This window comes from Nonomuraea sp. NPDC049419 (genome assembly GCF_040676995.1).
Lineage (GTDB): Bacteria > Actinomycetota > Actinomycetes > Streptosporangiales > Streptosporangiaceae > Nonomuraea > Nonomuraea salmonea.
Genome location: NZ_JBFAQB010000033.1, coordinates 1 through 56,247 on the forward strand (window position 1 = coordinate 1; position 56,247 = coordinate 56,247).

The following is a 56,247-nucleotide window of genomic DNA, read 5'->3' on the forward strand; positions in this document are numbered from 1 at the left end:
CCGACAGATCCCGTTGAGGACCACAAGGTCAGTCAGGCGGTGGGTCAGACCCTGACGGGAAGCGCTCACACCTCCATCATCACTGTCAGGCGGCGTAGTCCGGGGTCATGGTGGCGGCCAGGGTGAGGTGGGTGGTGGCTTCCTCGTGGCGGCCCTGGCGTTGCAGGGTGCGGCCCAGCAGGTGGCGGGCGTAGGAGTCGTCGGGGGATTCGGCGACCAGCGACTCCAGTGCCGTACGCGCCCGGTTGAGCTGTGCCGACCCGAAGTAGGCCCGCGCTGCCAGCAGGCGGACGCCACGGTCGTCGCCGTGCGCGTCCATGAGGGGGCGCAGCAGCGTCAACGCCCCCAGCGGGTCGCGCTGGTCGAGCAGCGACTCGGCGTGCCGCAGCCGCTCGACCTCGGCGGGCAGGCGGCGCGGCGCGTGCCCGGCGGCGTCGCGCAGGAACGCGGCGATCGTCTCAGGCGGCTGCGCGCCCTCCAGGGCGAGCCCGTTGGCGACGATGGTCGGCGACGTACGCACGCCCTTGGCCTTGCCGGTGAGCAGCAGCTCCCTGGTCAGCTCGGCGCCGGGCAGCGTCTGCCGGTCGGGGCCTGCGCCGGTGTAGCCGGCCGCCTCGGCGAGGCCCGCGTCCGCCGCGATCTCGGTCAGCACGGCGAGGTCGCTGATGTCGCGTACCTCCACGAAGTGGGCGTTCAGCACCCGCTCCACCACGCGGTCCTGCAGCGCGGCCCCGCCCTCCTCGTACGCGAGAGCGATCAGCCGGTGCGCCTCCAGCGTGCCGGCCCGGTAGGAGGAGCCCCACTGAGCCCCCAGTCCCTCGGACGCGGCCACCTCGGCGACCCGCGCCCGGTTCTCGGCGGGGGACAGGCCGGGAGAGCAGGCCCGCAGCGCCTCGTCGGCCACGGGGTCGAGCAGCGCCTGCGCCATCGGCACGGCTTGGGCGGGCGCGGACGGGTCGATCTGGTACGGCCGCCAGACCACCTCGACCGGCTCGCCGTCCCAGGAGGCCAGCGCCTTCTCCAGCCGCCGCTTGCCGATGTGGGCCCAGCCGCAGACCACGTCTGCCCAGATCTCAATACGCATGCCAGCAAAGTATGCGACAAATGTCGATTAGTCAACACATGTCGCTTAAGCGATGAATGTCGTATAGTGAGGAGGGTGAACCCGGACGACCCCCGCGCCGTGCGCACCCGGGCCCGCCTCAAGGAGGCCGTGCGCGACCTGGCAGCCCATCAGGAGCCCGCCACCATCACCATGTCCGCGCTGGCCAAGCGCGCCGAGGTGAACCGGGCCACGATCTACCTGCACTACCCCGACGTCGACGCGCTCGTCACCGACGCCATGGAGGACACCCTGGCCGCCGTCGCCAGGGCCGCCGCCCTGTGCCCGCTCGACGCCCCCCGCGACCGCGCCCCCGACCCGCTGGCCGAGCTGTTCGCGTACGTCGCCGACCACGCCACCCTGTACGCCCGCATGCTCGGCACCCACGGCAGCGCCCGCTTCTCCGCCCGCCTGCGCGAACGCCTCACCGACGAGCTGACCCGCCGCTTCGCCGCCGGTCACCGGCCGCCGGGATGGGAGGACGTGCCGGCCGGCGTGCACGCCGCCTACCTGGCCGGCGCCCTGGCCGGCGTCATCGCTCACTGGGTGATCGCCGCCTGCCCCGGCGGGCCGGAGGGGGTGGCTCTGGCGTTCTGGAAGTTGTTCCGGCAGACCCCTTAGCGTCCCGTTGGACACCTGCCGGAGGTGGAAATCAGGAAAGATCAGGTTCCTGACCCTCACCCACGCCATTCTTGGTAGGTGCACACCACTGACCTCCTTCACTCCCTTTACGCCAGGCGCCTGCGCCGCCAGGTGACGTCCGGCCCGCTGCCCCGCCACGTCGGCCTGATCATGGACGGCAACCGCCGCTGGGCCCGGCAGATGGGCATGGCCAACCCGAGCATGGGCCACAAGTACGGCGCCGACCACATCCAGGACGTGCTCTCGTGGTGCGAGACGATCGGCATCAAGCACCTGACCGTGTTCCTGTGCTCCACCGAGAACCTGCAGCGGCGTGGCGACGAGGAGGTGGCGTTCCTCCTGCGGGTGATCGAGCAGATGGTCACCGACCGCTTCGACCGTCCCGACGCCCGCTGGCGGGTGCACGTCGCCGGGATGCTCGACATGCTGCCCGACACCACCGCCCGCGCGCTCAAGAGCGCCGTCGAGGCCACCCGCACCTGTGACACCGGGTTCCACCTCACGCTCGCCATCGGCTACGGCGGCCGCCAGGAGGTCGTCGAGGCGCTGCGCGAGCTGCTGTACGAGCGGGCCGAGGCCGGGCAGTCGATGGTCGAGCTGGCCTCGACGCTGACCGTGGACGACATCGCGCCGCACCTCTACACCGCCGGGCAGCCCGACCCCGACCTGGTCATCCGCACCAGCGGCGAGCAGCGCATGTCGAACTTCCTGCTGTGGCAGTCGGCCTACTCCGAGCTGTACTTCTGCGAGGCGTTCTGGCCGGCCTTCCGCGAGATCGACTTCCTGCGCGCGCTGCGCAGCTTCGCCGCCAGGCAGCGGCGCTACGGCGGCTGAGCGGGCCCTGCTCTCCGCCGCGAGTACCCTTGACCTGCCGTCCCCGTACGTGAAGAGGAGACCCGCCCGGTGCCCGGAACCCACCCGCGCGAGCTCGGCCTGCTGTCCGACTGCGAGAGCTGCTTCGGGCTGTGCTGCGTGGCGCTGCCGTTCTCGGCGTCGGCCGACTTCGCCGTGGACAAGGACGCCGGCCGGCCCTGCACCAACCTGCGTGACGACTTCCGCTGCTCGATCCACTCGCGGCTGCGCGAGCGCGGGTTCTCCGGCTGCACGGTGTTCGAGTGCTTCGGGGCCGGGCAGAAGGTCTCGCAGGTCACGTACGCGGGGCGGAGCTGGCGGGAGGCGCCGGAGACGGCCCGGCAGATGTACGCCGTGTTCCCGGTGATGCGCGGTCTGCACGAGCTGCTGTGGTACCTCGCGGAGATCCTCGCCCTGCCCGCCGCCGCGCCCGTCCACGACAGCGCCCGCGCGCTGCTGGAGGAGACCGAGAAGCTCACTCGCGAGAGCGCCGACGTGCTCGAAGGATTCGACGTGGCCGCCCACCGCGAGCGGGTCAACGAGGTGCTGCTGCGGGCCAGCGAGCTGGTACGCCACGGGCTCGACGGCCGGCAGCACCGGGGCGCCGACCTCATCGGCGCCCGGCTGCGCGGCGCGCGGCTGCGGGGGGCCAACCTGCGCGGGGCGTACCTGATCGGCGCCGACCTGCGCGGGGCCGACCTGCGGCAGGCCGACCTCATCGGCGCCGACCTGCGCGGCGCGGACCTTACGGACGCCGACCTCACCGGCGCCATCTTCCTCACCCAGGCCCAGGTCAACGCCGCCAAAGGCACCCCCGCCACCCGCCTCCCCGCCACGCTGACCCGCCCGCCGCACTGGACGGCGAGCGCCCCGGAACCCCGCGCACCCCGCCGCCCCACCAAGCCCCGCCGTTCCCGCCCCCGCCGCTGACCCGTCTATAAAGGGCGGGATCCGCCACTGAGAAGGTGTCTTCGATCCCTTAAGTGATCCTGGGTCGCGCTCGGAGCGAAGCGAAAGATCACGGGACGTGACGATCCCTGGCAAGCAAAAGTGGATCAAGCTGGTGCTGGGCCGGCTTAACGTGGTCCAGACGGCACTGAACCCGGTCGACAAGGCGGGAGTGTGATCGACGTGCGTCCCCGCCGCCACCCCTCCGACACCACCGACGAAGAATGGACACTGATCGAACCACTTCTTCCGACACCCGCCTGCCAGACCCGAACGGGTGGTCGCCCGGAGAAGCATCACCGCCGCGACGTGTTCGATGCGATCAGGTACATCACCGACGACGAGGCGAAATGGAGGGCCTTGCCTTCTTAGCGGATTCGGTCGTAAACCATGGCGATCTCGCCCAGTGCGCCGCTTTGCTGGCGGGTGAGCATCCACTTGGAAGCCGGCAGGCCATCGTCGAACAGTCGCTGCCCACCTCCCACGATCTCAGGGAAGATCATGAGGTGCAGCCGGTCGAGCAGGTCTGCCGACAGGAGCGGCTTGATGATGCTCGCGCTGCTGTTGACGAGGATGTCGCCCTCACCAGTGGCCTTGAGGTCGGCAACGACATCGGCGGCGGGGGCGTTCACCACGCGGGTGCGTTCCCACGGCGCTTCGGACAAGGTGGTCGAGAAGACGACCTTCTCCGTGTCGACCAGCCACTTGGCGTATCCGCGATCACGCGGGTCGGCGTTCTCGTCTTCGGCGACCGCCGGCCAGTAGCCCATGAATCCTTCGGCGTTGAGCCGGCCGAGCAGCGCCGTCGTCGCACCCTCCCAGATGCCGCACATGTGGTTCCGCGCGACCTCGCTGGTCACATAGGGGGCGAACGCGGCGAAGTCGTTGGGCCCGCCTGGACCGTTGTAACGCCCGTCGAGGGTCAGGCTCAGGTTCGCGGTCACCCTGCGGCCGGTCGAGTTCGTCATTTGGTGCTCCTTGTATCGGTGTCGTGCGTGTCCGCAGCGAGGATCGCCGCGAGCTTGTCAAGGCTTTGGCCGTAGCCGATCTCGATGCCTGCGATGAAGTCGGCTGAGTCGACCGTGCTGTCGGTGACGCGGAAGTGGACGTCGAGTTCTGTTCCCGTGCCGGTGGGCCGGAGGCCGAGATCGAGGTGGGCGGTGAAGGCGAGGCTGCCGTCGGGAAGCTGGGGGGAGAGCCGGTAGGCGAGGCGCTCACCGGGGCGTACGTCCTCGACGACTCCCAGCGCGCGCCCGGCGACCAGGTCGGAGCCGCCGGTGTCCTCGGCGTCGCGGTATTCATGGACGATCCGCCCACCCGGTCGCGCCTCGAAGACGAGCTCGGAGACGCGCAGGTCGGCCGGCGTCCACCAGCGGGCGAGCAGGGAGGCCTCGGTCAGGTGGTGCCAGACCTCTTCCGGGCCCGCTGCCAGCGACCGGTGGAAAGTGAACGAGCGGCCGTCGGCCCACCCCGGCTCCTTGGCGGCGAGCCGCTCTGTCCGGAGGCTGAGCTCGTAGCGATCGTAGGTCTCGCGCGAGCCGCCGGTTCGGTCCGCGGTGTCGGCCAGCCGAGTGAGCGCAGCCGCCAGTTCCCGTAGGGGTGCGGGCTGGAGCGCGTAGACGCGGCGCTGGCCGGAGCGCTGGGAGGTGACGACGCCGGCACGCTCAAGGGCCTGCAGGTGCTTGGTCGTCTGCGGCTGGCGCGCCTCGGCGAGCTGCGCGAGAACACCGACCGGGCGAGGCCGCTCGGCCAGCAGGCCCACAAGCCGCCAGCGGGCCGGGTCGGCCAGTGCGGTGAGGAGTGCGTCCATGCCGAGAAGTATTCACCGCAACGAATATTCGTGTCAAGGAATATCTCGCAATGGTGGGGCGGCATCCGGATCGGGCAGGTCCGCTACTAAGGATCGAAGAACACCTCTGAAGGGCGGAAAGCCGCCAATGGCCTCGCTCCGCCCTTATGGGCGGGACTCACTCAGGCCCCCCGTCTATAAGGGTGGGACCCGCCGCCAACCCCGCCCCGCCTAGGAGCCCCTTGTCCTGGCCTAAAAAGGGACATGTAGTATCCCCTTTCATGCGGATGGGTGAAGGGGTCGAGTGGGGCCTGCACTGCTGCCTGGCCCTGGCCTGGCTGGAGGACGAGGCGCCGATCCCGACGGGGAGGCTGGCCGAGCTGTTCGAGCTGCCACCCGTCTACCTCAAGAAGCGGCTCCAGGACCTGGTACGCGCCGGCATCCTCACCTCGGTGCCCGGGGTGAAGGGCGGGTTCCGGCTGGCGAAGGGGCCGGAACAGATCACGATCCTGGAGGTCGTCGCCGCCATCGAAGGCAGGGACGAAGCGTTCAGGTGCACCGAGATCCGCCGGCAGGGGGCAGGCGCCGAGGAGCCGCCCACCGCGTTCGCGAAGCCGTGCGGCGTGCTGATCGCGATGCGGCGCGCCGAGCTGGCCTGGCGCAGGGAGCTGGCGGCGCAGACCGTCGCCGACCTCATGCGCGAGGCCGCCCCGTCCGCGCCCGGCCGCTTCCGCCGCCACTACGCCCGCCTCGCCACCTGACCGGGCCAGGCCCGAGTCATGACACACCCAGGAGGTTAAACGGGATGCTTTATATCCCGGTTAAGAGCACGGTCGCACCCGTGGCGGTGCTGGCCGCAGGGGCGTTCGCCGTGGGGACCGACGCGTTCGTGGTGGCGGGGTTCCTGCCGCAGCTCGCCGCGTCCTTAGAGGTGAGCGAGACGGCGGCGGGGCAGTCGGTGACCGCGTTCGCGGTGGCGTACGCGATCCTGTCGCCCGTCCTCGCCACCGTGACCGCCCGCCTGTCGCGGCGGGCGCTGCTGGTCGGCGCGCTGCTGCTGCTCGCGCTGGCGAACCTCGGGTCGGCGCTCGCTCCGACGTTCGCGGTGCTGCTGGTGACGCGGGTCGTGGCGGCGGCGGGAGCGGCGGCGTTCACGCCGAACGCCGGGGCGGTGGCGGCGGCGCTGTCGCGGCCCGAGGCGCGGGGCCGGGCGCTCGCCACGGTCGTCGGCGGGCTCACGGTGGCGACGGCGGCCGGGGTGCCGCTGGGCGGGCTGGCCGGGCAGTGGCTCGGCTGGCGGGCGGCGCTCGGCCTGGTGGCGGCGGCTTGCCTGGTGGTGACCGCCGCCGTGTACGTGATCTTGCCGGCGCTCCCCGGCGGGTCCCCGGTGCCGCTGCGGGTACGGCTCAGGGTGCTGCGGCGCCCCGCCGTCCCCGCCGTGCTGGCGCTGACCGTGCTCGGCATGGCCGCCACCTACACCGTCTACGCCTACAGCGCCCCCGCGATGCGCGCCGTCGGCGTGGAGTCCACGGCGTCGATGCTCTTCCTGTACGGGCTGGGCGCCGTCCTCGGCAACCTGGCCGCCGGGTACGCCACGGACCGGTGGGGCGCCGGCCGAGTGCTCATGACCGGATATGTCGTGATGGCCGCCAGTCTGGCCGGGCTGGGCCGGCTGGCGGGCGCGCAGGACGTGCCCGTCGTCCTCGTCGGGCTGCTGGCCGCCGGGTGGGGCGCGGGCACCTGGTGCCAGACGCCGCCCCAGCAGCACCGGCTCATCGGCGTCGCCCCGGGGGAGGCGTCCCTGGTCGTCTCGCTCAACGCGTCGGCCATCTACGTGGGCATCGGCGCCGGCACGCTCGCCGGCGGGCTGACGCTGGCGCACGGGGTGGCGGTGACGTACGCGGCGGGCGCGGCGCTGGCGGTGCTCGCCCTGCTGCTGGTCACGGCCACCCGCCGGATCTGACCCCGCCCCGTACTAGGCTGGCCTACCCCGGCGATCATGGAGGAGAAGCGGCATGACCATCACCGCGTACACCGTCACCGACCCCGTCGCCCAGCACGGCGAGGGGCCCGTGTGGTCCGGCCGGTGGGGCGGGCTGCGGTGGGTGGACATGCTGGCCGGCGACGTCCTCGCACTCACGCCCGGCGGCGAGGTGCGCCGCCGCCACGTCGCCGAGGTCGCCGCCGTCGTGCGCCCCCGCGTCTCTGGCGGATACGTCGTCGCCGCCGAGCGCGAGCTGCTGCTGGCCGACTCCGACGACCTCGACGCCCCGCTGCGCTCGCTCGGCGAGGCGTGGACCGACCCCGGCGTCCGCATGAACGAGGGCGGCTGCGACCCCGACGGCCGCTTCTACATCGGCAGCATGGCCTACGACTCCGCCCCCGGCCGTGGCTCGTTCTACGTGGCCGGGCCCGGCGGCGAGCTGCGCGTGGTGCTGCCGGAGGTGACGATCTCCAACGGCTTCGGCTTCAGCCCGGACGGCCGGCTCGCTTACTACGCCGACACCGAGACCGGCCGCGTGGACGTCCTCGACTACGACCCGGAGACCGGGCTGAGCGGCCGGCGCCCCTTCGCCGTCGTGGGCCCTTCCGAGGGAGCACCCGACGGCCTGACGGTGGACGCCGAGGGCGGCGTCTGGGTGGCCCTGTGGGACGGCGGCGCCGTCCACCGCTACGCCCCCGACGGCCGGCTCGACGCGGTGATCACCCTCCCGGTCCGCAAGGTCACCGCCGTCGCCTTCGGCGGCGAAGAGCTGAACCGCCTCTACATCACCACCTCGGCCCTGGACGTGAACCGCAAGGAACAACCCGAGGCAGGCGCCCTCTTCGCCGCCGACCCCGGCATCCATGGCCTCCCCGTCCTCCCCACCACGCTCTGACCGTGCCGCGAACGCGTTCGGCGCGAGGATGTGCCCGTGTGAGGTGATCAATCGGTAGCGTTAGCGCATGCGTTCGCGCGGTGTGTCGCTGGATGGGCTGTTCGCCGCTTCGGCCGTCGCCCTGGAACTGGTGATCAACGGTTACGCGAGTGAGGGCACCGCGTCGCCGACGCCGCCCGAGTTCGCCGCGGCGCTGCTGGCCGGCCTGCCCATGGGCGTCGTACGCCAGCGTCCCGGCCCCGTCACCGTCTACCTCGCCGCCCTCGTGGTGATCGCCGGCCGGTTGGCGCCGGGCACGGACAGCGCGCAGATCCTGCTGTGCGTGGCGCTGTGCCTGACCGGCTACCGTTCCGGGCTCAGGGCGGCGCGCGGCCCCATGGCCGCCGCCATGCTGGCCACGGCGCTCACCGTGGCGGCCCCCGGCGTCACCCCCGGCACGATGGCGCTCGCGCTCCTGCTGCCCGCCGCGCCCGCCGTCATCGGCGGCTACCTGTACCGCAGCACCCGCGACGTCACCCCCGACGTGCTGCTGGCGGCCGGCGGCGTGCTGCTGGCCGTGCTGAGCACGTGGGACGTCTGGCACTCGGGCGGCCATCCGGTCGCGATCGTCCAGGTAGCCGCCGTCGTCTCCGGGCTGGCGCTCGGCGTGGCCAGGAGGCTGCCCGGCCTGGTCGTGGCCGTCGAAGGGGTGCTGCTGCTCGCCGCGGACGCCCACCTGCACCGCGCCGCCGACACCGGCATGCTGCTCCTGATGGTGGCGATGGGGGTGTTCGCGATGCGGGTGGCGTCGTGGGCGCGGACCGCGCTGGCGTACGCGGCGGGCTGCGTGGTGGTCGCGGTGGCCGTGTTCGAGCCGCTGAGCAGGATCACCACCCTGCGCGTGCTCGTCCTCATGACGCTGGTGGCGATGCCGATCGCGGTCGGCCGTTACTTCGGCATGCGCCGCGCGGTCACCGCTGCCGAGCGGCTGCGGGCCGAGGAGGCCGTACGCCTGACGCTCGCCCGCGCCCGCGCCGACCTGCTGGCCGAGCGCGAGCACATCGCCCGCGACGTCCAGACCCTGGTGGCGGGCCACGTCGGCGCGATGGTGCTGCGGGCCGGCGCCGCCTGCGACGCCGCTCCGGACGGGCCGGTCGGCCACGCGCTCACCGACATCCGCGAGACGGGCAACCAGGTGCTGCGCGACCTCGGCAACCTGCTGCACGGCGCCGACCTGCACCTCGACGCGGCCGAGCTGATCCGCGCGGCGGCCCGCCGCATGTCCGCCGCCGGCCTCGTCGTGGACCTCGGCCTCGACCCCGGCATGGCGACGGTCTCGCCGGTGCTGCGCATGTGCGCCGCCAGCATCGTCCAGGAAGGGCTGACGAACGTGCTCAAACACGCCGGCCCCGGCACCCGCGTCCGCGTCACGGTCGCCGCCTCCGGCGGCGGGCTGTCGGTGAAGCTGCACAACGGCCCCCCACCGGCCACGTCGGAATCCCTGCCGTCCTCCGGTCACGGCCTGGCGGGGATGCGCAAACGCGTCCGCGCCGTGGGCGGCACCCTCGACTCCGGTCCCGACGGCGACGGCGGCTGGCTCCTCCAAGCCGGCCTGCCGCCCAGAGGCGGGGAGTGATCACGCGAGTACGCGGTCGGGAGCGCGATGCGAACGGCGGGCGAGCACCGCGCCGCACAACACGACCACGCCGCCCGCGATCTGCGACACGCCCAGCGTCTCCCCGACGAACCCCCACGCCATCACCGCCCCCGCGATGACCTCGACCGTGCCCATCGTGGCGGCCACGGCCGCCGACAGCCGCCGCACGGCGTGCACGCCCCACACGTACGGCAGCACCGTCCCCGCGACCACCATCAGCAGGTACGCCACGAGCACCGGCAGCTCGACCCCGCCCGGCGCCACCGATGCCCGGAACGCCTCCCAGGGCAGCTCCCACGGCGACGCCAACGGCGCCAGCACCACGGTCGCGCCCACCGTGCCCCAGGCGATGAGCGCGAGCGGGTCCACCTCGTCGCCGAGGCTCTCGTTCATCAGGAAGTAGCCGGCCGAGCAGGCCGCCGCCAGCAGGCCCGTCGCCAGGCCCAGCCCGTCGAGGCGGATCTCCCGCCACGCCTCCACGACGATCGCCAGGCCGGCGACCGCGACGACCGCGCCCGCGTACGCGGACCTGGGCAGGCGCCGGCGGCGTACCAGCCGGACCCAGGCCACCACGAGCACCGGCGCCATCGACACCAGCAGCAGCGCGATCCCGACCGGCAGCCGGGTCACCGCCACGAAGAACAGGGTCTGGACGGCCGCCACGGCCGTCAGCGCGTACAGGCCGACGAACGTCCACCGCGACCGGGCGATCCGCAACGCCCCAGGCCGGAACAGGCCGAGGACGAGCACCATGAGCACCCCCGACCCGGCCAGCCGTACCCACACCGCCTCGACCGGCGTCATCCCGCCCGCCACCAGGTACTTCGCCATCGGTCCCGAGAACGCGAACCCACACGCCGACCCGACCGCCAGCACCGCCCCCGCCCATCGCATCCCGCCACCACCAGCACCGTCATCACCGTAAGAAGCCTTCGATGCTGTCACCCGGGACGACCACCCGCAACGCGATTTCCACCAGAACGCACCCTTGGACGGGCTGAGGGGGCGCCCACCCGAGGCCGGCCCGCCCGGAGGCTCGCACGCTCGCTCAGGCGGGGGTGGGGTCTGGCCTGTCTGGAGGGCCGCACGCTCGCTCGGCGGGGGTGGGGCCTGGCTCGGCCGCAGGCTCGCTCAGGCAGGGGCGGGATCTGGGCTGGCCGGCGCCCTGCCGGGGCGGTCGAGGCCGGCGGCCAGCTCGGCGATGGCGGCGTCGAACCGGCGCCGCAGCACCGCGATGTCGGGCGCCAGGCCGGTCTCGCCCGCCTGGCGGGACCACCGATCCAGCACCACGCGCAGCGCGCTCAGCACGGCGCCGGCGCACACGATCGGATAGACGCTCTCGCCCTCGTCCAGGCCGGCGTCCCCGGAGGCCACCCCGGAAGGGGGTGGGGCGATGCGTTCGGTGATCGCCTCGGCCAGGGCCCGCTCCTGGGCGGCGAGCACGGCCAGCTCGTACGGCACCAGCGACGGCGTGGTCCTGACCAGCCGCAACGCCCGGATGTGGTCCCGGCCGCCGGCATCGCTCGCGTCCATGACCGTGAGCACCGCCTCCCTGAACGCCGCCAGCACCGTCTCCTGAGGCGGCCGGGCGCGGAACTCGGCGATGAGCTGCTCGGCGGCGGCCGAGAGGGTCGCCACCACCGCCTCCTCCTTGCTGGAGAAGTAGTTGAAGAAGGTGCGCAGCGCGATGTCGGCCTCACCGGCGATCTGCTCGACGGTGACGTTCTCGACGCCGTGACGCAGGGAGAGGCGGAGTGCGGCCGCGCTGAGGGCCGCCCTGGTGGCCTGCTTCTTGCGTTCGCGCCGCCCGACGACCGCCCCGGCCTCCTGCTCCACCACGGTCCCCATTATGAAGGGCATGCCACCGCAAGCGGGGCGGTGGAGCTGGCGGGGGGCGACGCCCGGCACGTGCCGGGCGGGAAGGGCCGCCTGGCGGCGTCGGCCGGCCTTCCGGCGGTGTCGAGCCCGCTCTGGACGCCGGCGTGAGCGTCGCCCTTACCTTGGACCGCGCACCCACCCACCTCGGTTCCACTGGAAGGCGAACCCCACCCCACCCGCAGGTCAGGGGCGGAGGGCGGCGGCGTGGCAGGCGCCGAAGCCTTCGGCTCTCAGCTGCACGTGGCCCTCGCGCACCCGCAGCGCCACCTCTGTGCGGTCGTCCGGGTCCGCTACGCCCGCGGCCGACGCCAGCGCGCCCGTGTCGTCGTACAGGACGCGCAGACCGGGCCAGGCGGCGCGGGGGAAGGCATGGCGCAGGCAGGTGACCACTTCGGCGATGACGAGGCGGGCCAGGGGGAGCAGCTCCTTGGGGGCGCCGGTGACGATGACGACGGTCAGCTCGGCGCCGGGGGGCGCGGCGCGGACGAGCTCCTCGGCGGCCGAGAGCCGGTGCAGGCCGAGCACCGCCACCACCCCGTCGCGCTCGGGGTGGGCGGGCTCGCCGGAGACCGCGTCCACGGTCCCGGACGGCGGTGCCCAGCGGGAAGCAGGGGACAGGACCGAGGGGGTCATGGGGGCCTGGAACCAGCGGTCGTCGAGGTCGAGGCCGGCGAGCTGCTCGCACGTCCTGATCACGTTGAACGGATCGACGAACCCGGGCGCCGCCGCCGACAGCTGCGCGGCCCCCTGCAGGACGGTGAGCGCGGATTCGGCGAGCCGCACGAGCCGCCCGTCCGGCTCACGGGGCGGCCGCAGACGTTCCATCGCCAGCCCGAGCAGGATCGCGTTGAGCCGCATGAGCTGCGCGTACGGCTTGCGCGTGGCCTCGTCGGCGAGGATCTCCGGCAGCAGGTGCATGCCCAGCCGGCTCGGCTCGTGCTCGCCGTCGGTGACCAGCGGCAGCCGGGTCACCCAGGCCCGCGCGACCGCGCCGAGCGCCTCGCGCACGGTCGGCGGGGGCTCGCCGGGAGGCTGTACGGGCGCGTGCTCGGCCAGGTCGGCCAGCACCGCGAAGTACAGGGCACGCTTGCCGGGGAAGTTGGAGTAGACCGCGCCTCGGGTCAGCTCGGCCCGGTCGGCGATGTCGTCGATCTTGGCGTCGCGGTAGCCGCGTTCGGCGAACTCCTCCTTGGCCGCCGCCAGCACCTTCGCCCGGTTGCGCTCCTGCGTCTGTGCCCTGGTGAGCCGGACCAACCGCCCTCCTCCGTTGCCGAGTGTCCGGAAAGCAAGATACCGTCAACATTCAGATGATGGCATCATTCGAAATGAGAGGCGGCGTCATGACCGACGTGCCGGAGATAGACCTGTCCGACCTCGCGGTGCTGCGCGACCTCGCCGCCGCGTACGCCCCGGCCAGGGAGAAGTCCCCCGTGGTACGGCTGCTGGTGCCGGGACTCGGCCACCTGTGGGCGGTCACCCGCTACGAGGAGGCCAGGGCGGCGCTCGCCGACCCCCGCCTCGAGATCAACTCAACCAGCTTCCTGCGCCCCGACGTCCCCGAGCACTGCGTCCGCTACATGCGCACGATGTCCGAGATGAACGGCCCCGAGCACACCCGCCTGCGCCGCCTCGTCGCGCCCGCGTTCACGCCGCGCAAGGCCGTGGAGTTCGCCCCGCGCATCGAGGCCGTCGTGGACCGCCTGCTCGCCGAGCTGCCGGGCCAGGAGGCCGATCTGCTCGCGCACTTCGCCAGGCCGCTGCCCATGGAGGTGATCTGCGAGCTGGTCGGCATCCCCGCCGCCGACCGCCCCGCCTGGCGCGAGTACGGCGTCGCCGTCGCGAGCGGCCACGGCGAGGCGTTCAAGGAGGCGCTGCCGGCGATCATCGAGGGCGCGAAGAAGGCGATCGCCGAGGCGCGCGCGACACCGTCCGCGAACGTGGTCTCCGACCTGGCCCGCATCGCCGGCGAGGACGGCGACAGGCTCTCCGACGACGAGCTGGTCACCATGGTGTGGCTGCTGGTCCTGGCCGGCCAGACCCCGGCCAACCTCATCGCCAACGCCCTGGTCACCTTGTTCGCCCACCCCGATCAGCTGGCCGCGCTGCGCGCCGACCCCGCGCTCATGCCGCGAGCCGTGGAGGAGCTGGCCCGCTGGTGCACCCCGCAGATCATGACCGTGCCGCGCTTCGCGGCGCAGGACGTCGAGATCGGCGGCGTGCGCATCCCCAAGGGCGAGCCGGTCACCGTCTCGGTGGCCGCGGCGAACCGGGACCCGCGCGTGTTCGACGAGCCGGACAGGTTCGACATCACCAGGGAGCCCGTGCCGCACCTCGGCTTCGGCCACGGGCCGCACTTCTGCGTGGGCGCGGGGCTGGCCCGCGTGGAGACCGGCGTCGCGCTCGGCGCCCTGCTGCGCCGCTTCCCCGGCATGGAGCTCAAGGGCGCGCCGGCGTACCTGCCCGATCCAGGGACGCTGCGGCTGGCGGCCCTGCCGGTCACCCTGGGCTGATCAGCGCGGCTCCAGCATCGGCACGAGGAACCGCCGCGCGATGCCGGCCAGCCGCTCGTCGTCGTCGAGGTCGACGACCATGCTCGGCACGGCGAGGCCGCCGTGGACCTCGTGCGCGGGGTCGCCGCCGAGGGCCGCGCCATCACCGACGACGACCTCGACGGCATCCGCACCATCTGCCGCTGCGGCACCTACCCCCGCATCCGGCAGGCGATCAGAGCCGGCGCCGAGCGCATGTGAGCGCCCGTCAGACCTCGCGTACGCCGCTCCGCCAGACCCCCGCCACCAGCGGGACCCCCGGCCGGTAGGCGAGGTGGACGTGGCTCGGCGCGTCCAGCAGCACCAGGTCCGCGCGGGCGCCGGGGGACAGGCGGCCCACGTCGTCGCGGCGCAGCGCCCGCGCGCCGCCCAGCGTCGCGGCGGCCACGGCCTCGTCCGGCGTCATGCCCATCTCGCGCACGGCCAGCGCCACGCAGAACGGCATCGAGCTGGTGAAGCTCGACCCCGGGTTGCAGTCCGTGGACAGCGCCACCGTCACGCCCGCGTCCAGCAGGCGGCGCGCGTCCGGGTACGGGGAGCGGGTGGAGAACTCCGCGCCGGGCAGCAGCGTCGCCACCGTCGAGCCGCTCGCCAGTGCGTCCACGTCCTTGTCGTCGAGGTGCGTGCAGTGGTCGGCCGACGCCGCGCCCAGCTCCACCGCCAGCCGCACGCCCGGCCCCGGGCCGAGCTGGTTGGCGTGCACCCGGGGCGTCAGTCCCGCCCGCTGTCCCGCCGTGAGCACCTTGCGGGACTGGTCGCCGTCGAACGCGCCCCGCTCGCAGAAGACGTCCACCCAGCGGGCGTGCGGGGCGCAGGCGTCCAGCATCGGCCCCGCCACCAGGTCCACGTACGCGTCCGGGTCGCCGGCGTACTCGGGCGGCACCACGTGGGCGCCCAGGTACGTCACCTCGCCGGTGTGACCTGCCGCGATGCGCAGCGCGCGGGCCTCGTCCTCGACCGTCAGGCCGTAGCCCGACTTGCACTCGATCGTCGTGGTGCCCTGGCGCAGCGCCTCGGCGACGTATCTGGCGACGTTCGCGTCCAGCTCCGCGTCGCTCGCCGCGCGGGTCGCCGCCACCGTCGTGCGGATGCCGCCCGCGGTGTACGGCTGGCCCGACATGCGGGCGTCGAACTCGGCCGTGCGGTCACCGGCGAACACCAGGTGCGCGTGCGAGTCCACGAACCCCGGGATCGCGGCCCGCCCGCCCGCGTCCACCCGCTCGTCGGCGTCGGGCACCCGCGCCTGCGGCCCGGCCCAGACGACCCGGCCCGCGTCGAACACGACGGCGGCGCCGGTGATCGTGCCCAGCTCGGGGTCGTTGGTGAGCAGGCTGCCGATCCCGGTGATGGCGACGGACACGGCACGGCTCCTTTCTGCGTTACAGCTGGGCGGTGAGGTGGGTGATCGTGCGGGACAGCTCGCCGGGCACGTCGGTGACCAGCAGGTGCGCGCCGTCGCGGACGATCGGGCGGCCGTTCACCACGACGTGCCGGACGTCGGCGGCGGAGGCGGCGAACACCGCGGTCTCCGCGCCGAGCGACGGCGGCGGCCCCGCCGTGCGGACGGAGTCGAGCGCGACCGTCACGAAGTCGGCCGGCGCGCCCGCCTCGATCCTGCCCGCCTCCGGCCAGCCCAGCGAGGCGTGCCCGTCCTCGGTGGCGGCGCGCAGCAGCGCGGCGGCGTTCCAGTGGCCGCGCCGCAGCGTGCGCAGCCGCTCGTCCAGCTCCACCGCCCGCGCCTCCTCGAACAGGTCGATCACGGCGTGGCTGTCGCTGCCCAGGCTGATCGGGGATCCGGCGGCGGCCAGGTCCGCGGCGGGGCCGATGCCGTCGGCGAGGTCCCGTTCCGTGGTGGGGCACATGCAGACGGTGGTGGCCGAGCCGCCGAGCAGCGCGATGTCGTCGCCGGTCAGGTGGGTGGCGTGCACGGCGGACGTCCGCGGGCCGAGCGCGCCCCGCTCGGCCAGCAGCGCGGCGGGCGTGCGGCCGTGCGCGGCCAGGCACGCCTCGTTCTCGGCGGGCTGCTCCGACAGGTGCACGTGCAGCGGCGCCGCCCGCCCGGCGGCCCACTCCGCGACGGTCGCGATCTGGTCGGCGGGCACCGCGCGCACGGAGTGCACCGCCGCCCCGATCCTGGCGTGCGGCCGCTCCTTCAGCTCGCCCGCGCGGACCGCCCAGGCGGCGGCGTCGCCGTCGCTGAAGCGGAGCTGGTGCCGTTCGGGCGGCGCGCCGAACCCGGCCGACAGGTAGCAGGTGTCGAGCAGTGTGATCCTGATCCCGGCTCGCGCCGCCGCCTCGATCAGCGCCTCGCCCATGGCGTTCTGGCCGGCGTACGGGGTGCCGCCCGGCGCGTGGTGCAGGTAGTGGAACTCGCCCACGCAGGTGATCCCGGCCAGCGCCATCTCGGCGTAGACGGCGGTGGCCAGGTCCAGGTACGTGCCGGGGTCGAGCCGGCCGGCCACGTCGTACATGGTGTCGCGCCAGGTCCAGAACGTGCCCGAGCCGCGCTGCGCGATGCCGCGAAGGGCCCGGTGGAAGGCGTGCGAGTGCGCGTTCGCCAGGCCGGGCAGGGTCAGGCCGCGCAGCACCGTGACGCCGGGCGGGGGAGTGGCGACGCCCGTACGGACGCCGGAGACGCGCCCGCCGGCCACCTCGATCACCACCCCCGCCACGACCGTGCCGCCGATCCAGGCGTGCTCGGCGTGGTAGGTCACCGGCATGCCAGCCCCTCCAGCACGTCGGCCAGCGCCTCCACCCCTGCCACGCAGTCGTCCTCGCGGGCGTGCTCGGCGGGGGAGTGGGACACCCCGGTGGGATTGCGGACGAACAGCATCGCCGTCGGCACCCTCGCGGCCAGGATGCCGGCGTCGTGCCCGGCGCCCGTCGGCAGCACCGGCACCTCGTACGGCCGGCGCGCCGCCAGCAGCCGCACCAGCTCGTCGCGCAGCGCGGGCGCGAAGTCCACGACCGGCGTGAACGACTCGCGTTCCAGGCCGACCTCCACCCCCTCGCCGGCGGCGTGCTCGCGCGCCGCGTCCTCAATCGCGCCGAGCAGCAGCGCCAGCGTCTCCTCGTCGGACGCCCGCGCGTCCAGCCAGGCCCGCACCAGGCTCGGCACCGCGTTGACGCCGTTCGGCTCGACGAGCAGTTTGCCGAACGTGGCCCGCGCGCCCGCCGCGGCGGCCCGCTCCCGCGCGGCCAGCACGGTCGCCGCGTAGGCGGGCATCGGGTCGTGCCGGTCCTGCATGAGGGTGGTGCCCGCGTGGTTGGCCTCGCCCCTGAAGTCGAAGCGCCATCGCCCGTGCGGCCAGATCGCCGACGCCACGCCCACCGGGGAATCGGTGTCGGCGAGGTGGCGGCCCTGCTCGACGTGCAGCTCCACGAACACGCCGATGCGGGCCAGCCGCTCCTCGTCGGGGCCGATCGCCTCAGGGTCGTGGCCGGCCCGCTCCATCGCCTGCGTCAGCGTGACCCCGCCGGCGTCGCGCAGCGCGGCGGCCCGTTCCGGCGTGAGCTGCCCTGCCGTGAGCCGCGAACCCGCACAGGCCAGCCCGAAGCGGGCGCCCTCCTCGTCGCCGAAGTTCACCACCGCGACCGGGCGGGACGGCCGCACCCCCCGCGCGGCCAGCTCGTCCAGCGCCGCGAACGCCGACACCACGCCGAGCGGCCCGTCGAACGCGCCGCCGTCCGGCACCGAGTCCAGGTGCGACCCGGTCACCACAGCGTCACCCGCAGAAGGGTCGCCCAGCCAGGCCCACTGGTTGCCGTTGCGGTCGGTCTCGACGTCCAGCCCGCGCGCCGCCGCCTGCTCGCGGAACCAGTCACGGCACTCGGCGTCCGCCGAGGTCCACGCGAAGCGCCGGTAACCGCCGGACCCGGCGTGCCGGCCGACGGGCAGCAGCTCCGCCCACATCTCCTGGAACGACGACGGCATCAGCACTCCTCCAACGGGAACGACGGCGCCGGGGCCTTCAGCGGGAACGACGACGGCATCAGGACTCCTTCATGGGCACCCGCACGCCGGTGCGGCCGGCGACCTCTTCCGCCTCCTCGTACCCGGCGTCCACGTGCCGGATCACTCCCATGCCCGGGTCGTTGGTGAGCACCCGCCTGATCTTCTCCCCGGCCAGCGCGGTGCCGTCGGCCACCGTCACCTGCCCGGCGTGGATCGACCGGCCGATGCCGACGCCGCCGCCGTGGTGGATCGACACCCAGGAGGCGCCGGAGGCCACGTTCACCATGGCGTTGAGCAGGGGCCAGTCCGCGATCGCGTCGGACCCGTCGCGCATGCCCTCGGTCTCCCGGTACGGCGAGGCCACCGAACCGCAGTCGAGGTGGTCGCGGCCGATCACGACCGGCGCCCGCAGCTCGCCCGAGGCCACCATGTCGTTGAACCGCTCGCCCGCCCGGTCACGTTCGCCGTACCCGAGCCAGCAGATGCGCGCCGGCAGCCCCTGGAAGTGCACCTTCTCCCCGGCCATCCGGATCCACCGGGCCAGTGGCTCGTTGTCGGGGAACAGGTCGAGTATCGCCCGGTCGGTCGCCGCGATGTCGGCCGGGTCACCCGACAGCGCCGCCCACCGGAACGGCCCCTTGCCCTCGCAGAACAGCGGCCTGATGTAGGCGGGCACGAAGCCGGGGAAGTCGAAGGCCCTGGCGTAGCCGGCCAGCTTCGCCTCGCCCCTGATCGAGTTGCCGTAGTCGAACACCTCGGCCCCGGCGTCCTGGAAGCCGACCATCGCCTCGACGTGCCGCGCCATCGACGCCCGCGCCCGCTCGGTGAAGCCGGCCGCGTCCTTGTCCCGCTCGGCCGCCATGTCCTCGAAGGCCACCCCGAGCGGCAGGTACGCCAGCGGGTCGTGCGCGCTGGTCTGGTCGGTCACCACGTCGATCGGCGCACCCTCGGCCAGCATGCGCGGCAGCACGTCGGCGGCGTTGCCGAGCAGCCCGATCGACAGCGGCCTGCGGGCGTCCCTGGCCTCGGCGGCCAGCCGCAGCGCGTGCGCCAGGTCGTCGGCCTTGACGTCGAGGTAGCCGTGGTCGAGCCGGCGCTGGATGCGCGACGGGTCGCACTCCACGCAGATCGCGACGCCGCCGTTCATGGTGACGGCCAGCGGCTGGGCGCCGCCCATGCCGCCGAGCCCGGCGGTCAGCGTGATCGTGCCGGCCAGCGAGCCGCCGAACCGCTTGGCCGCGACCGCGGCGAACGTCTCGTACGTGCCCTGGAGGATGCCCTGGGTGCCGATGTAGATCCACGAACCGGCCGTCATCTGCCCGTACATGGTCAGGCCCGCCGCCTCCAGGCGCCGGAACTCCTCCCACGTCGCCCAGTCGCCGACCAGGTTGGAGTTGGCGATCAGCACGCGCGGCGCCCACTCGTGGGTCGTCATCACGCCCACCGGGCGGCCCGACTGGACCAGCATCGTCTCGTCGGCCTTGAGCGTGCGCAGCGTGCGGACGATGGCGTCGAAGGAGCGCCAGTCACGGGCGGCGCGGCCCGTCCCGCCGTAGACGACGAGGTCGTCGGGGTGCTCGGCCACCTCGGGGTCGAGGTTGTTCTGCAGCATCCGCAGCGCGGCCTCCTGCTGCCAGCCGAGGGCCGTCAGCTCGGTGCCACGGGCGGCCCTGACCGGGCGTGCGCCTTCCATGACCGGGTCCTTTCTGTCAGCGAGCCGCGACCGGCTCGGTGGACGGATAGATCATCTCCGCGGGCGGGTTCGACGTCCGCCTGGCCCACGGGTAGTACAGCGCGGCGGTGGCCAGCAGGCCGACGATCCACGAGATGTCGGCGCCGCCGAGCAGCTCGGTGACCGGCCCCGTGTAGAGCTTCTGCGCGAGGAACGGGATCTGGACGACCACGCCGAAGGCGTAGCTGACCAGCGCGGTGACGTTCCAGCGGCCGTAGCGGCCCGCCGGGTCGTACAGGGCGGGGATGTCCACCCGCTCCTTCGAGATCAGGTAGTAGTCGGTGAGGTTGATCGCGCTCCACGGCGTGAACACCATGAGCAGCACCAGCACGAAGTTCTTGAAATTGTCCAGGAAGTCCGCGCTGGCCATGATCGCCACCAGGACCGACACGGCGGTGAAGCCGACGATGTAGAGCGCGCGCACCACCGGCGAGACCCGCGAGCGGCCGTTGAACGCGGTCACGGTCGTCAGCAGGCACATGAAGCCGCCATAGGCGTTGAGCGTGTTCACCGTCAGCTTGCCCACCACGATCACGATGTAGATCAGCAGCGCGACGGCCGCGGGACCGGCCAGCTCGCCGACGAAGCCGACCTGGTCGCCGACGAACACCGCGCCCGAGACGGCGGCGATCAGCGCGCCCAGCGACATCGCCCACTGCGAGCCGATGACGCTGCCGAGGAACGTACCCCAGAACGTGGAGCGCTCACTGGTGCTGCGCGGCAGGTAGCGCGAGTAGTCGGCGACGTACGGGCCGAAGGTCAGCTGCCAGGCCGCGCCGAGCCCCACGGCCAGCAGGAACGTCGGCGCCTCGAAGCCCTTGACGCCGACGAAGGCGCCCACGTCGTACGTGGTGAACACCTTGATCAGCAGGTAGCCGAGACCGCACACGCCGATCACGGTCGCGATCCTGCCGACGGTGTGGATGAGCCGGTAGCCGGTCACCGCGACGATCACCGTCAGCAGCCCGAACAGCAGGATCCCGGCGGTCGCCGGCACGTGCAGGATCCGGCCGAGTGCCTGCCCGGCCAGCACGCTGCCGGTGGCGGCGAAGCCGAGGTACATCAGCACGACCAGGATCAGCGGCAGCACGGCGCCGAGCACGCCGAACTGCGCCCGGCTGGAGATCATCTGGGGCAGTCCGAGCCGCGGCCCCTGCGCGGAGTGCAGCGCCATCACCACGCCGCCGAGCACGTTGCCGATGAGCAGGGCGATGATCGCCCAGAGGGCGTCGGCGCCGAACACGACGGCGAGCGCGCCGTCCACGATCGCGGTGATCTGCATGTTGGCGCCGAACCAGAGGGTGAACTGGCTGCGCGGCGTGCCGTGCCGCTCGGCGTCGGGGATCACGTCGATCGTCCGGCGCTCCACGGCAGGACCCGCGCCCAGGGATTGATGGTCGGTCATGGCGGTCCGCCTCTCGCGCGTCACGCGCCCTGGGGGAAACGGGGGTTCGAGGGGAAATGTACAGTCCTGTATATACAGGCCGCCACCCTTGGGAGGAAGATAAACTTCGGGCCATCGAGTCCGGAGATCGCTCCGCCCGCCGTCCCCCGACCGGAGGATCCGCCGAGCCATGGTGCCCATCACGGTGGTCGAGTCCGAGCTCGCCGCCCAGTTCCAGCAGCTCGGGCCCGCCTCGGCACCCGCGTACGAGCGGGTCAAGAAGGTCATCAGCGCCGGCGTGCGCTCCGGCCGGTGGGCACACGGCCAGCAGCTGCCGTCGGAGCACCAGCTCGTCAGCGCGCTCGGCCTGTCCCGCATGACCATCAACAGGGCGCTGCGCGAGCTCACCCACGAGGGGCTCATCGAGCGGCGGGCCGGCGTCGGCACGTTCGTCGCCGCGCCCAAGGCCGCCTCCGCGCTGCTCCAGGTCAGGAACATCGCCGACGACATCCGCCGGCACGGCCACCGCCACCACACCGAGGTCGTCCTCGTCCGCGAGGAGCCGTCCGACGCCGCCGACCCCGAGCTGCGCGCCGCCGCGGGGCCGGTCGTCTACCGCTCGCTCATCGTGCACTTCGAGGACGACACCCCGATCCAGCTCGAAGACCGCCTGGTCAACCCGGCCGCCGCGCCCCACTACCTCGACCGCGACTTCACCCGGCAGACCCCCCACGCCTACCTCAACGAGGTCGCCCCGCTCACCCGCGGCGAGCACATCGTGGAGGCGGTGCTCGGCGACGCCGCCCAGCGCAGGCTGCTGCGCATCGGCCGCCACGAGCCGTGCCTGCTCGTCCGCCGCCGCACCTGGTCGCGCGACGTGCTGGTCAGCGTGGCCCGGCTGCTCCACCCCGGCTCGCGCCACCGGCTCGAAGGCTCCTTCGGCGCCGACTGGGCGCTCGACGCCCGCTGAGCACGACCAGCCTGGGCTCGATCAACCGGGCACGATCAAGTGGGCACGATCAAGTGGGCACGATCAAGCGGGCACGGTCAGCGGGCCGCCTCGATCAAGGCCCGGTGCGACGGGATCAAGCCGTCGGGCAGGTCGTCGGGGGCGCACCAGCGGGCCTCCAGGATCTCCATCGCGTTCAGCCGCAGGGTGCCGCCCCCGGCGTACTCGGCCGCGTACGCGACCTCCACCCTGAGCCGGAACCCGCTCTTGAGCAGCACCAGCTCGCCCACTCGCACCTCCAGCCCGGTCTCCTCGCGCACCTCGCGCACGACCGTCTGCTCGAACGTCTCGCCGCGCTTCGCACCGCCCGTGGGCAGCCCCCACGGGCGCTCCTCGGACCAGAACCGGTGCCGCAGCAGCAGCACCCGCCCGTCGCGGTCGCGCACCACCCCGGTCACCCCGACCATGAACTTGTCCTGCGTCAGGTAGAGCAGCCGCCACTTCACCGACCCGCGCAGGCTCCGCCACAGCCGGGCGATCAGCCTCTTCACCACGCGGCCCCGGTCAGGTGGGCAGCGCGGCGGTGGTGGTGAAGAAGGGGGCGAGGTGCGCGGTGTCGTTGAACCTGCGCAGGATCCACCGCGCCTCGGTCAGCACCAGGTGCGACACCGAGGCGTTGTCGACCCCCAGGAACGCGAACGGCCGCGACCCGGTGGCTGCCGCCAGCGCCTCCGCGATCACGCCGGCGTGGGTCACCACCACGATCCGCTGGTCGGGATGGGCGGCCGCGAGCTTCTCCAGCACCTTCCTGACCCGCTCGGAGAACGCCGCGGCCGGCTCCGCGCCGGGGATGACGTCCCAGCGCTCCTCCTGCGCCATGCGGCGGGCGACCGGATGGCCCTCCGCCACCATGCGGCGGAACAGCCCGCCCTCCCACTCGCCGAGGTGCACCTCGCGCAGCTCGGCCTCCGCCACCGGCGTCACGTCCAGCCGGGCGGCCAGCGGCGCCGCCGTCTCGGAGGTGCGGCGCAACGTGCTGACGTAGATCGCGTCGATCCGCTCGGCGGCCAGCCGCAGCGCCACCCGCTCGGCCTGCTCGCGGCCCTCGGGCGCGAGCGCCGGGTCACCCTGCCCGCCGGCCAGCGGGAACGGCCGGTCGGGGCGGGCCGGCTCGGACTCGCCGTGCCGCACCAGCAGCACCTCGGTCGCGCCCGGCGGCGTACGGAACCGGCTCTGCCGGTATTCGACCGGCTCGTCGCGCTCATCCCTCACAGTCACCGGACCCTACTCCCTTCCGCCCGCCCGCGCCGGGCGTGATGGAATCGGCACCCGGGTACGGACGAAGGGGAAGCGCCATGGGAGTGGACCGGCGGCGGAGCGTGGTGTTCGGCGAGGCGGTCGAGCAGTACGAGGCCGCGCGGCCCGGCTACCCCGAGCAGCTCGTCACCGAGGTGCTCGCGTACGCGCCCGGCGGTCCGGTGCTGGAGGTCGGCGCCGGCACGGGCAAGGCCACCGCCGGCTTCGCCGTCCGCGTGAGCGACCTGACCTGCGTCGAGCCCGACCCCAGGATGGCGGCGGCGCTCACGGCCAAGTGCCCCGGCGTGCGGGTGGTGAGCGGGATCTTCGAGGACTACGTCCCCGACCGCCGCTTCGCGCTGCTCTACTCCGCGCAGGCCTGGCACTGGGTGGACCCCGACCGGCGCTGGGACCTGGCCCATGCCGCGCTCGCCCCCTCGGGGGCGCTGGCGCTGTTCTGGAGCCACTACATCCCCGCCGACGACGGGGTGCGCGCCGCACTCGGCCGGCTGGCCGAGCGGTACGGCCTGGCCAGCCAGAGCCTGCACCAGAACGAGGGCGACCGCGCCGAGGAGTCCGGCCACCTGCTGGAGGGCGACCCCCGCTTCACCGACCTCGACCGGCGCCGCTACGCCAGGACCGAGCGCTACGACGCCGATCGCTTCGTCACCCTCACCGGCACGCTGTCCGCGTACCGGATCCTCCCGCCCGACGTGCGGGAGCGGGTGCTGGGCGAGGTCGGCGAGCTGGTGGGCGACGGCCTCGACCTGACCCTCACCACCGATCTGGCCCTCGCCCGCCGCATCTGACCACCGCTTCCACCCTCTCACCCGCAGCGGGAGGCGCTCTGATACCGTGACGTCCGCAGAAGTGATCGTCCGTGCTCGTCCCAGGGAGGTGAGACCCATCGCCGCTGTGTCAGGCCGGGTGCTCCCTTCCCGTAACCGTGCGGCCCACCAGGACTAGGTGACCGCGGGAGCGCCCGACGGCATCCCGAAAGGTTCCCATGTCTGTCTCCTCCTCGTCGCTTCCTCTCGCTGAGATCGTCGCCAGGCTGCGTGCCGCCGGCTGCGTCTTCGCCGAGGACGAAGCCGAGTTGCTCGTCTCCACCGCCGCCACCGCCGACGCCACCGCCGACGCCCTCGCCGCCATGCTCGAACGCCGGGTCGCCGGCGAGCCCCTGGAGCACGTCCTCGGGTGGGCGTCGTTCTGCGGGCTGCGCGTCCACGTCGAGCCCGGCGTGTTCGTGCCCAGGCCGCGTACGGAGTTCCTCATCGACCGCGCCGTCGCCCTCGCCCGCGAGGTGCCGGGCCGTCCGGTGGTCCTCGACATGTGCTGCGGCACCGGCGCCATGGGCGCCGCCGTCGCGGCGGGGCTGGCCGGGCGGGTGGAGCTGCACGCGGCCGACCTCGACCCGGCCGCCGTGCGCTGCGCCCGCCGCAACCTGCCCGGCGCGCACGTCTACCAGGGCGACCTTTACGACCCCCTGCCGCCGTCGCTCCAAGGCCGGGTGGACATCCTCATCACCAGCCCGCCCTACGTCCCCTCGGAGTCGGTCGCCCTCCTGCCCCCGGAAGCCCGCCTCCACGAGCCCCGCTTCGCCCTGGACGGCGGCGAGGACGGCTTGGACGTCGTCCGCCGCGTGATCGCCGCCGCCCCCTTCTGGCTGGCCCCCGGCGGCCGCCTCCTGGTGGAGACCAGCCAGAACCAGGCGGCGACCACCGCCGAAGCGGTGAGCTCGGCCGGCCTCCTTCCCCGCATCACCACCTCACAGGAGTACGACGCGACAACCGTCATAGGCACCCTCCTCCTGGGCCGGCCCTAAGAAGGATTGCGGCTTTTGGAGGGCGGCATGCCGTTGGGTGGTTCGTGGACTTCGCTGGTGATTCGCGCTTTCATGGCCTCCGTCGATTTCCAGGACGGAGGCTCAAATGGGTCGTGCTCGGAGAATAACCGGAATGGCCATGGCATTCGCCACGGTGCTGGCCACCGCGCCGGCGGCGGAGGCGGCGCAGGCGGCGGAGCGGCGGGCGCCGGTACGCATCACGCGCTTCCTCGGCGAGCAGCGCATCCCGTACCAGATGACGTTCCAGGGCACCACCGTGGGCGGCCTGTCCGGCGTCGACCGCGACCCGCGCACCGGCACCTGGTACCTCATCTCCGACGACCGCGACCGCTACAACCCGGCCCGCTTCTACACCGGCCACCTCGACATCAACCCCAGGACCGGCGACTTCACCGGCGTCCGCCTGACCGGCGTCCGCACGCTGACCCGCCCGGACGGCACCCCCTACCCCGGGTACGGCAGGCCGGGTGCGGCGGACCCGGAGACGATCAGGTTCGACCGGTGGACGGGCCGGCTGGTGTGGGGCGACGAGGGTGACCGGCCCGACGCCAGAAATCCCGACATTCCCCTGTCGCAACCGGCCATTCGCAGAACAGACCTGAACGGCCGCCAAGTAGGCGAATTCGCACTCCCGCGTAATTTGCGGCTGACGACTACGGAACGCGGACCAAGGCGTAATTTCGGATTCGAGGGATTGGCGGTCACCGCCCGTTCCGTCACCGCCGTCACCGAGGGCCCGCGCTACGAGGACGGCCCCCTGCCCACGGCCGAGCGCGGCTCGGTGGCCAGGATCACCGTCTGGGACCGCCAGGGCAGGCCGCGCGGCCAGTACGCCTACCGCCTCGACCGCCTGCCCGAGCCGCCGAACCCGCCCACCGGCGACGCCGACACCGGCGTGTCGGAGATCCTGGCCATCGACGACCACCGTTACCTGGCGCTGGAACGTTCCTGGATCCAGGGCGTGAACTACCGCGTCAAGCTGTACGAGATCGACCTGCGCGGCGCCTCCGACGTGCTCGGCCGCGACTCGCTGGCCCGCGGCGGCTACCGCCCGGTCGGCAAGCGCCTGGTCTACGACCTCGGCACGTTCCGTCCTCCGGTGCAGAACCTGGAGAGCCTGTCGTGGGGTCCGCGCCTGGCCGGCGGCGAGTGCACGCTGGTGATCGGCTCGGACGACAACTTCGACGAACGCGAGACGACCCGCTTCATGGCCTTCGCCGCCACGGGCTGCCGATAGCCCCCGTCAGATGCCGTGGATGCGGCGGCCGGTGACGCGCTGCGGCGTGATCCGGATGTAGAGCGGCCGGTCGCCGCCCGCCCACGGCGTGACCCCGGAACGGGCGAGCTCGGGCGTGTCCTCGGGCGGCATGTGGTGCGCGGGCCCCTGCACCAGCACGCTCCACCCCTCCCTGGTGGTCTCGTCGAAGTGGTCGATCTGGAAGGCGATGACGATGTCCACGCCTTCCAGCCCGGTACGCAGGTCCTTGTCCATCGGCCCGCCCGCCGCCGTACGGAAGATGATGTTCCCGTCGTGCAGCTTGTAGTTGACCGGCAGCACGGTCGGCCCGTGCGAGCCGCTGAACGCGACCCGCCCGATGCCGCCCGGCGCGATCAGCCGCAGTGACTCGGCCTCGTCCAGCGTCTCCATACTCGGGTGCGCGGCGGCGGGGCCACGGCCGGGCGGCCGGTCGTGCCCGCCGCCGAGCAGCTCGTCCACCGTGGTCCCCAGCGCGTCGGCGAGCCGGTAGAGCGTGCCGCCGTCGGGAGTGTCGGCGTGCTCCTCCAGGTATTTGAGGTAGCCCGCCGACATGCCCGCGTGCCCGGCGACCTGCTCGCGGGTCAGGCCGCGGCGCTCGCGGTGGTGGATGATGCGTCGTCCGAGGTCCCCGGTGCCGGACATGATGGCCTCTCCTAGCTTGAAGGTGCGGCACGCGACCCCGTTGACGCGTGCCTCGTGGTCATCGGCGTCGATGAACAGCCGCCGCCCCCGGTAGCAGATCGGCATCGACGCCTCGCCGAGCCGGTCGGGCAGCAGCGGGTCGAGCCACAGGCCGTCGCGCCGCGGCTCCACCCCGAGGTAGCAGCGTTGCAGCAGGTCGAGCGTGCCGCCCATGGCGCCCAGGTGGATGCCTTCCGCGGTGGTCCCGCCCTGGACGTCCTTCAGGTCGCTCTGCAGCGCCTCGATGAAGAACTCCCACGACCGTTCCCGATCGAGCCTGGCCAGCGCCCAGGCGTGCACGACGGCGCTGAGCGTGGAGCCGTGGCTGGTGCGCCGCAGGTAGTACGCGATCGTGCGGGGGATGAGGCCGTCGTCCACCTCGTAGCCCAGGTGTTCGAGCAGTCCGGTCAGCTCGTCGCCGGTCAGCAGGTAGCAGAGCATCAGCGTGTCGGCCTGCTTGGACGCCTTGTAGCGGTTGACGTCGTCGCCGTCGGCCTCCAGCGCCCGGTCCAGCCGGCGCACGCCGCGGTAGCGGTCCCAGTCGAGCTCCTCCAGCTCGGCGTACCCGGTGAACTGGCTGATGACGCCGTCGTGGAAGTCGATCCGCAGGCGGCGGCCCACGTCGTCCCAGTGGTCGAGCTCGCCGGGGCGCGGCGTGACGTCGGGGCAGAGCGCGGCGGCCTCGCGGGCGCGGCGCATCAGCCAGGCGGTCATCACGTTGGTGTAGGCGTTGTTGTCCAGGCCGGGGGAGGCCGCGCCTGGGTAGGTCTCGTGGTACTCGTCGGGGCCCATGACGCCGCGGATCTCGTACCGGCCGTCGATCTCGACGGCGAGCGAGGCGAAGAAGCGGGCGATCTCCAGCAGCATCTCGGCGCACCACGCCGGCATCGAGCCGGTGGCGAGGAAGTGCCGCCACACGTCGTACGCGATCGCCAGGCCGACGTGCCGCTGCAGCCGGGAGTCGTCCGGCAGCCAGCGGCCCGACTTGGGGTTGAGGTGCAGGACCTGGGTCTCCTCGCGGCCGTCGCTGCCGCTCTGCCAGGGGAACATGGCGCCGTCGTGCCCGGCCCGCCGGGCCGCGTCCATGGCCTCGGGCAACCGCCGCCACCGATACCGCAGCAGCCCTTCGGAGGTCTCGGGGAAACGCAGCGCGAGCCACGGCAGGACGAACAGCTCGTCCCAGAACACGTGCCCCCGGTACGCCTCGCCGTGCAGCCCCCGCGCGGGCACCCCCGCGTCGAGGCCGGCGGTGTGCGGGGAGAGCGTCTGCAGCAGGTGGAAGATGTTCACGTGGACGAGCTGCGACAGCTCAGAGCCGTCCACGTCCATCCTGGCCCTGCCCCACAGCCGCTCCCATGCCGCCATGTGCCGGGCCAGCAGCTCGGGGAAGGGCGGCGCCCCGCGTACGTGCCGCAGCGCCGACGAGCGCGGGTCGTGACTGGCGGGGTCGCGCGACGACGTCAGCGCCACGGTCTTGACGAGCCGGGACGGGCGTCCCTCCGCCAGGTCGAGCACGTGGTCGGAGGTGATGTGGTCACCCGCCAGCACCGGACGTGCTCTCGTGCCGGTCTCCGCGTCGATCCTGGCGGCCAGCGCCACGACGACGTGGGAGGAGCGGGTGACGGCCATCAGCCACGCCAGATCGTCCTCGGAGCCGGTCTCGTGGCAGGTCAGGTGGTCGCCGCGCAGGTCGCGGTAGCGGGCCACGCCCTCGTTGGCGACCCGCCCCTCCAGGGCGGCCCGGACCCGCAGCGGGCCCGACCAGTTCTCGGCGGTGAACGTGCACTCCTGCGCCGCGAGGTACGGATCCGCCATCGACACCACGCGGCGCTGGCGTACCCGGGTGACGCGGCCCTCCTCGTCGCGCCAGCGCAGCAGCCGCACCAGCACGCCGTGCCGCAGGTCCAGCTCGTGCCGGTAGAGCAGCAGGTCGGCCGCCTGCGGACGGAACCAGTCCGTGCCGGGCGTGGCGAACCAGAGCGGCAGCCAGTCGGGCAGGGTGACGATGTCCTCGTTGGTGACGGTGTGCCCGGCCACGACCGAGTCGAGCCGGTCGTAACACCCCGCCAGATACGTGCCCGGCGTCCGCGGCTCCCCGTCCGGCGTCGCCCCCCGCGTCGCGAACCGGCCGTTGCCCAGCGTGCACAGCGCCTCGCGCAGCCCCTCACCCTCGGGATCGAACCCCTCGTACGTGAGCGTCCACGCGCTCATCGCCGCCCCACCGGCACCCGTCCCGTGACGTCGGCCTCCGCCAGGTCGGACACCACCGCGTCGGCGCCCGCGGCCAGCATCGCGGCGGCCCGCGTGCCGCTCCTGTCCACCGCGACGATCCGCCCGAAACCGCCCCTGCGGGCCGCCTCGACGCCGGGCACCGCGTCCTCCACCACGCCCACCTGCCCGGCGGGCAGATCGAGCCGCCGCGCGGCCTCCAGGAACAGCGCCGGGTCCGGCTTGCCCGGCAGGCCGAGCCTGGCCGCGTCCGTGCCGTCCACCAGCACGTCGAACAGGTGCAGCACGCCCGCCGACGCCACCATCGAGCGGCAGTGCCTGCTGGCCGAGACCACCGCGGTGCGGCAGCCCCGCCTGCGCAGCTCGTGCAGCAGCTCGACCGTCGAGGGGAACGCGGCCACGCCGTGCTGCGCGATCTCCTGGACGAACAGCTCGTCCTTGGCCCGGCCCAGCCCGTGGACGGTCGGCGCGCCCGCCTCGTCGTCCGGCTCGCCCTCGGGCAGCGAGACGCCGCGCGAGGCCAGGAACGTGCGCACGCCGTCGAGCCGTGGCCGCCCGTCCACGTAGGTCAGGTAGTCGGCGCGTACGTCGAACGGTGCGGAACGGCCGCGCAGGAAGCCGTCGAACACGTGCTTCCACGCCGCCGCGTGCACCCGGGCCGTGTCGGTGACCACGCCGTCGGTGTCGAAGACGACGGCCCGCAGGGCGGTGAGATCGAAGGTGGTCATGCCCGGACGCTACCCGCGCAGGCCCGGCTCAGCCATGGACCGAAGACCTCGCCCGCCGGGACCTTCGCCAGGCGCACGAAGAGGCACGCGAACCATGGCCGTCCTGGGTACGTCTACCTCAACAGATGGCCCGTCGGCAGGAGGTACCGCATGAGAGCGACGACCGTACGCGTGCTGCCCCTGCTGGCCGCGCTCGCCCTGGGCGCGGCGGGCTGCGGGGGCGCCCCGGGCGGCGGCACCACCGCCACCCTCACCGCCACCCTCACCCCCGCCGCCACCACACCTGAGCCCGACTCCACCGTCACGCCCGGCCCCGGCGAGGTGCCGACGTCCGGCACGCCCGCGCCCGCCCCGCGCACGTCCGGCGCCTCCGCGCCCGCGCGGCTGCTCATCGCCGGCCGCTACCAGCCGCTGTGGCCGTTCTCCGGGCCGGACGAGGTGGCCGCCTGGCAGCGCGCCTACCAGAAGAACGGCCACCAGCCGTGGCATCTCGACCCCGCCGCGACCGCGATCGGCTTCTCCCGCGACTACCTCGGCTTCACCGAGATCGACCAGGCCGTCAAGACGGTCGTGGACGGCGAGCACGCCCGCGTGCACGTCGGCCTGCGGGCGGAGGAGGGGCCGAAGCCGATGGTGGCGGCGGTGGTGCACCTCATGCGGTACGGCTCGGGCGAGCACGCGCCCTGGGAGGTCGTCGGCACCGACGACACCACGCTCTCCCTCACCAAGCCGGCGTACGGCGCCTCCGTCACCTCGCCGCTGACCGTCGGCGGCCGCATCACCGGCGTGGACGAGAGCATCAGGATCCAGGTCCTGCACCCCGGCTCTGACCAGCCGCTCGGCGAGCGCTGCTGCGTGAGCGCGGGCGGGCGGAAGTCGCCGTGGTCCGGCAAGCTCTCCTTCACCCCACGTGACGGCCGTACGCTGACCGTCGTCGCCTCGACCGGCGGCCACGTCGCCGAGGTCGAACGCTTCGCCGTGACGGGCGTGACCCTGCCCCTGTGATGCGACAGTACGTGAACGCGGTTCGGTAACGCGTTCCCGTACGCACGCCGCCGCGCACGCCCACCGCACCCGCGACGAGATCGCCGCCCTGACCGAGGCCGCCGGCCAGACCCTTCAGCCCTGCCTGTCCGGCTCGACTCTCAGGTGAAAGCACCCGCGACGCACCGGCGGATAACGGGACCGCCGGCCAGGTCGCGAGGGATGATCGTGGCACGACACTCCGGTCACCAGCGCGAGGTGCTCATGAGTCACGTGGAAGAGACCGCAGAACCGGCGCCGGGCTCCCTGGCCGAGCTGGCCCGCCGCCACGGCCTGCGCCCCGCCATCGCGCGTCCCCGGTTCCCCGTCTACCTGCGCCGGCTGTGGGAGCGGCGGCACTTCGTGCTGACCTACGCCACCTCGCGCAACGTCTCCAGATACTCGGGCTCGGCGCTCGGGCAGCTGTGGCAGGTCATCACCCCGCTGCTCAACGCCGCCATCTACTACGTGATGTTCGGTCTCATCCTGGGCGGCAGCGACCGGGTGCCGAACTATCCCGCGTTCCTGCTGACCGGCATGTTCGTCTTCACCTACACCCAGCGCACGGCCACCGCGGGCGCCAAGTCCATCTCGGGCAACCTGTCCCTCATCCGCGCCCTGCACTTCCCGCGCGCCTCGCTGCCGCTGGCGTACACGATCCAGGAGCTGCAGCAGCTCGCCATCTCCATGGGCGTGCTGCTGCTCATCGTGGTGCTCACCGGCGAGCTGCCCAACTGGTTCTGGCTGATGATCCCGGTCGTGCTGGTGCTGCAGACGATGTTCAACATCGGGGCGGGGCTGATCCTCGCCAGGCTCGGCTCCCAGCTGCGCGACCTCGGGCAGCTGCTGCCGTTCATCATGCGGACCTGGCTGTACGCCTCCGGCGTGTTCTTCGCCATCCACGACAAGGTGGTCAACAGCGCCGGGCTGCCCGAATGGGTGGCGACCGTGATGTACCTGAACCCGGCGGCGTCGTACATCGAGTGGATGCGCGACATCCTCATCGGCAGCCACAGCCCGCCGCCGATGGTCTGGCTGGCGTGCCTGATGTGGGCGGTCCTCGCGCTCGTCCTCGGATCCTGGTACTTCTGGCGGGCCGAGGACCGCTACGGGCGTGGCTAGGACGGCACGTCGGCGGCGGACGCCCGGCCCGCGGGAGCGAGCCGGGCGCCTCTACTCGCCCGTGCGGACCGTCACTTGCCGGAGCGGGTCGTCGTCTTGCGCGGCGTCCTGGTCTCCCCGTCGCTCGGCGTCTCGACCAGCGGCGTGTCCACGAGGTGCTCGACCAGGAACCAGACCTGCATCTCACCGGTCCTGATCACCTCGGAGACCAGCAGGTCGTTGGTGCCGTCGTCGCCCAGCTCGGCGGCCCGTGACGCCGCGTCCCGCGAGGCGAGCAGGATGGTCTCGTGCGCCTCGACCAGGCGCGAGAGCATGGCCGGCACCTCCTCGGCGCCGTTCGGCGGGCGCGGGACCACGGTGATCTCGGCGACGTGCCGCGGATCGCCGACCGCGATGCCGCCCAGCGTCTGCACCCGCTCCGCGATCTCGTCCACCAGTTCGAGCTGCTCCTTGGCGTGCTTGTCGAGCAGCAGGTGGAGCTGGTAGAACGTCGGGCCGCGCATCAGCCAGTGATGCTTCTTGTACAGGGCGTAGAGGATCTGCGTGTCGGCCAGGATCTGGTTCAGCCGGCCGCAGGAGTAGTTGCGGGCCTCATCGGACAGGGCCAGCGGCCACGTCCGCACTGTGCCGTATTCCTGGATCTCGGTGCCGTCCACGTGCAGCCACGGCTGGCTGCTCGTTTTCTTGGACGCTTTGCTGCTGCCTTTGGCGGGCACGATCATCTCCCGGTGCGGTGATTTTGAGCCGATCCGTCCTCGAACCTTCCCGTGTGTCCGCAAAAGGAGCTCTAACCCGTATCAGCGGCTGGCAAAAAGTGGTCAAAAGCCGGTGTGGGGGCGGCGGGCGAGCCAGATCGTGCGGCGGGTGCGTACGGACAGGTCGTCGCGGCGCGACAGACTGCGCGGGCCGTCCGGGGTCAGCAGGTCGTCGAGCACCGCCAGGTCGTCGGCGGCCAGCGTGCCCTCCAGGCTGCCGCGCATGCGGCGCAGCGCCACCTCCGCGTAGCGGGTGGCGGCCGGCGGGAGCGGGGGCCGCAGGTCGATGACGAACTCCCGCTGCGCCTCCACCGTGAAGCCGTTCGCCGCCAGCCGCGGCCCCCAGTCGGAGCCGAACGTGGGCAGCGCGGCGGCCCGGCGCTCGTCCAGCACGGCGTGACCGCGCCCCTCCAGCCCTGGGCGGCCGAAGCCGAGGTCTTCGGGGAGGAAGCGGGGGAAGGAGTCCATCTCGACCGCCACCAGCAGCCCGCCGGGACGCAGCGCGGCGAGCACCTCGCCGAGGACGCGATCGGGGTCGGCCAGGTGGTGCAGCGACGCCGCCGCCCACACCAGATCGACGGTGCCGACCTCGGGCCACGCGCTGTCGAGGTCCGCCTGGAGCGTACGGATCCGCTTCTCCGCGCCGCGCTCGCGGGCCTTGGCCTCCAGGTGGCGCAGCATGTCCTCCGACATGTCCACGGCCGTCACCTCCGCGTCCGCGAACCGCTCCAGCAGCGCGAATGTGCCCGCGCCCGTGCCGCTGCCCAGGTCGAGCAGGCGGAGGGGCGGCCGGCCGGCGGTCAGCTCGCCGATCCACGCGGTCACCTCGGCCAGGTGCGGTCGCAGCACCTCGGCGTCGAGATCCAGCAGCTCGGCCATCGCCGCCGACGCGCGCGGGTCGTGGTGCCCATGCCCATGCCCATGCCCATGCCCTGAGGCGTGATCGGCGCCGTGCCGGCGGTCGTGCTCGTCGGAGCCGTGGGCGGCCTGATGTCCGGAATCGTGCGTGTGGTGGTGTGCCATGGCTCGACTCTAAGCGGCCTTGCGTCTGGCGACCTACTGTCTTGCGCATGACGCAAGAAGACGGCGGGAAATATCCCGTTGCCTGCACATCACGGCGCTGGGAGGCTCTTCGTCATGCCCGCCTTCACCGCCTTCGACGGCACCACCCTCGCCTATCACGAGTCCGGCTCAGGCCACCCGCTCATCTGCCTGCCCGGCGGGCCGATGCAGGACTCCGCCTACCTCGGAGACCTCGGCGGCCTCGACGCGCACCGGCGGCTGGTCAAGCTCGACCCGCGCGGCACGGGCGGCTCCGCCACGCCCGCGGACCCCGAGACGTACCGGTGCGACCGGCAGGTGGACGACGTCGAAGCCCTGCGCACCCACCTCGGGCTCGACCGCATGACCCTGCTCGGCCACTCCGCCGGCACGAACCTCGCCCTCCAGTACGCGATCAGCCACCCCGGCCGCGTGGCCGCCCTCGTCCTCGTCACCCCCAGCCCCATGGGCGCCGGCATCGAGGTCACCGGCCAGGACCGCCTCGACGTCGCCCGGCTGCGCGCCGCCGAGCCCTGGTACCCGCGGGCGTACGCCGCGCTCGAAGCCGTCGTCGCGGGCACCGGCGCCGACTGGGACGCCCTCGACCCCTTCTTCTACGGCCGCTGGGACGACGAGACCCGCCGCTACCACGCCGCCCAGGCCCCCGCCCGCAACAGCGATGCCGCCGCCGTCTTCGGCTCCGCCTTCGACCCCGACGCCACCAGAAAGGCGCTGGCCACCCTCGACGTGCCCGCGCTGGTGCTGGCCGGCGAGGCGGACCTCAACACCCCGCCGTCCGCCGCGGAGAAGCTGGCCGCGCTGCTGCCGTCCGCCGAGACGGTCGTCCAGCCCGCCGCCGCCCACTTCCCCTGGCGCGACGACCCGCCCCGCTTCGTGCGGACGATCGAGACGTTCCTGTCGGCCCACCCGTAGAGCGGCATCGATCCCGCCTCGGCCCGTGCTCGCGCGCCGCGCCGTCCCGCCTCGGGCCGTGCTCGCGCCGCCCCGTCGATAAGGTGGCCGGGACGTCCGCAGGGCAGGGGGCCGCGCATGTTTCATCGTTTCACGGTCGGTGATCTCGAGTGCGCCGTCGTCAGTGACGGTCAGTCAGAGCCGCCGCTGGAGCCGCCGCTGGGCTCCTTCTACCAGCCCGCGACCGGCGTGCCCGAGCCCGAGCTCCGGGACGCGGTGGCCGAAGAGGGCAGTGGCCGCACCACGCTGACGTGCGCGTACAACTGCCTGTGCGTGCGCACCTCCGACGGGATCGCGATCGTGGACACCGGGCTCGGGCCCGGCTTCCTCGGCTACGGGCCCGCCTTCACGCCCTACGTCGGCAAGCTCGGCGCCGGCCTGGGCGAGGCCGGGCTGACGCCGTCCGACGTGTCCGTCGTCGTCTTCACCCACCTGCACGAGGACCACGTCAGAGGCGCCGGGACCGACGGCGAGCCGGCCTTCCCCGGCGCGGTGGCGTACGCGCACGCCGCCGAGGTGGCCTACTGGTCCGACCGCGCCCAGCGGATCCCCGACGAGCAGCGCGGGCCCGCGCTGGAGGCGATCAGGCTCTTCGGCGAGCGGCTGCGTCCGGCGAGCTACGACGCCGAGCTGCTGCCCGGCGTGCACACCGTGGACGCCGCCGGCCACACCCCCGGCCACACCGCGATCTTGCTGCGCTCGCGCGGCGAGCGGCTGCTCTGCCTCGGCGACACCTTCTACGACCCGCTCCAGCTCGCCCATCCCGACTGGCGCACGCCATGGGACCACGACCAGGTGCGGTCGGTGGCCGCGCGCCGCAGGCTGCTCGCGTGGGCCGCTGACGAGGGGGTGCCGGTGCACGCCTACCACCTGCCGTTCCCCGGGCTGGGCCGCATCGAGCGGCGAGGCGGGGCGTACGCCTGGCGGCCCGGCCTGCAAGATCGACCGGGTGACTCCGACCCGCTAAGGTGAGGCGTCCTCACGCCAGTACACCTGGCTTTCCTGGAGAGTGTGACCCCCTGTGCGCCGCCACCGATCAGCCGTCCCCGCCCTCCTGCTCACCGCCGCCTACGTCATCGCCGTCGCCGTCGCCGCCGGCATCGCGCTGACCGGCGGCGACATCGGCCCCCTCGAACGGCTGACCGTCCTGAAGGAGACCGACGACGGCGATGGCGGCGAGCCGACCCTGCGGGACGTCATCGCCGGAATGTCGCGGCCGAGCGTCAGCCTGCTGCTCGCAGTCGGCGCCGTCTGGTCCTGGACGCTGTGGCAGTCCCTCCGCGGCCCCTTGCGCCCACCGCCCGGAGCAGCCCGTCACCCCGCAGGGCGGGATGAGCGGCGATTGCGGCTGACCCTCTACGTCGTCGCCGGCACCTGGGTCGTCTACGCTGCCGCGCCGATCTGGCCGTGGTGGGCCGTGGTGCTCGATGCGACGGTGCTGGCCGCGGTCGTGGTGGCCTTCCATCCCGTGCTGCGGCAGCGGTGGAGCTTGACCGGGTTCGCGCTGGCGGCGGGGCTGCTGGGCTACGTGACGACGGTCGCGGGCGAGGTGTTCTACGCGTTCGGCCTGCACGACTGGGAGCGCGCGGCCCAGGCGGCGGGGCTGAGCGGCCTGGTCGGGACGCTCTGGTATGTGCTGGTGCTGGCGGCTCAGTGGCGGGACGGCCGGTGGCGGCGCGCGACCGTCCTGTACGGCGTCGCCGCGCAGGTCCTTCCCCTCCTCCTGATCATGTTCGTCGCGCTCCTGCCGGCCCGGATCGCCGGCGTGGACCTCGCGGCGTACGCCGTCATGGACGCCATGACCGTGATCTGGCTGGCTCGCTCCGCCCACGATCTGGCCCTCCCGCCGGCCCCGTCACCGGCCGGGCCACCCGCCTTGGCCCCTGAAGGCCCCGCGCCGTTGGTGAGGTTCGCCGGTCTCGCGGCGTGCGTGAGCGTCCTGAGCCCGCCGCTGGTCAGCGGAGACCCGCTGTGGCTCACCCGGTACCTGCCTCCGCACACCGTACAGAGCATGATCGGTGAGCCGCTGTCCCTGCTGTGGCGGGGGTTCGAGGCCGCCGTCGGGCTCGGGGGACTGGCCGTCGTGGTGCTGACGGCCGTGCTGTGGCGGGGCAGGAGGCTCGCGCTGGCCGCGCTGGCCGTCACCGGGCTGGCCGGCGTGTCCGTGGTGGCCCTGGCAGCCGCCACGGACCGGCTGACGATCGGGATGTCGCCGCTGTGGTTCACCGCCGCCTGCGCGGTCGCGGCGCCGCTCCTGTCCTGGACGCACGTGCTGCGCGCCGGAGCCGACCGGCGCGCAGCAGGCGTGTGATCAGACGCGGTCGGCGGCGATCAGCAGGTATTGGAAGCTGCCGCTCTTGTACGCCTCCAGGAACGCGTCCTCGATCCCCGTGGCCAGGTGCGTCCTGGCCCGCAGCTCCCAGTAGGGGATGGTGGCCGCGGTGAGGTCGATGACGCTGACCGGGACGAGCCGGTTGGCCGCCATCTCCTTGAAGTACGTGCTGCGGGAGTGGATGTCGCAGATGTAGTGGGCGTTGATCTGGCTGATGGCCCGGGACGGCAGGCCGTAGGCGTCGTTGTAGCAGCCGGTGATGCAGACGTATCGGCCGCCCCGGGCCAGCAGCCTGGCGTGCTCGGCGAACAGCAGGGACAGTTCGACGTACATGGTGCTCTCGTTGTTCCACGAGGCGTGGAACGCGCCGGTGGGGAAGCCGGTGTCGAGCATGTTGCGGAAGTGGAAGCGCACCTTGTCGCTGACGCCGCGCTCCTCGGCCTGCCGGTTGGCGAAGGCCACCTGCGACTCCGAGATGGACACGCCGTCGGCCTCGCAGCCGAAGCGCAGGTGGGCGAGCAGGCTGGAGCCGCCACGGCCGCACCCGGCGTCGAACACGCGGTAGTCGGGGCGCGGCGGCCCGAGGTGCGCCATGAGCATCTCGGCCTGCGCGGTCTCCAGCCGGTGCAGCTCCTTGACCACCCGGCTCTCCCGCGTCGAGGCCGGGCCCTCCAGGACCGACCAGTCCACCTCGCCCACCCCGTAGTGGTGGTGGTAGAGGCCGTCCACCTCGCCGAGGCGCAGGTTGACTGGGTTCTCCTCGGTGTTCCAGTAGTCGGCGACCGACTGCTGGTAGAGGCTGTTCAGCACGGGGGCATGGGGCGTCATGGTCATCAACGGCTCCTTCTCAGTTACGGGACGGGGTGACGGTCAGGACTGGTAGCGGCTGCTGCTGCCGTGCCATTCGAGGCACCCGGCCATCCACGCCTGCGCGCCGCGCAGGAACCGCTTGAGCTCGGGCGAGGGGACGGCCGACAGCGCCTGCCTGCTCTGCTCGAAGCCGCGGACGAAGTCGTTGTGCAGGTGCACGGCGCGCTCGGTGGCCTCGCGGGCCGAGCAGCCGTCCTCGGCGGCCATGAGCAGGATGACGTTGGAGTCGGGCAGCTCGTCGGCCGCCTCCTTGGCCGCCGAGTGCAGGTCGTTGACCAGCACGCTCGCGGTGCCCGCCTGCATGAGCGCGGTGTGGAAGCGCGGCTCGGCGAACAGCTCGGCGGGCAGCCGGTAGCCGCCCACGACGTCGATGAGCGTCATCGAGGTGTAGAAGCTGTCGTGCTGGCGGGCGGCCAGGTAGCGCCAGACGGGCGGCGGCGTCTCCAGGTAGCGCCAGGCGGCGTAGGCGGCCCAGCTGACGTACATCTGGCTCGTGATGTTGCGGACCCGCAGGATCTGCGCGTCGGTGGCGTGGCGGGCGACGTGGCTGAGCGCCGAGCGCAGCGCCACCAGCACGGGGTCGGCGGCGATGGCCGCCTCGAGCTGCTCGGTGTAGCGGCCGGCGTCGGGCGGCGGGTCCATGGCGGAGGTCACCAGCGCCAGCCGCGGTGGCAGCTCGGTCGGGGTGGCGCCGAGGTCGGTCTCGTCGGCGTAGTAGTCGTCGGCGGCCCACCAGGCGGCGTTCATCTGGGCGGCGATCAGGAGCCGGTCGGGGTCGTCGGTGTCGGGGTGGGCGAGCGTGGCCAGCCGGCCGAACCCGGTGGCGGCGAACTCCTCCATCCGCCCCTCGTGCAGGCCGATGCGCCCGGCCCAGGCCGTCAGCCGCCGGTCCACCTCCGCGGCGAGCGCGTCGTCCACGCGGACGGTCTCGGGGCAGAGCAGCGGCGGGTACGTGCCGTCGCCCCACTCGCGCTCGCGGTAGGGGAGGGGTGTCAGGTCGGACCCGGGCACGGGCCCCACCGGCGAACCGGGGGGCTCGTGCCCGTCCCCCTCCTCGTACGCGCGCCGGTGCGGCAGCAGCGCGGCCCGAAGGCTCAGCGAGGACGAGCCCAGCCCGGCGGGCCCGGCCAGGAGCCGCGCCACCGGAGCGTCATGGGGGGAGATGTCCGGCATGTCACGCCTCTTCCTGGGGTTGGCCGGTCACGAGCGCGGGGCGGCGATGTCGACGTCCTCCAAGATCCCGATCGCGTCCGGCACCAGGATCGCCACCGAGAAGTAGGCACTGACCAGGTACGACATCACGGCCCGCTCGTTGATCCCCATGAAGCGCACGTTCAGCCCCGGCTCGTACTCCTCGGGGATGCCCGTCTGGTAGAGGCCCACCACGCCCTGGTCCTCCTCGCCCGTCCGCAGCGCCAGGATCGACGTCGTCCGCGCGCCGGAGATCGGGATCTTGCCGCAGGGGAAGATGGGGATGCCCCGCCAGGCCGGCACCTCGTGGCCGCCCACGTCGGTGCTGCCGACCACCAGCCCCCGCTTGTTGCACTCGCGGAAGAACGCCGCGATCGCCTTCGGATGGGCGAGCAGCAGCTTCGTCTTGCGGCGCATGCTGATCAGCTCGTCGAGGTCGTCGGGGGTGGGCGGGCCCGACCAGGTGTAGATGCGCTGGTCGTAGTCGGTGTTGTGGAGCAGCCCGAACTCGCGGTTGTTGAGCAGCTCCCACTCCTCGCGCTCGCGCAGCTCGTGGATGGTCAGGCGGAGCTGCTGCTCGATCTGGTTCATCGGCTGGTTGTAGAGGTCGGCCACCCGGGTGTGCACGCGCAGGATGGTCTGGGCGACGCTCAGCTCGTATTCGCGGGGGTGCAGGTCGTAGTCGACGAACGTGCCGCCGATGGCCGGCTCGCCGCTGTGCCCGGCCGCGACCTGCACCGCCGCCTCGCCGCGGCGGTTGGCGGGCCGGCTCAGCACCTCCAGGTAGCGGGCCAGATGGTCGCGCAGCTCGGGGGAGCGGTCGGCGACGCGGCGCAGCTCCCAGCGCGGCGCCACCAGCACCGTGCAGGCCGTCGCCGCGCGGTAGGTGCACGGCCAGCGCGGGTCGTCCTCGGTCAGCGCCTCGTCGCCGAACTGGTCGCCGGCCGCGATGATGCCGAGGAACTGGCGGTCGCCGTACGGGCCGGTGCCCAGGCGCTCGAGCCGGCCGTGGGCGATCACGCAGGTCTGGTTCACCGGACGGCCCGCCTCGGCGACGATCTCGCCCGGCTGCACCTCGCGGGCGGTGAACGTGGAGGCGATCTCCGCCAGCACGGCGGGGTCGCCGAAGCCGCGCAGGGCCGGGATCTCCGTCAGCGTCTCCGGCACGACGCGGACGTCGTCGGCCCCGTTGTTGGACACCGCCACCCGCCCGCGCCCGATGCGATGGGTCAGCCGGCGGTTCACCCGGTACGTACCGCCGCGCACGTCCACCCAGGGCAACATGCGCAGCAGCCAGCGGGAGCTGATCGCCTGCATCTGGGGGACGGTCTTGGTGGTGGTGGCCAGGTTGCGCGCGGCCCTCGTGTCGAGGCTCAGCCGCGTCTCCGTCGGCTCCGTGGGCATCTTTCCTCCGGGCGGGGTCGGCAGGGCAGTCGCCACTAAAAGTAGTGATATTGATACGGAGCGTAGGAGTCTCTGCGCGGACAGGAATGCTGGCGATCGCGGAAGGTCGATGTCACGGGCCCGCCACCCTTGGAGGAGCCCGTGATGGGAACCGCCTGACCTGGTGTGAAATCCCGCCTCGCGGCGGAGGGCTAAAGGTATCGCCAATCACTCGATCCCAGCGCCGACGCGCCCTGAGGGCCCATCATCGTCATCCCGCCGTCCACGAACACCGTCGCCCCCGTCACGTACGACGCCGCGGGCCCCGCCAGGAACGCCACCACGGCCGCCACCTCGCGGGCGTCGCCCGGCCGCGGGATCGGGTTGCCGGGCCTGCTGCCGGTCTGCGGCGGCATGTCCTCCTGCCCGGTCATCGGCGTCGCGATCTCGCCCGGCGCGACGGCGTTGACCGTGATGCCGTGCTCGGCCAGCTCCAGCGCGAGCACCCGGCTCAGCATGCGCAGCCCGCCCTTGGCCGCGCAGTACGGCCCCGAGCCCATCTTCGGGTACTCCTCGTGCACGCTGGTGATGTTCACCACCCGCCCGCCCCGCCCCGAGGCGACCATGCGGCGGGCCGCCCGCTGCGCGCACAGGAACGGCCCGTCCAGGTCCACCGCCAGCACCGACCGCCAGCGGTCGTAGCCCATCTCCAGCAGCGGCTCGTGGCTGCCGGTGCCCGCGTTGTTCACCAGCACGCCGAGCCCGCCCAGCTCGTCGGCCAGCTCGTCCACCACCGCCGCCGCGCGTTCGGGATCAGTCAGGTCGTGCTGACGGACGGCGGGGGCGCGGCCGGTCGCGCGCACGAGGCGGGCCGTCTCCTCCGCGCCGTCCTTGTCCCGGTGGTAGGTGACGCCCACCTCGAAGCCCTGCTCCGCCAGCGCCACCGCGGTGGCCTTGCCGATGCCGGAGTCGGCCCCCGTCACGATCGCGACTTTGTCGTAGGTGTCGTTCATGAGCTGTTTCCTGCCCCTGGCGGGGAGGGGAAACCGGCGCCCAGCTCGGCGATGCGGCGGTGCAGCCGCGGGTCCTCCCAGAAGCCGGTGTGGGCGCCGATGGCGGGCGGCGGCTGGCCGTACAGGAAGCGGCAGTCCGGCGGGTCGGGCAGCTGCTCGTCCACGTCCTCGCGTACGGGGCCGCCGATGTAGTCGGTGTCGCACCAGAAGTTGCGCCAGCGGGCCACCTGGATGCCGGGCCCGTGGGCGAGCCGGCGGAACAGCTCGTCGTTGAAGTAGGCGGGGAAGCCCCAGGCGTAGAGGGTGCGCAGCGGCGAGCCGAACGTCACCAGCGTCACCCGGTCGTCGCGCGGCCTGGAGCAGGGCTGGGCGAGCGCGGCGGCGGCGATGACCGAGCCCTGGCTGTGGGCGGCCAGCAGCGGGACGCCGCCGTTGTCGTGCAGCCACCACAGCCGCCGCTGCAGCTCGGGGACGGCGCGCTCGGCGTACGACGGCGGGGCGAGCGGATGGCAGTGCCGCGGCCAGAACGTGGCGACGTCCCACAGCACGCCGATGAGGCGGCGGTTGCGCTCGTCCTTCCAGCCCAGCCGCAGCAGCCCGACCAGCACGAACGGCAGCAGCATCGCGATGCCCGCGCACAGCGAGGTGAGCCAGTTGGCGTTGGTCGGCAGGTCGTCGTGCCACCACACCCGCCACTGCACCCAGGCCAGCACCATGCCGCCGACCGCCATCAGCGCCGTCAGCAGCAGGTCGAGGTCGCGCGGCACCCTGGCCAGCCGGCGGGCTCTGGCCACGCGGGCCGGCCAGCTCTCGACCAGCCGCCGGTGCCACTCGGGGACCGGGCGCTCGTCCACCGTGGACGCCCACCACCGCTTCAGCGGGCCGTCGGGGACGGCGAAACGCCCGCGGTAGTGGCGGGCCATCCCGGCAGCGCCCCTCACGCCGCTGCCCCACCAGCGCACCCCCTGGTAGAGCAGGAAGCAGAGCAGCAGGAGCACGGGGACCACGATGAGGTACGGGATGACGTTCCTGATGATCGGGAACACCGCGATCGGCGTCTCCGCCGTCCCCGGCTCAGGGACGTCCAGGCAGCCGCCGCGGCGCGGGTCGTGGCAGGGCCGCAGCGTGCCCAGCCACTCGGCCACCAGCAGCAGCGTGGCCAGCATGAACGTGTTGAGCGCGGCCACCGCGAGCCCCAGCACCACGAACGGCGCACCCCAGCGGAACCTGCCGCCCAGCCGGCCGTCACCGCTCGTCAGGACGGCGGACGCCCCGACCGCGACGCCCAGCCCAAGCCCTGTCCAGATCCACCCGTAGTCGGTCTCCCACACCGACAGCAGCGCCACCCCGGCGGCGAACCCGACCGGCACGAGCACGGCCCGCGCGGCAACACCGGGCCAGTCGGCCCTGGTCCACGCGGCGGCGGCCAGGGTGACGGGGACGAGGAAGAGCGCGCCGAGCACGCCCGCGTACACGCCGTTCATGAACACCTGCAGGCCGGGCAGCTCGTGCGGGCCCGCGCCGAACGGGTCGCCCGGCGGCTGCCCGGCGGCCAGCACCGCCGAGAGCGCCATCGCCGCCCCCGCCACCGCCAGCAGCGCCCACGAGCCGGCTTTCCGCCTGCCGACGAGGGCGAGCGCGCACAGGCCGATCACGGCCAGCGGGACGGCCACGCCGATCGCCTCCCACGGCCCAGGGAGCGGCCTGACCGCGTGCGACGTCCACGTGACCAGCGCGGCGACGAGCGCCACAGCACCGGCCACGTGCAGGCGGGTGAGCGTCCTGGTGTGCTCGACGTCGTCCCAGAACGCGGGGTCCGACAGACCTGGGAACTCGCCCTCGCCTAGCCCCGTCTCCCTGGGTGGCACGCCGGTGTCATAGGCGGGCGGTTTCGTCTGGTCGTAGCGGTTCTGGGAGGTGTGGGCCAGCAGGTACAGGACGGCGATGACCAGCAGCGGCACCAGCGCGCCCACCAGGATCCGTACGCCGGGCCGCTCAGGCGGCAGCAGCCAGGCCGGCCAGCGCGCGCACGCCGGCACGCCTCCGCACTGGTACGCCACGTAGTCGACCGGGATGGCGGCGGCCAGCAGCACCAGGTTGAGCGTCAGGCCGAAGGACGCCACCCTGGCCGCCCACAGGAACACCGCGAACCGGCGCGGCCTGCCCGGCAGCCACGGCGGGAACATGCGGGCCGCCATGTTCGCCATCGCGAACGGCAGCAGCAACAGCCACAGCACCCGCCAGGCGCTGCCCGAGGTCAGGCCGCCCCACGAGTACGCCTCCACGTGCCGCCCTTCGCGGTCGGCCGTCCGGTAGAAGCCGGCGATGCGGTCGCCGGAGACCTGCATGGGGGCGAGGTCGTCGAGCAGCGACTGGGGCGACGTGCCGCCCACCCCGTGCAACCGGATCTCCACCACCCCGGACAAACCGTCCGGCCGCCGTCCCAGCCCGGCCGCCACCCTGCGCGCAGGCTCATCGTGCCCCGTGCTCGCGGTCGTCATGGCGCCACCTCCGTCAGCGGGGGACTCCATGATGAATCCCGCGGGCGGCGCCGCGCATGAGTAATCCCGGCGCGTCGCCCACATGGGCCCCTGTCCTGCGCGGACGCGACCCGCGTGGCCAGGCCGGGGCGCACCGCTCCCGGCCGTGCAGGACCGCCGCGTCCATGGCCGGGGCCGCCCGGCTCGGGTCACCAGCCCTGGTCGCGCAGGAAGACCGCGCAGCGGGCGGTCCAGTCGGCGGCCGTCGGGTTCTCGCCCGCCGCCAGGCCGAGGCCGTGCCGGCCGTTCGGGTAGACGTGGAGCTCCTGCGTGACCCCGTGCCTGGCCAGCGCTCCGGCCAGCTCAAGGGTGCCGGCAACCGGGACGGACTCGTCGTCGGCCGTGTGCCACAGGAACATCGGCGGCGTGGCGGCGGACACGCGTCCGGGCAGCGACAGCTCGGCGCGCAGCGACGCGGGCGCAGCGGGGCCGAGCAGGTTGCCGGCGGAGCCGCGGTGCCCGTCGAGCACCGTCACGGGATAGCCCAGGACGGCCAGGCCGGGCCGCGGGTCGGCGCGGTCGATCGCGTCGGGCGGGCCCTCGGGCAGCGCCGGGCCGGGCTCGGTGGCCAGCAGGCCCGCCAGGTGGCCGCCCGCCGAGAACCCGAGCACCCCCACCCTGGCCGGGTCCACACCTTGAGCGGAGGCGTGGTGGCGGACCCAGCGCACCGCTCTCGCGGCGTCGAGCAGCGGCAGCGGGTGGCGGTGCGGCGCGAGGCGGTAGCGCAGCACGTACGCGGCCACGCCGAGCCCGTTCAGCCACCGCGCCACCGGGGCGCCCTCGTGGTCGGCCAGATGGTGGTAGCCCCCGCCGGGGAACACCACGACCGCCGGCGCGGGCCGCGCCGCGCGTACGGGGAAGGCGGTGATGGTGGCCGCGCCGTCCGCCGGCCACAGGGGGTGCTCGCTCACGTGCTCGCCTCTCGTCGTCGCCTCTCGTCCTCGTCAGGGCACGGATGCTAGCGCCCGACGGCTGGTTCCGTACCGGCGACCTGGGGGTGACGCTCCCCGACGGTTACGTACAGGTCGTCGACCGCGCCGAGGACGTCATCATCTCCGGAGGCGAGAACATCGCCTCCATCGAGGTCGAGAACGTCCTGACCGCCCACCCCGCCCGCTTCAAGGCCCCCAAGTCCGTCCACTTCTGGGATCTCCCCAAGACCTCCACCGGCAAGATTCAGAAAGCCGTGCTGAGGCGGCGCGCCGCAGGTTAGGCGGCCACCAGAAGGGAAGGTCGCCCCCACGGATGCGACGATCGGCAGTGGGGGTGTCATGGTCGATTCCCGTGGCGTCTTCCGGCGCAAGCCGGTGGAGCAGATCGCCACCGAGCACGAGGGGGAGCTGGCCAGGACCCTCGGCATGTGGCAGCTCACCGCCATCGGCGTGGGCGGCATCATCGGGGCCGGCATCTTCGCGCTGGCCGGCGCCGTCGCCCACGAGACGGCCGGGCCCGCGGTGCTGGTGTCGTTCCTCATCGCGGGGGTGGCCAGCGCCGCCGCCGCGCTCTCCTACGCCGAGTTCGCCGGCCTCATCCCGAAGGCAGGCTCCGCCTACACCTACGGCTACGCGGTGCTCGGCGAGATCGTCGGCTGGTTCATCGGCTGGGACCTGCTGCTGGAGTACACCGCCATCGTCGCGGTCGTCGCCATCGGCATCTCCGGCTATTTCGGCTTCCTCGTCCAGAGCCTCGGCTTCACGCTGCCGCCCTGGATGCTGGGCGCGCCGGGGACCGGCGAGGGGCGCGTGGTCGACCTGTTCGCGGCCCTGCTGTGCCTGTTCATCGCCTACCTGCTGAACCTCGGCATCCGCGCCGCCGCCAGGTTCGAGACGTTCGTGGTGGCCATCAAGGTCGCCGTCGTGCTGCTCGTCATCGTCGTCGGGTTCTTCCACATCAACACCGCCAACTACTCGCCGTTCTTCCCGTTCGGCATCGGCGGCGCCATCACCGGCGCGGCGACGGTGTTCTTCGCGGTGTTCGGCTACGACGCCATGAGCACCGCCGCCGAGGAGTCGCGCGACGCCCAGCGCCACATGCCCAAGGCGATCATCTACTCGCTGATCATCGCGATGGTCCTGTACGTGCTGGCCACGCTCGTGCTCACCGGCATGCAGAACTACCGCGAGATCGACCCGGAGAGCGGCTTCTCCTCGGCGTTCGCCTCCGTCGGGCTGTCCGGGCTGGCCTCGCTCATCGCGGCCGGCGCGATCATCGGCATCCTGACCGTCATGTTCACGTTCATGCTGGGCGTGACGCGGGTGTGGTTCGCGATGAGCCGCGACGGGCTGCTGCCGGCGTGGTTCGCCAGGCTGCACCCCGTACGGCGGGTGCCCACCCGCGTCACCTGGATCGTCGGGGCGGCCTCCGCGGTGATCGCCGGGTTCCTGCCCATCAGGGAGGCGGCCGAGCTGACCAACATCGGGATCCTGCTGGCGTTCGTGGTGGTGTGCGCGGCGGTGATCGTGCTGCGCTACCGGCAGCCCGACCTGCCGCGCACGTTCCGCACGCCGTGGATGCCGGTGGTGCCCGCGATCGGGGTGGTCTTCTCGATCTGGCTCATCACGTTCCTGGACCCGCACACCTGGCTGCGCTTCGCCGTCTGGTTCGTCATCGGCCTGATCATCTACTTCGCCTACAGCCGCCGCCACTCGGCCCTGCAGTGACCCTCAGCCGAACGCCCCCGGCGCCGCCGATCGTCGTGGTCAAGAGGGGCTCTGGCGCCAGTGGTCGTCGGCGAGCGCCCAGGCGACGGTCCAGTCGCGGTAGCGGACGCGGTCGAGGGCGTGGCGGAAGGCGGCGAACAGCGTCAGCACGAGGCAGGCGGCCACGCCGAGGATCATGAGGGCCGTCGCCGCCGCCGTGATGCGCAGCTCGGCCTCGCTGGGCGGCGGCGGAGCCGGGCGGCCTGAGCTGTCGACCCAGATGGTGAGCTGCGCGCCGGCCTTGGCGGGGGAGAGCACGGACACCTTCCCGGTGTGCCGCCGGCCGGACGCCGTCGTCCAGCCCGCCGGGACCAGCCCGCCGCCGCCCACCTCGCCGAAGGACAGCGTCGTCACCGGCGTGTCGGCCAGCAGCGTCGCCCGGACCTGCTGGCGGCCCGCGCCGGTGGCCAGTGCGCCCGCGTACGCCTGGCGGGCGGCGGCCGTCGCCGGCCACAGGGAGAGCAGGATCAGCAGCGCCGCCACCACCAGCCCCGCGCTCTCCCACCGGTCGGTACGCCGGCGCAGCGGGTTGCCGTCAGGGCGGTAGCGCCGTACGAGCCGCGTCACGCCGTCGATCACCAGCTTCATCGAGCACCCCCCAGCACGGACTTTAGGGCCTTTGCCGCCGCCCGTCCGGGAGTCCGCGATCCCGCCCCGCCGCCCTGCCCGTCAACGCGCTGACGAACCCCCACAACGCTCTCGAAAAGGACGCTGACCTCGGCGTTCAGTCCTGCTTGCGGGCGGCGGGACGGGCGCGTACGTGCATGCGCTCGCCCTGCTTGCCGAACAGCGCCAGCACCTCGCACGGCTCGTCGCCCGGGTTGATGAACGCGTGCGGCGTCCGCGTGTCGAACTCGGCCACCTCCCCGGCCACCAGCGTCGTGTCGTGCGGCCCGAGCAGCAGGCGCAGCCGGCCCGACAGCACGTACAGCCATTCGTAGCCCTCGTGCACCTGCTGCTCGGGCAGGTAGCCCGGGTAGTGCGGCGGATAGATCTGCTTGAACGCCTGCAGCCCGCCGGGCCGCCGGGTGAGCGGGATGTAGGTCATGCCGTGCCGCTTGACCGGCCGCATGTGCACGCGCGGGTCGCCCGTCACGGGCGCGTCGATCAGCTCGTCGAGCTGCACCTGGTAGGCCCTGGCCAGGAGCAGCAGGAGCTCGAGCGTCGGCTTGCGGCCGCCGGACTCCAGCCGGGACAGGGTGCTGACCGAGATGCCGGTGCTCTTGCCGAGCTGCGTGAGCGTGATGCCGCGCTCCAGGCGCAGGGCCCGCAGCCGGGGACCCACCGCCTGGAGCACCTCGTCGAGTTCCATGGATCCCACCTTGCCATTTCGGCAACGAAGTTTGTCAACTCGCCGGCGGCTCGCGCACAGTTGCCTGGCATACGGAAGGGAGACCGCGACATGAAGACGTACGACGTGGTAGTGATCGGCGGCGGCGCCGCCGGGCTGAGCGGGGCGCTCACGCTGGGCCGGGCCCGCCGCAGCGTGCTGGTGGTCGACTCGGGCCGGCCGCGCAACGCCCCCGCCGAGGGGGTGCACGTCTACCTCGGCCGCGAGGGCACGCCGCCGGCGGAGCTGCTGGCCGCCGGGCGCGAGGAGGTGGCCGCGTACGGCGTGCGCGTCGAGAACGCCGCCGTGACGGGAGCGGAGCGGCTCGGTGACGGGCGCTTGCGCCTCACGCTGGACGACGGCACCGCCGTCGAGGCCGCCAGGCTGCTGGTGGCCACCGGCCTGATCGACGAGTTGCCCCCGCTGCCAGGACTGGCCGAGCTGTGGGGCAAGGACGTGCTGCACTGCCCGTACTGCCACGGCTGGGAGGTACGCGACCAGGCCGTCGGCGTGCTCGGCACCGGCCCGCTCGCCGTGCACCAGGCGCTGCTGTGGCGGCAGTGGAGCGACGACGTGACCCTGTTCCTGCACACCATGGAGAAGCCGTCCGGCGAGCAGCGCGAGCAGCTCGACGCCCGGGGCGTCGCGGTCGTCGAGGGCGAGGTGACGGAGCTGGTCCTCAAGGACGGGCGGCTCCACGGCGTGCGGACGGCCGACGGCCGCGAGCACGCCCGCCAGGCGCTGGCTCTGGGCACGCGGCTGACCGCCCGCGTCGGACCGCTGGCGCGGCTCGGCCTGGAGACCGCCGAGATGGAGATGGGCGGCCACGTGGTGGGCACCCACATCCCCGCCGACCCCACGGGCCGCACGTCCGTGCCGGGCGTGTGGGCGGCGGGGAACGTCACCAGCCTCTTCGAGCAGGTCATCGGTTCGGCGGCGGCGGGCGTCAAGGCCGGCGCCGCCATCAACGCCGACCTGATCGAGGAGGAGACCAGAGCCGCCGTCACCGCCCTCCGGGCCACCCAGGCCGAGGTGACCCCTGAGGAGCTGTGGGACGGCCGCTACTCCGAGCGCGAGCGCCTCTGGACCGGCGAGCCGAACGTGGTGCTCGTCCGCGAGCTGAGCGACCTGCCGCCGGGCCGGGCGCTCGACCTGGGCAGCGGCGAGGGCGGCGACGCGGTGTGGCTGGCGAAGCGGGGCTGGCGGGTCACCGCGGCCGACGTGTCGGGGGTGGCGCTGCGCCGGGCGGCCGAACTCGCCGAGCGCATGGGCGTGGCCGACCGGATCGGCTGGCAGCAGCACGACCTCGGCCGGTCCTTCCCCGAGGGCACGTACGACCTGGTCACCGCCTGCTACCTGCACTCACCGCACGACCTGCCCCGCGAGAAGATCCTGCGGGCCGCCGCCGCGGCCGTCGCGCCCGGCGGGGTGCTGCTGGTGGCCGGGCACGCCGCCGGGCCGCCCTGGGAGCAGAACCCCCACCCCGACGTGCACCTCCCGACGCCCCGCGAGGTGCGCGAATCGCTGGACCTGACCGAGGGGGAGTGGGAGGTGCTGAAGGAGGCCGAGTTCGAACGCCCCCAGACCGCCCCCGACGGCACCCCCACCCTCCGCAAGGACAACGTCCTGATGCTCCGCCGTCTGTGATCTACAGTGTAAAGGCGCCGGGCTCGGCGCGGTACACCGTCCCCTTGCCGGCCAGCGTCACCGAGGGGGCGGCGGCAGGGACGAACGCCGACTCGCCGGGGCGCAGCGTCAGATCGTCGCCGAGGCGGGCCTCGCCCTCCACGCACAGCACGATCTGCGGCACCCCGCCGGGCAGCTGATCGGTGTGCTCGCCGGTCAGCTCGTGGCGGGTGAGGGCGAACTCGGGGGCGGGCGGCCGGTAGGAGTACGCCCCTCGGGGGTCCTCGGCCGGCTCGACCCGGTGCGGGGCGGTCGGCGTGAAGTCCACGACGCGCATCAGCTCGGGCACGTCCACGTGCTTGGAGGTGAGCCCGCAGCGCAGCACGTTGTCGGAGTTGGCCATGATCTCGACGCCGATGCCGCCGAGGTAGGCGTGGGGGACTCCGGCGCCGAGGTAGAGGGCCTCGCCGGGGGCCAGGCCGACGTGGTTGAGCAGGAGGGCGGCGACGATGCCCGGGTCGCCGGGGTAGGCGCGGGCGATGCCGGCGTAGACGGTCAGTTCGTCGTCCTCCGCGGCTTCCATCAGGGCGCGCTCGACGCCGGCGCGCAGCGGGCGGGCGGCGTCGTCCAGCATCTCGGCGAACACCCGGCGCAGCGCGGCTCCTGGCTCGCCGGTGGTGAGGGCGTCGATCCAGGGGCGCAGGCCGGGCAGGCCGAGTCGGTCGAGGAGCGCGGCGGTGGCGGCGGGGGCGCGGAAGCCGCACAGGCCGTGGAAGGGGGTGAGGGCGCACACCATCTCGGGCTTGTGGGAGGCGTCCTTGTACGTGCGGGTGCGGTCGTCGAGCGGGATGCCGCGGGCGTTCTCGGCGGCGTAGCCGGCCTTGGCCTGCTCGGTGGTGGGGTGGACCTGGAGGGAGAGCGGGCGTTCGATGGCGAGGACCTTGAGCAGGTAGGGCAGCTCGGGGCCGAAGCGGTCGGCGGCGGGGGCGCCGAGGGTGGCGGCGGGGTCGTGGGCGATGAGCTCGTTCAGCGGGACGCCGCCGGCGGTCGAGGGTGCGCCGGGGTGGGCGCCCATCCAGAGTTCGGCCTGCGGTTCGCCGGTCGGCTCCGTGCCGAACAGGCGCGGCAGGGCGGTGACCGAGCCCCAGTCGTAGGGGCGGATGGTGGTGGCCAGCCGCATGGGGGCGGTGGCCGGTGGCAGGTCGGGGTGTGGCACGGCGTTGGCTCCAATCGTCGTTCATGGAGCGTAGAACGCGTGCGGGGGGAGTGCGTGCCCGGGGATGGGCCGCGCGGGGCGGCCCATGTGGTCAGCCGGCGCGTGGGCCCAGCAGGACGGGCATGGCGCGGGTGCTGTTGCCGAGCAGGGTGTCCAGCGGCGGCAGGTCCTCGGCGGGCGTGGCGAGCCGCATGCCGGGGAAGGCGGTGAACAGCGCGCGCAGCGCGATCTCGCCTTCCAGCCTGGCCAGTGGCGCGCCCAGGCAGAAGTGCGGGCCGTGGCCGAAGGCGAGGTGCTGGGTCTGCCGGCGGGTGATGTCGAAGCGGTCGGCGTCGGGTCCGTACTGGTCGGGGTCGCGTCCGGTGGAGGCGAAGCAGGCCAGGACGGGCTCTCCCGCGCGTACGCGGACGCCGTCGAGTTCGACGTCGCGTACGGCGTAGCGCATCGGGAAGTACGCGATGGGCGAGTCCCACCGCAGGGTCTCCTCGACGGCGGCGCTGTACGGGCACTGCCCGGACAGCAGCATCCCGAGCTGGCCGGGCTGGCCGAGCAGGGCGCCGATGGCGTTGGTGATGAGGTTGACGGTGGTGACGTGCCCGGCGATGAACAGCAGCTCGATGGTGGCGAACAGCTCGTCCTCCGACAGCCGCCCGCCGTCCTTCTCGTGCAGCCGGAACAGGTCGGTGATGAGGTCTTCTCCCGGCGTGCCGCGGCGCTCGTCGATGATCTGGTCGAGCAGTTCGTGCAGCTCTTTGCGCAGGCCGGGCGAGTCTTCGAGGTCGCCGACCTGGGCGACGGCGTCGGTGAGGCGGTGCAGCTCGTCCTGGTGCTCGGGCGGGATGCCGATGAGCTCGGAGATGACCTCGCGAGGCAGCGGGTAGGCGTATTCGAGCCGCAGGTCCACCGGCTGGTCGGGCGGTTGCTCCGCGAGGTGGTCGATGAGCCGGGCGGTGAGTTCCTCGATGCGCGGGCGCAGGCCGTTGAGCCGGCGTTGTGAGAACGCGGCGGTGAGCGGCATGCGCAGCCGCCGGTGGTGTTCGCCTTCGGCGTTGAGCATGGAGGTGTCGGTGACGATGCGGTCGATGGCGGTGCCCGGTGGCAGGGCGTCGCGGCCTGACCAGTGGCGCAGCTCCCTGGACAGGTCCGGGTGGGTGAGGACGGTCATGAGCGTGGCGTACCGGGTGGCGGCCCAGGCCGGTACGCCCTCCGCGGTCACCGGCACGAGTGGTCCCGCGGCGCGCAGGCGTTCGTTGTCGGCGTGGATGTCGCGGGTGGCCGGGTCGAGGATGAAGCGGTCGTCGGTCATGGTCATCCCGTTCGTCGTGGGCTGACCGCCAGGGCGGTCACGTCCATGCCGGGGTCCTGGTCGAGGTAGAGGTCGCGGACGAGTTCGCCGGCGGCGGGCGCGTTGCACAGGCCGTGGCCGGAGAAGCCGGTCGCGTACAGGAAGGCCGGTGGGCCTGGCTGGTGGCCGATGAAGGCGGTCTTGTCGGGGCTGGCGTCGCGCAGTCCGGTGACGGCGGTGTGCAGGGCGAGGCCGGCCAGGCTCGGGTACGTCTCGGCGAGCCGGGCGGCGACGTCGCGGCGCCAGGACTCGCGGTCGGGCCCTGGGTAGCCCATGCCGATGAGCATGCGGTCGTCGCGCCGCCGGATCAGCAGGCCGCTGGCGGCGTGCAGGGTGACCGGGATGTCGGGCGTGCCGGGCGGGAGCGGGTCGGTGGTGAGCAGCTCCTGCTCGATGGGTTCGGTGAGCGGCAGGTCCACGCCGGCGCAGCGGACGAGCGAGGCCGACCAGGCGCCGGCGGCGCAGACGACGGCGTCGGCGGACAGTTCGCCGTCGGCGGTCTGGACGCGGCCTGCTTCGGCGTCGATGGCGGTGACCGGGCAGCCGGTGCGCAGGGTGGCGCCGGCTTTCTCGGCGGCCATGGCGTAGGCGGTGACGATGGCGGTGGTGTCGGAGATGTAGGCGTCGGGCGAGTAGGCGGCGGCCAGCAGCGGCAGGTCGCCGATGAGCGGGTTGCGGCGCCTGGCCTCCTTGGCGCCGATGAGCCCGACGTCGACGCCTGCGGCGTGCTGGGCGGGCAGGTCGGCTTCGAAGGCGGTGACCTGCTCGGGTTCGGTGAACAGCACGAGGTAGCCGACCTGCCGCAGTGGCAGGTCGATGCCGGGCCTTTCGGGGAAGGCGTGGTAGGCGGCGAGGCTGCGGACGGCGAGCGCGGAGCTGACCGGGTTGCCGGCGAAGTAGGTGCGTACGACGTCGGCGGTGGCGCGGGAGGCGCCGGAGCCGAGCGTGCCGCGTTCGAGCAGGGTGACGTCGGTTCCGGCTTCGGCGAGGTGGTAGGCGATCGACAGCCCGATGACGCCGCCGCCGATCACCACCACGCGGGATCCGGCGCTCATGCCTGGACCTGCAGTCTGCGCAGGTGGGCTCCGGCCTCCCAGGGGAACAGGTGCAGGTTCCAGCCGCCGAGGCAGTTGCAGTAGAGGGCCATGTGGGCCATGATCGCGATGTAGTCCTCATGGCTGTCGAGGCGTTCGAGGCCGTCCAGGAGGCGCTGGGTGAAGTCCCAGAGGCGGTCGAGGCCGCAGTAGCCGAGGAACTCGGCGGGTGTGTGGGCGAGCTGGCGGGTCATCTGGCGCAGCCAGGGCATGGGCATGCCGTCGAGTGCGGCGCGGACGAGGCCGCCATAGCAGCTGTAGCCGAGCGGGCGGGTCTCGCCGTTGACGAACAGCAGGGTGGTCAGGACGGTCTCGTAGCTGCCCGCGCCGGACGGGATGCGGCCTTCGTGCAGGTCGAGGAGCTCTCTGGGCGGGTCGAGCCAGATGCGCTCGGTCTCGGCGTGCACCTCTTTGGCGAGCTGGTTGAGCTCGGGGTCGCCGACGGGCAGGCGGGGCAGCACGTGGCCGCCGGTCTGGCCGGCGCGGCGGACTTCGGCGATGACCGGTTCCTTGGTGGTGTAGACGGAGTTCCACACTTCGCGGCCGGCGTGGATGAGGGCGTCGAGGTCCTCTTCGACGACCTGGCCGATCGGGGTGGCGGTCATGGGTTCGGTGAGTTCGCCGTACTTGATGCCGAGGTGTTGCAGGCGGGAGCAGAACAGGGTGCCGTCGGGCACGGTGCGGCGGTCCACCTTGTATTCGGCGGCGGTGTGCAGCAGGGCGTGGACCGGGGCGAGGTGGTACAGGTGGTACCCGGCGACCAGGGCGTGACCTTGGAGGCTGCGGTAGGGCAGCGCGTCCCACAGGGCCTGGGCCAGTGAGGGGTTGCGCTGGTCGAGTTCGGCGGCCACGGTGATGCCGAGGCCGGGCCAGGAGATTTCCAGTTGCTTCGTCTCGTTCACACTACGTCACTCTAACGTCACGTTTGGTGGCGATCGTGTGGGGGTGGTGGTGTTTACCGGGGCATGACCTGGGCTTATACGAAAGGGCCGCGTTCGTCGGCCCAGATGGAGGCGGGATCGACGTAGGGGCGCAGGAGGTGGGTCAGCTCGGGGTCGGGGCGGCCGTTGAGCTCGTCGGAGGCGGCCTTGCGGGCGATGCCGGCCAGCACGTCGGCGACCTGCACGCGCTCGTCGAGCTCGGAGACGACGAGCCGGAGCCCGGCCATCCGGCCGCCGAGTATCTGCTGCATCTGGGCGATGCGCTCGTCGGTCAGGGTGGTCTGGCGGTCGTGCACGACGGCGACGGGGCCGCGGCCGTCGCCCCAGGAGGTGACGGCCTGGACGATGGCGGGGATGAGCGGGTCGAGCGCGGGGAAGACGTGGGGGTCGGTCAGCAGGCGGTCGCGGAACTCCCCGACGCGGTCACGGACCTCCCACAGTGCGCGCATGACGTCGCCGGCCGGGCCTTTGGCCGTACGCAGCTCGTCGATCAGCAGGTACGTGTCGGTGACGGAGGTGGTGATGCCCTGGCCGTTCTTGGCGCGCAGCAGGTAGTTGAAGGAGTCGAGGAAGGCGGCCCACCGGCCGGGGCCGAAGGTGCGGCGGCCCTCGCGGTAGAGGGCGACGGCGTCGGCCCTGGCGAGCGGGTCGAGGCCGAGGCGCGGGGTGTGGTCGTCCTTGAGCAGGCCGGTGACCTTGCCGGTGAGCCAGAAGGTCTTGTCGGCGACGAAGACGCGGACGTGGCCGAGCACGGGGCCGCCGGGGCCGAGCAGCCAGAGCAGGGCGGCGCGGTGCTTCTCGCGCAGGACGTGGTTGGCGCGGTATTCGTCGGCGGGGGTGGGCGCTCGTACGCGCAGCTCGGCGATGACGGCGGCGGCCGCCTCGGCGTCCATGAGCACGCTGGCGTGGGCGAAGACGTCGCTGTTGCCGCCGACGAGCTTCTCGCCCTCCGCGCCGGATTCGTCGCACGCGATTTCGAGGGGTTGCGCCACGTTCATGAATCTAGCCGGGCGGGTGGTCGTGCCGCGAGGCGATTTTCCTGGGTCGGGGGCTGGGAGAATCACATGACTCCGCTGGAGGTGAAAGGACCGTATGTCCGCCGATGTCTTGACCCGTCTGGTCCGCGAGATTCACGAGGAGGCGGAGCGTGCCCGCACGTCGCCGGCTCCCGAGCTGGCGTTCTCCCTGTGGCGGCGTTTCGCCGACGGCGGGGACCGGCTGGCGTACGAGGGCGTCTATTTCGAGCGCCGCCGCAGGCTGGCCGCGCTCTTGCTGGCCGCGCATCTGGACGATCGGCCCGATCCGGCGCTGGACGACCTGCTGTGGTCGGTGTGCGACGAGTACTCCTGGGTGCTGCCGGCGCACGAGCCGGAGGGCGGTGACCCCAACGCGTTCGTGGACCTGTTCGCCGCCGAGACGGC

The 56,247-nt window shown here is 73.1% G+C and carries 51 protein-coding genes and 2 pseudogenes (1 of these 53 only partly in view); 23 read left to right on the forward strand and 30 right to left on the reverse strand.

The window, feature by feature from the left end:
- Positions 1–85: 85 nt before the first annotated feature.
- Positions 86–1,084, reverse strand: coding sequence for a DsbA family protein (locus AB0K12_RS46180; RefSeq protein WP_364575308.1), 999 nt, complete (start codon positions 1,082–1,084; stop codon positions 86–88).
- Positions 1,085–1,159: 75 nt separating this feature from the next.
- Here AB0K12_RS46180 and AB0K12_RS46185 point away from each other — a divergent pair, with 75 nt between their 5' ends.
- The 4 genes and pseudogenes from AB0K12_RS46185 to AB0K12_RS46200 form a co-directional block, all read left to right on the forward strand.
- Positions 1,160–1,723: a TetR/AcrR family transcriptional regulator gene (locus AB0K12_RS46185; protein WP_364575310.1), complete on the forward strand. Its 564-nt coding sequence runs from the start codon at positions 1,160–1,162 to the stop codon at positions 1,721–1,723.
- Positions 1,724–1,801: 78 nt separating this feature from the next.
- Positions 1,802–2,578 carry a polyprenyl diphosphate synthase gene (gene uppS / locus AB0K12_RS46190; RefSeq protein ID WP_364575312.1) on the forward strand — a complete coding sequence of 259 codons (777 nt, stop codon included), beginning with the start codon at positions 1,802–1,804 and terminating at the stop codon, positions 2,576–2,578.
- A 69-nt stretch (positions 2,579–2,647) separates the two neighbouring features.
- Positions 2,648–3,526, forward strand: coding sequence for a pentapeptide repeat-containing protein (locus AB0K12_RS46195; protein ID WP_364575314.1), 879 nt, complete (start codon positions 2,648–2,650; stop codon positions 3,524–3,526).
- Between the two features lie 201 nt (positions 3,527–3,727).
- Positions 3,728–3,913, forward strand: a pseudogene (locus AB0K12_RS46200) (transposase); the annotation flags it as partial.
- Here the strand turns inward: AB0K12_RS46200 and AB0K12_RS46205 are convergent.
- Positions 3,913–4,512 carry a dihydrofolate reductase family protein gene (locus tag AB0K12_RS46205; protein ID WP_364575316.1) on the reverse strand — a complete coding sequence of 200 codons (600 nt, stop codon included), beginning with the start codon at positions 4,510–4,512 and terminating at the stop codon, positions 3,913–3,915. The pseudogene AB0K12_RS46200 and the gene AB0K12_RS46205 overlap by 1 nt on opposite strands.
- Complete coding sequence (locus AB0K12_RS46210) at positions 4,509–5,354, reverse strand: metalloregulator ArsR/SmtB family transcription factor (protein ID WP_364575318.1); 846 nt, start codon at positions 5,352–5,354, stop codon at positions 4,509–4,511. Before AB0K12_RS46210 ends, AB0K12_RS46205 begins: the two co-directional genes overlap by 4 nt.
- Positions 5,355–5,614: 260 nt before the next feature.
- Here AB0K12_RS46210 and AB0K12_RS46215 point away from each other — a divergent pair, with 260 nt between their 5' ends.
- The 4 genes from AB0K12_RS46215 to AB0K12_RS46230 all read left to right on the forward strand — a co-directional run bounded on the left by AB0K12_RS46215 (position 5,615) and on the right by AB0K12_RS46230 (position 9,827).
- Entirely contained in the window at positions 5,615–6,094 is a 480-nt protein-coding gene (locus tag AB0K12_RS46215; RefSeq protein ID WP_364575320.1) for an Rrf2 family transcriptional regulator, read from the forward strand.
- An 80-nt stretch (positions 6,095–6,174) separates the two neighbouring features.
- A complete protein-coding gene (locus tag AB0K12_RS46220) occupies positions 6,175–7,296 on the forward strand; it encodes an MFS transporter (RefSeq protein ID WP_364575322.1) in 1,122 nt (373 codons plus the stop codon).
- A 52-nt stretch (positions 7,297–7,348) separates the two neighbouring features.
- A complete protein-coding gene (locus AB0K12_RS46225; protein ID WP_364575324.1) occupies positions 7,349–8,212 on the forward strand; it encodes an SMP-30/gluconolactonase/LRE family protein in 864 nt (287 codons plus the stop codon).
- A gap of 67 nt (positions 8,213–8,279) precedes the next feature.
- The gene (locus AB0K12_RS46230) at positions 8,280–9,827 is read left to right on the forward strand and encodes a two-component sensor histidine kinase (protein WP_364575326.1); all 1,548 of its coding nucleotides are present in this window, start codon (positions 8,280–8,282) and stop codon (positions 9,825–9,827) included.
- Here the strand turns inward: AB0K12_RS46230 and AB0K12_RS46235 are convergent, their stop codons facing one another.
- From AB0K12_RS46235 to AB0K12_RS46245, 3 genes are all read right to left on the reverse strand, one after another.
- Entirely contained in the window at positions 9,828–10,742 is a 915-nt protein-coding gene (locus AB0K12_RS46235) for a DMT family transporter (protein WP_364575328.1), read from the reverse strand.
- Between the two features lie 237 nt (positions 10,743–10,979).
- Entirely contained in the window at positions 10,980–11,687 is a 708-nt protein-coding gene (locus AB0K12_RS46240; RefSeq protein ID WP_364575330.1) for a TetR family transcriptional regulator, read from the reverse strand.
- Positions 11,688–11,909: 222 nt separating this feature from the next.
- Positions 11,910–12,980 carry a TetR/AcrR family transcriptional regulator gene (locus AB0K12_RS46245; protein WP_364575332.1) on the reverse strand — a complete coding sequence of 357 codons (1,071 nt, stop codon included), beginning with the start codon at positions 12,978–12,980 and terminating at the stop codon, positions 11,910–11,912.
- An 86-nt stretch (positions 12,981–13,066) separates the two neighbouring features.
- Between AB0K12_RS46245 and AB0K12_RS46250 the strand changes: the two genes are divergently transcribed.
- Both AB0K12_RS46250 and AB0K12_RS46255 read left to right on the forward strand, forming a co-directional pair.
- Entirely contained in the window at positions 13,067–14,236 is a 1,170-nt protein-coding gene (locus AB0K12_RS46250) for a cytochrome P450 (protein WP_364575334.1), read from the forward strand.
- Positions 14,237–14,338: 102 nt separating this feature from the next.
- The gene (locus tag AB0K12_RS46255) at positions 14,339–14,476 is read left to right on the forward strand and encodes a hypothetical protein (RefSeq protein ID WP_355419485.1); all 138 of its coding nucleotides are present in this window, start codon (positions 14,339–14,341) and stop codon (positions 14,474–14,476) included.
- A gap of 7 nt (positions 14,477–14,483) precedes the next feature.
- Here the strand turns inward: AB0K12_RS46255 and hutI are convergent, their stop codons facing one another.
- The 5 genes from hutI to AB0K12_RS46280 are packed head-to-tail and all read right to left on the reverse strand — an operon-like array spanning position 14,484 to position 21,367.
- Complete coding sequence (gene hutI / locus AB0K12_RS46260; RefSeq protein WP_364575337.1) at positions 14,484–15,635, reverse strand: imidazolonepropionase; 1,152 nt, start codon at positions 15,633–15,635, stop codon at positions 14,484–14,486.
- Positions 15,636–15,654: 19 nt separating this feature from the next.
- Complete coding sequence (locus tag AB0K12_RS46265) at positions 15,655–16,995, reverse strand: formimidoylglutamate deiminase (protein ID WP_364575339.1); 1,341 nt, start codon at positions 16,993–16,995, stop codon at positions 15,655–15,657.
- Positions 16,986–18,209: an allantoate amidohydrolase gene (locus AB0K12_RS46270; RefSeq protein ID WP_364575341.1), complete on the reverse strand. Its 1,224-nt coding sequence runs from the start codon at positions 18,207–18,209 to the stop codon at positions 16,986–16,988. Before AB0K12_RS46270 ends, AB0K12_RS46265 begins: the two co-directional genes overlap by 10 nt.
- Positions 18,210–18,267: 58 nt before the next feature.
- The gene (gene hutU, locus AB0K12_RS46275; RefSeq protein ID WP_364575343.1) at positions 18,268–19,923 is read right to left on the reverse strand and encodes a urocanate hydratase; all 1,656 of its coding nucleotides are present in this window, start codon (positions 19,921–19,923) and stop codon (positions 18,268–18,270) included.
- Between the two features lie 16 nt (positions 19,924–19,939).
- Entirely contained in the window at positions 19,940–21,367 is a 1,428-nt protein-coding gene (locus tag AB0K12_RS46280; RefSeq protein ID WP_364575345.1) for a cytosine permease, read from the reverse strand.
- 169 nt (positions 21,368–21,536) lie between these two features.
- Here AB0K12_RS46280 and hutC point away from each other — a divergent pair, with 169 nt between their 5' ends.
- Complete coding sequence (gene hutC, locus AB0K12_RS46285; RefSeq protein WP_364575347.1) at positions 21,537–22,316, forward strand: histidine utilization repressor; 780 nt, start codon at positions 21,537–21,539, stop codon at positions 22,314–22,316.
- 77 nt (positions 22,317–22,393) lie between these two features.
- Here the strand turns inward: hutC and AB0K12_RS46290 are convergent, their stop codons facing one another.
- A complete protein-coding gene (locus AB0K12_RS46290; protein WP_364575349.1) occupies positions 22,394–22,849 on the reverse strand; it encodes an NUDIX domain-containing protein in 456 nt (151 codons plus the stop codon).
- A 10-nt stretch (positions 22,850–22,859) separates the two neighbouring features.
- A complete protein-coding gene (locus AB0K12_RS46295) occupies positions 22,860–23,573 on the reverse strand; it encodes a histidine phosphatase family protein (protein WP_364575351.1) in 714 nt (237 codons plus the stop codon).
- A gap of 77 nt (positions 23,574–23,650) precedes the next feature.
- Between AB0K12_RS46295 and AB0K12_RS46300 the strand changes: the two genes are divergently transcribed.
- From AB0K12_RS46300 to AB0K12_RS46310, 3 genes are all read left to right on the forward strand, one after another.
- A complete protein-coding gene (locus AB0K12_RS46300; RefSeq protein ID WP_364575353.1) occupies positions 23,651–24,400 on the forward strand; it encodes a class I SAM-dependent methyltransferase in 750 nt (249 codons plus the stop codon).
- A gap of 197 nt (positions 24,401–24,597) precedes the next feature.
- Positions 24,598–25,416, forward strand: a complete 819-nt coding sequence (locus tag AB0K12_RS46305; RefSeq protein ID WP_364575355.1) for a putative protein N(5)-glutamine methyltransferase — start codon at positions 24,598–24,600, stop codon at positions 25,414–25,416.
- A 133-nt stretch (positions 25,417–25,549) separates the two neighbouring features.
- A complete protein-coding gene (locus AB0K12_RS46310; protein WP_364575357.1) occupies positions 25,550–26,674 on the forward strand; it encodes an esterase-like activity of phytase family protein in 1,125 nt (374 codons plus the stop codon).
- Between the two features lie 6 nt (positions 26,675–26,680).
- Here AB0K12_RS46310 and AB0K12_RS46315 read toward each other — a convergent pair whose 3' ends face one another.
- On the reverse strand, positions 26,681–29,587 hold the full coding sequence (locus tag AB0K12_RS46315) for a pyridoxamine 5'-phosphate oxidase family protein (RefSeq protein WP_364575359.1): 2,907 nt from the start codon (positions 29,585–29,587) through the stop codon (positions 26,681–26,683).
- The gene (locus AB0K12_RS46320) at positions 29,584–30,333 is read right to left on the reverse strand and encodes an HAD-IA family hydrolase (RefSeq protein WP_364575361.1); all 750 of its coding nucleotides are present in this window, start codon (positions 30,331–30,333) and stop codon (positions 29,584–29,586) included. The genes AB0K12_RS46315 and AB0K12_RS46320 overlap by 4 nt, the downstream gene beginning before the upstream one ends.
- A gap of 150 nt (positions 30,334–30,483) precedes the next feature.
- Here AB0K12_RS46320 and AB0K12_RS46325 point away from each other — a divergent pair, with 150 nt between their 5' ends.
- On the forward strand, positions 30,484–31,338 hold the full coding sequence (locus AB0K12_RS46325) for a hypothetical protein (RefSeq protein ID WP_364575363.1): 855 nt from the start codon (positions 30,484–30,486) through the stop codon (positions 31,336–31,338).
- 243 nt (positions 31,339–31,581) lie between these two features.
- Complete coding sequence (locus AB0K12_RS46330) at positions 31,582–32,478, forward strand: ABC transporter permease (protein WP_364575365.1); 897 nt, start codon at positions 31,582–31,584, stop codon at positions 32,476–32,478.
- Positions 32,479–32,549: 71 nt separating this feature from the next.
- Here AB0K12_RS46330 and AB0K12_RS46335 read toward each other — a convergent pair whose 3' ends face one another.
- Positions 32,550–33,194, reverse strand: a complete 645-nt coding sequence (locus tag AB0K12_RS46335) for a DNA starvation/stationary phase protection protein (RefSeq protein WP_364575367.1) — start codon at positions 33,192–33,194, stop codon at positions 32,550–32,552.
- 102 nt (positions 33,195–33,296) lie between these two features.
- Positions 33,297–34,256, reverse strand: a complete 960-nt coding sequence (locus AB0K12_RS46340; protein WP_364575369.1) for a class I SAM-dependent methyltransferase — start codon at positions 34,254–34,256, stop codon at positions 33,297–33,299.
- Positions 34,257–34,370: 114 nt separating this feature from the next.
- On the opposite strand from AB0K12_RS46340, the gene AB0K12_RS46345 reads away from it, so the two are divergent.
- From AB0K12_RS46345 to AB0K12_RS46355, 3 genes are all read left to right on the forward strand, one after another.
- The gene (locus tag AB0K12_RS46345; protein WP_364575371.1) at positions 34,371–35,207 is read left to right on the forward strand and encodes an alpha/beta hydrolase; all 837 of its coding nucleotides are present in this window, start codon (positions 34,371–34,373) and stop codon (positions 35,205–35,207) included.
- 117 nt (positions 35,208–35,324) lie between these two features.
- On the forward strand, positions 35,325–36,218 hold the full coding sequence (locus tag AB0K12_RS46350) for an MBL fold metallo-hydrolase (protein ID WP_364575373.1): 894 nt from the start codon (positions 35,325–35,327) through the stop codon (positions 36,216–36,218).
- Between the two features lie 49 nt (positions 36,219–36,267).
- On the forward strand, positions 36,268–37,557 hold the full coding sequence (locus tag AB0K12_RS46355; protein ID WP_364575375.1) for a hypothetical protein: 1,290 nt from the start codon (positions 36,268–36,270) through the stop codon (positions 37,555–37,557).
- Here AB0K12_RS46355 and AB0K12_RS46360 read toward each other — a convergent pair whose 3' ends face one another.
- From AB0K12_RS46360 to AB0K12_RS46385, 6 genes are all read right to left on the reverse strand, one after another.
- Positions 37,558–38,412: a geranyl diphosphate 2-C-methyltransferase gene (locus AB0K12_RS46360; protein WP_364575377.1), complete on the reverse strand. Its 855-nt coding sequence runs from the start codon at positions 38,410–38,412 to the stop codon at positions 37,558–37,560.
- Positions 38,413–38,448: 36 nt separating this feature from the next.
- A complete protein-coding gene (locus tag AB0K12_RS46365) occupies positions 38,449–39,621 on the reverse strand; it encodes a family 2 encapsulin nanocompartment cargo protein terpene cyclase (RefSeq protein WP_364575379.1) in 1,173 nt (390 codons plus the stop codon).
- 27 nt (positions 39,622–39,648) lie between these two features.
- The gene (locus tag AB0K12_RS46370; protein WP_364575381.1) at positions 39,649–41,043 is read right to left on the reverse strand and encodes a family 2B encapsulin nanocompartment shell protein; all 1,395 of its coding nucleotides are present in this window, start codon (positions 41,041–41,043) and stop codon (positions 39,649–39,651) included.
- Positions 41,044–41,234: 191 nt separating this feature from the next.
- On the reverse strand, positions 41,235–42,035 hold the full coding sequence (locus AB0K12_RS46375; protein ID WP_364575383.1) for an SDR family oxidoreductase: 801 nt from the start codon (positions 42,033–42,035) through the stop codon (positions 41,235–41,237).
- Positions 42,032–44,536, reverse strand: a complete 2,505-nt coding sequence (locus tag AB0K12_RS46380) for a hypothetical protein (RefSeq protein ID WP_364575385.1) — start codon at positions 44,534–44,536, stop codon at positions 42,032–42,034. Before AB0K12_RS46380 ends, AB0K12_RS46375 begins: the two co-directional genes overlap by 4 nt.
- A gap of 188 nt (positions 44,537–44,724) precedes the next feature.
- Positions 44,725–45,486, reverse strand: a complete 762-nt coding sequence (locus AB0K12_RS46385; RefSeq protein ID WP_364575387.1) for an alpha/beta hydrolase — start codon at positions 45,484–45,486, stop codon at positions 44,725–44,727.
- Positions 45,487–45,542: 56 nt separating this feature from the next.
- On the opposite strand from AB0K12_RS46385, the pseudogene AB0K12_RS46390 reads away from it, so the two are divergent.
- Positions 45,543–45,788 (forward strand): annotated as a pseudogene (locus AB0K12_RS46390) (acyl-CoA synthetase); the annotation flags it as partial.
- Between the two features lie 58 nt (positions 45,789–45,846).
- Entirely contained in the window at positions 45,847–47,235 is a 1,389-nt protein-coding gene (locus AB0K12_RS46395; protein WP_364575389.1) for an amino acid permease, read from the forward strand.
- Positions 47,236–47,274: 39 nt separating this feature from the next.
- On the opposite strand, the gene AB0K12_RS46400 is transcribed toward AB0K12_RS46395, so the two are convergent.
- Together AB0K12_RS46400 and AB0K12_RS46405 are read right to left on the reverse strand one after the other, a co-directional pair.
- A complete protein-coding gene (locus AB0K12_RS46400) occupies positions 47,275–47,862 on the reverse strand; it encodes a hypothetical protein (protein WP_364575391.1) in 588 nt (195 codons plus the stop codon).
- 136 nt (positions 47,863–47,998) lie between these two features.
- Positions 47,999–48,586, reverse strand: a complete 588-nt coding sequence (locus AB0K12_RS46405; RefSeq protein WP_355419539.1) for a helix-turn-helix domain-containing protein — start codon at positions 48,584–48,586, stop codon at positions 47,999–48,001.
- Positions 48,587–48,676: 90 nt separating this feature from the next.
- Between AB0K12_RS46405 and AB0K12_RS46410 the strand changes: the two genes are divergently transcribed.
- Entirely contained in the window at positions 48,677–50,251 is a 1,575-nt protein-coding gene (locus AB0K12_RS46410) for an FAD-dependent oxidoreductase (protein WP_364575394.1), read from the forward strand.
- Position 50,252: 1 nt separating this feature from the next.
- Here the strand turns inward: AB0K12_RS46410 and manA are convergent, their stop codons facing one another.
- The 5 genes from manA to AB0K12_RS46435 all read right to left on the reverse strand — a co-directional run bounded on the left by manA (position 50,253) and on the right by AB0K12_RS46435 (position 55,818).
- Complete coding sequence (gene manA, locus AB0K12_RS46415) at positions 50,253–51,446, reverse strand: mannose-6-phosphate isomerase, class I (protein ID WP_364575396.1); 1,194 nt, start codon at positions 51,444–51,446, stop codon at positions 50,253–50,255.
- A gap of 91 nt (positions 51,447–51,537) precedes the next feature.
- Complete coding sequence (locus AB0K12_RS46420; RefSeq protein WP_364575398.1) at positions 51,538–52,758, reverse strand: cytochrome P450; 1,221 nt, start codon at positions 52,756–52,758, stop codon at positions 51,538–51,540.
- Positions 52,755–53,846: an FAD-dependent oxidoreductase gene (locus AB0K12_RS46425; protein ID WP_364575400.1), complete on the reverse strand. Its 1,092-nt coding sequence runs from the start codon at positions 53,844–53,846 to the stop codon at positions 52,755–52,757. Before AB0K12_RS46425 ends, AB0K12_RS46420 begins: the two co-directional genes overlap by 4 nt.
- A complete protein-coding gene (locus AB0K12_RS46430) occupies positions 53,843–54,787 on the reverse strand; it encodes a hypothetical protein (protein WP_364575402.1) in 945 nt (314 codons plus the stop codon). Before AB0K12_RS46430 ends, AB0K12_RS46425 begins: the two co-directional genes overlap by 4 nt.
- Before the next feature lie 74 nt (positions 54,788–54,861).
- Complete coding sequence (locus AB0K12_RS46435) at positions 54,862–55,818, reverse strand: hypothetical protein (protein WP_364575404.1); 957 nt, start codon at positions 55,816–55,818, stop codon at positions 54,862–54,864.
- A gap of 100 nt (positions 55,819–55,918) precedes the next feature.
- Here AB0K12_RS46435 and AB0K12_RS46440 point away from each other — a divergent pair, with 100 nt between their 5' ends.
- Positions 55,919–56,247, forward strand: partial view of a heparinase II/III family protein gene (locus AB0K12_RS46440; RefSeq protein ID WP_364575406.1) — the 5' end (the start) only. Its footprint extends 1,285 nt past the window's final position; only the first 329 of its 1,614 coding nucleotides appear in the window; its start codon is at positions 55,919–55,921; the stop codon falls past the right edge of the window.

What these genes read in the sequence shown, in the direction of transcription:
- AB0K12_RS46370 (WP_364575381.1), bottom strand. Translation starts at nt 41,043, where the DNA reads ATGCCCACGGAGCCGACGGAGACGCGGCTGAGCCTCGACACGAGGGCC.
- AB0K12_RS46180 (WP_364575308.1), bottom strand. Translation starts at nt 1,084, where the DNA reads ATGCGTATTGAGATCTGGGCAGACGTGGTCTGCGGCTGGGCCCACATC.
- AB0K12_RS46375 (WP_364575383.1), bottom strand. Translation starts at nt 42,035, where the DNA reads ATGAACGACACCTACGACAAAGTCGCGATCGTGACGGGGGCCGACTCC.
- AB0K12_RS46315 (WP_364575359.1), bottom strand. Translation starts at nt 29,587, where the DNA reads ATGAGCGCGTGGACGCTCACGTACGAGGGGTTCGATCCCGAGGGTGAG.
- AB0K12_RS46360 (WP_364575377.1), bottom strand. Translation starts at nt 38,412, where the DNA reads ATGACCATGACGCCCCATGCCCCCGTGCTGAACAGCCTCTACCAGCAG.
- AB0K12_RS46210 (WP_364575318.1), bottom strand. Translation starts at nt 5,354, where the DNA reads ATGGACGCACTCCTCACCGCACTGGCCGACCCGGCCCGCTGGCGGCTT.
- AB0K12_RS46330 (WP_364575365.1), top strand. Translation starts at nt 31,582, where the DNA reads ATGAGTCACGTGGAAGAGACCGCAGAACCGGCGCCGGGCTCCCTGGCC.
- AB0K12_RS46250 (WP_364575334.1), top strand. Translation starts at nt 13,067, where the DNA reads ATGACCGACGTGCCGGAGATAGACCTGTCCGACCTCGCGGTGCTGCGC.
- AB0K12_RS46425 (WP_364575400.1), bottom strand. Translation starts at nt 53,846, where the DNA reads ATGAGCGCCGGATCCCGCGTGGTGGTGATCGGCGGCGGCGTCATCGGG.
- AB0K12_RS46400 (WP_364575391.1), bottom strand. Translation starts at nt 47,862, where the DNA reads ATGAAGCTGGTGATCGACGGCGTGACGCGGCTCGTACGGCGCTACCGC.
- AB0K12_RS46305 (WP_364575355.1), top strand. Translation starts at nt 24,598, where the DNA reads ATGTCTGTCTCCTCCTCGTCGCTTCCTCTCGCTGAGATCGTCGCCAGG.
- AB0K12_RS46205 (WP_364575316.1), bottom strand. Translation starts at nt 4,512, where the DNA reads ATGACGAACTCGACCGGCCGCAGGGTGACCGCGAACCTGAGCCTGACC.
- AB0K12_RS46320 (WP_364575361.1), bottom strand. Translation starts at nt 30,333, where the DNA reads ATGACCACCTTCGATCTCACCGCCCTGCGGGCCGTCGTCTTCGACACC.
- AB0K12_RS46270 (WP_364575341.1), bottom strand. Translation starts at nt 18,209, where the DNA reads ATGCCGTCGTCGTTCCAGGAGATGTGGGCGGAGCTGCTGCCCGTCGGC.
- hutC (WP_364575347.1), top strand. Translation starts at nt 21,537, where the DNA reads ATGGTGCCCATCACGGTGGTCGAGTCCGAGCTCGCCGCCCAGTTCCAG.
- AB0K12_RS46420 (WP_364575398.1), bottom strand. Translation starts at nt 52,758, where the DNA reads ATGACCATGACCGACGACCGCTTCATCCTCGACCCGGCCACCCGCGAC.
- AB0K12_RS46365 (WP_364575379.1), bottom strand. Translation starts at nt 39,621, where the DNA reads ATGCCGGACATCTCCCCCCATGACGCTCCGGTGGCGCGGCTCCTGGCC.
- AB0K12_RS46325 (WP_364575363.1), top strand. Translation starts at nt 30,484, where the DNA reads ATGAGAGCGACGACCGTACGCGTGCTGCCCCTGCTGGCCGCGCTCGCC.
- AB0K12_RS46235 (WP_364575328.1), bottom strand. Translation starts at nt 10,742, where the DNA reads ATGCGATGGGCGGGGGCGGTGCTGGCGGTCGGGTCGGCGTGTGGGTTC.
- AB0K12_RS46395 (WP_364575389.1), top strand. Translation starts at nt 45,847, where the DNA reads ATGGTCGATTCCCGTGGCGTCTTCCGGCGCAAGCCGGTGGAGCAGATC.
- AB0K12_RS46280 (WP_364575345.1), bottom strand. Translation starts at nt 21,367, where the DNA reads ATGACCGACCATCAATCCCTGGGCGCGGGTCCTGCCGTGGAGCGCCGG.
- AB0K12_RS46340 (WP_364575369.1), bottom strand. Translation starts at nt 34,256, where the DNA reads ATGGCACACCACCACACGCACGATTCCGGACATCAGGCCGCCCACGGC.
- AB0K12_RS46300 (WP_364575353.1), top strand. Translation starts at nt 23,651, where the DNA reads ATGGGAGTGGACCGGCGGCGGAGCGTGGTGTTCGGCGAGGCGGTCGAG.
- AB0K12_RS46230 (WP_364575326.1), top strand. Translation starts at nt 8,280, where the DNA reads ATGCGTTCGCGCGGTGTGTCGCTGGATGGGCTGTTCGCCGCTTCGGCC.
- AB0K12_RS46405 (WP_355419539.1), bottom strand. Translation starts at nt 48,586, where the DNA reads ATGGAACTCGACGAGGTGCTCCAGGCGGTGGGTCCCCGGCTGCGGGCC.
- AB0K12_RS46410 (WP_364575394.1), top strand. Translation starts at nt 48,677, where the DNA reads ATGAAGACGTACGACGTGGTAGTGATCGGCGGCGGCGCCGCCGGGCTG.
- AB0K12_RS46350 (WP_364575373.1), top strand. Translation starts at nt 35,325, where the DNA reads ATGTTTCATCGTTTCACGGTCGGTGATCTCGAGTGCGCCGTCGTCAGT.
- hutU (WP_364575343.1), bottom strand. Translation starts at nt 19,923, where the DNA reads ATGGAAGGCGCACGCCCGGTCAGGGCCGCCCGTGGCACCGAGCTGACG.
- AB0K12_RS46265 (WP_364575339.1), bottom strand. Translation starts at nt 16,995, where the DNA reads ATGCCGGTGACCTACCACGCCGAGCACGCCTGGATCGGCGGCACGGTC.
- AB0K12_RS46225 (WP_364575324.1), top strand. Translation starts at nt 7,349, where the DNA reads ATGACCATCACCGCGTACACCGTCACCGACCCCGTCGCCCAGCACGGC.
- AB0K12_RS46380 (WP_364575385.1), bottom strand. Translation starts at nt 44,536, where the DNA reads ATGACGACCGCGAGCACGGGGCACGATGAGCCTGCGCGCAGGGTGGCG.
- AB0K12_RS46215 (WP_364575320.1), top strand. Translation starts at nt 5,615, where the DNA reads ATGCGGATGGGTGAAGGGGTCGAGTGGGGCCTGCACTGCTGCCTGGCC.
- AB0K12_RS46310 (WP_364575357.1), top strand. Translation starts at nt 25,550, where the DNA reads ATGGCCATGGCATTCGCCACGGTGCTGGCCACCGCGCCGGCGGCGGAG.
- AB0K12_RS46345 (WP_364575371.1), top strand. Translation starts at nt 34,371, where the DNA reads ATGCCCGCCTTCACCGCCTTCGACGGCACCACCCTCGCCTATCACGAG.